The organism is Pseudidiomarina tainanensis (assembly GCF_900115255.1).
Taxonomy (GTDB): Bacteria; Pseudomonadota; Gammaproteobacteria; order Enterobacterales; family Alteromonadaceae; genus Pseudidiomarina; species Pseudidiomarina tainanensis.
Window position 1 is genome coordinate 460,980 of record NZ_FOYU01000001.1, and the last position, 57,671, is coordinate 518,650.

General features: G+C 46.4%; 57 protein-coding genes and 5 tRNA genes (2 of these 62 cut by a window edge). 38 read left to right on the top strand and 24 right to left on the bottom strand.

Features of this window, described 5'->3' with window-relative positions; genetic code table 11:
- Positions 1–1,170 carry the 5' portion of a methionine--tRNA ligase gene (metG, locus tag BM292_RS02205; RefSeq protein WP_092856854.1) on the bottom strand. Its footprint begins 864 nt before the window's first position, so 1,170 of the gene's 2,034 nt are visible here — the first part of the coding sequence; it begins with the start codon at positions 1,168–1,170; the stop codon falls past the left edge of the window.
- Between the two features lie 116 nt (positions 1,171–1,286).
- Between metG and apbC the strand changes: the two genes are divergently transcribed.
- Both apbC and dcd read left to right on the top strand, forming a co-directional pair.
- On the top strand, positions 1,287–2,351 hold the full coding sequence (apbC, locus tag BM292_RS02210) for an iron-sulfur cluster carrier protein ApbC (RefSeq protein ID WP_092854837.1): 1,065 nt from the start codon (positions 1,287–1,289) through the stop codon (positions 2,349–2,351).
- Positions 2,352–2,373: 22 nt separating this feature from the next.
- Positions 2,374–2,964 (top strand): dCTP deaminase, encoded by a 591-nt coding sequence (gene dcd, locus BM292_RS02215; protein ID WP_092854839.1) that lies wholly within the window; start codon positions 2,374–2,376, stop codon positions 2,962–2,964.
- On the opposite strand, the gene BM292_RS02220 is transcribed toward dcd, so the two are convergent.
- Both BM292_RS02220 and BM292_RS02225 read right to left on the bottom strand, forming a co-directional pair.
- A complete protein-coding gene (locus BM292_RS02220; RefSeq protein WP_092854841.1) occupies positions 2,965–5,622 on the bottom strand; it encodes a M14 family metallopeptidase in 2,658 nt (885 codons plus the stop codon).
- A 9-nt stretch (positions 5,623–5,631) separates the two neighbouring features.
- On the bottom strand, positions 5,632–6,561 hold the full coding sequence (locus tag BM292_RS02225; RefSeq protein ID WP_092854843.1) for a gluconeogenesis factor YvcK family protein: 930 nt from the start codon (positions 6,559–6,561) through the stop codon (positions 5,632–5,634).
- A gap of 200 nt (positions 6,562–6,761) precedes the next feature.
- Between BM292_RS02225 and BM292_RS02230 the strand changes: the two genes are divergently transcribed.
- The 5 genes from BM292_RS02230 to BM292_RS02250 all read left to right on the top strand — a co-directional run bounded on the left by BM292_RS02230 (position 6,762) and on the right by BM292_RS02250 (position 10,965).
- A complete protein-coding gene (locus tag BM292_RS02230) occupies positions 6,762–7,727 on the top strand; it encodes a DUF4382 domain-containing protein (RefSeq protein ID WP_245751795.1) in 966 nt (321 codons plus the stop codon).
- Between the two features lie 128 nt (positions 7,728–7,855).
- A complete protein-coding gene (locus BM292_RS02235; RefSeq protein ID WP_092854845.1) occupies positions 7,856–8,308 on the top strand; it encodes a DUF192 domain-containing protein in 453 nt (150 codons plus the stop codon).
- Between the two features lie 13 nt (positions 8,309–8,321).
- Positions 8,322–9,989, top strand: a complete 1,668-nt coding sequence (locus tag BM292_RS02240; protein ID WP_092854847.1) for a M28 family metallopeptidase — start codon at positions 8,322–8,324, stop codon at positions 9,987–9,989.
- A gap of 66 nt (positions 9,990–10,055) precedes the next feature.
- Complete coding sequence (locus BM292_RS02245; RefSeq protein ID WP_092854849.1) at positions 10,056–10,574, top strand: YgjV family protein; 519 nt, start codon at positions 10,056–10,058, stop codon at positions 10,572–10,574.
- Between the two features lie 52 nt (positions 10,575–10,626).
- Positions 10,627–10,965: a hypothetical protein gene (locus BM292_RS02250; RefSeq protein WP_092854851.1), complete on the top strand. Its 339-nt coding sequence runs from the start codon at positions 10,627–10,629 to the stop codon at positions 10,963–10,965.
- Here BM292_RS02250 and BM292_RS02255 read toward each other — a convergent pair.
- The 3 genes from BM292_RS02255 to BM292_RS02265 form a co-directional block, all read right to left on the bottom strand.
- Positions 10,962–11,492, bottom strand: coding sequence for a DUF2937 family protein (locus tag BM292_RS02255; RefSeq protein WP_092854853.1), 531 nt, complete (start codon positions 11,490–11,492; stop codon positions 10,962–10,964). The two genes, BM292_RS02250 and BM292_RS02255, sit on opposite strands and share 4 nt — an antisense overlap.
- Before the next feature lie 68 nt (positions 11,493–11,560).
- Positions 11,561–14,668 (bottom strand): efflux RND transporter permease subunit, encoded by a 3,108-nt coding sequence (locus BM292_RS02260; RefSeq protein WP_092854855.1) that lies wholly within the window; start codon positions 14,666–14,668, stop codon positions 11,561–11,563.
- Between the two features lie 3 nt (positions 14,669–14,671).
- On the bottom strand, positions 14,672–15,817 hold the full coding sequence (locus tag BM292_RS02265) for an efflux RND transporter periplasmic adaptor subunit (protein ID WP_092854857.1): 1,146 nt from the start codon (positions 15,815–15,817) through the stop codon (positions 14,672–14,674).
- A 136-nt stretch (positions 15,818–15,953) separates the two neighbouring features.
- Here BM292_RS02265 and BM292_RS02270 point away from each other — a divergent pair, with 136 nt between their 5' ends.
- Positions 15,954–16,397, top strand: a complete 444-nt coding sequence (locus BM292_RS02270) for a hypothetical protein (protein WP_092854859.1) — start codon at positions 15,954–15,956, stop codon at positions 16,395–16,397.
- Here the strand turns inward: BM292_RS02270 and BM292_RS02275 are convergent.
- Entirely contained in the window at positions 16,394–17,428 is a 1,035-nt protein-coding gene (locus tag BM292_RS02275) for a zinc-binding alcohol dehydrogenase family protein (RefSeq protein WP_092854862.1), read from the bottom strand. The genes BM292_RS02270 and BM292_RS02275 overlap by 4 nt on opposite strands.
- A 130-nt stretch (positions 17,429–17,558) precedes the next feature.
- Between BM292_RS02275 and BM292_RS02280 the strand changes: the two genes are divergently transcribed.
- Positions 17,559–18,881, top strand: a complete 1,323-nt coding sequence (locus BM292_RS02280; protein WP_233340232.1) for a M28 family metallopeptidase — start codon at positions 17,559–17,561, stop codon at positions 18,879–18,881.
- Positions 18,882–18,885: 4 nt separating this feature from the next.
- Entirely contained in the window at positions 18,886–19,476 is a 591-nt protein-coding gene (locus BM292_RS02285) for a YqaA family protein (protein WP_092854867.1), read from the top strand.
- A gap of 9 nt (positions 19,477–19,485) precedes the next feature.
- Here the strand turns inward: BM292_RS02285 and BM292_RS02290 are convergent, their stop codons facing one another.
- The 3 genes from BM292_RS02290 to BM292_RS02300 are packed head-to-tail and all read right to left on the bottom strand — an operon-like array spanning position 19,486 to position 22,488.
- Positions 19,486–20,487 (bottom strand): ArsA family ATPase, encoded by a 1,002-nt coding sequence (locus tag BM292_RS02290; RefSeq protein WP_092854869.1) that lies wholly within the window; start codon positions 20,485–20,487, stop codon positions 19,486–19,488.
- 42 nt (positions 20,488–20,529) lie between these two features.
- Positions 20,530–20,802, bottom strand: coding sequence for a cory-CC-star protein (locus tag BM292_RS02295; protein WP_092854871.1), 273 nt, complete (start codon positions 20,800–20,802; stop codon positions 20,530–20,532).
- A gap of 9 nt (positions 20,803–20,811) precedes the next feature.
- A complete protein-coding gene (locus BM292_RS02300) occupies positions 20,812–22,488 on the bottom strand; it encodes a carbon starvation CstA family protein (RefSeq protein WP_092854873.1) in 1,677 nt (558 codons plus the stop codon).
- 126 nt (positions 22,489–22,614) lie between these two features.
- On the opposite strand from BM292_RS02300, the gene BM292_RS02305 reads away from it, so the two are divergent.
- From BM292_RS02305 to BM292_RS02340, 8 genes are all read left to right on the top strand, one after another.
- Positions 22,615–24,441 (top strand): ABC transporter ATP-binding protein, encoded by a 1,827-nt coding sequence (locus tag BM292_RS02305; RefSeq protein WP_092854875.1) that lies wholly within the window; start codon positions 22,615–22,617, stop codon positions 24,439–24,441.
- An 86-nt stretch (positions 24,442–24,527) separates the two neighbouring features.
- A complete protein-coding gene (locus tag BM292_RS02310; protein ID WP_092854877.1) occupies positions 24,528–25,034 on the top strand; it encodes an RNA polymerase sigma factor in 507 nt (168 codons plus the stop codon).
- Positions 25,031–25,474 (top strand): anti-sigma factor family protein, encoded by a 444-nt coding sequence (locus tag BM292_RS02315; RefSeq protein ID WP_092854879.1) that lies wholly within the window; start codon positions 25,031–25,033, stop codon positions 25,472–25,474. The genes BM292_RS02310 and BM292_RS02315 overlap by 4 nt, the downstream gene beginning before the upstream one ends.
- Positions 25,471–25,806 carry a YbjQ family protein gene (locus tag BM292_RS02320; protein WP_092854881.1) on the top strand — a complete coding sequence of 112 codons (336 nt, stop codon included), beginning with the start codon at positions 25,471–25,473 and terminating at the stop codon, positions 25,804–25,806. Before BM292_RS02315 ends, BM292_RS02320 begins: the two co-directional genes overlap by 4 nt.
- Before the next feature lie 141 nt (positions 25,807–25,947).
- Complete coding sequence (locus tag BM292_RS02325; protein WP_092854883.1) at positions 25,948–26,184, top strand: hypothetical protein; 237 nt, start codon at positions 25,948–25,950, stop codon at positions 26,182–26,184.
- Positions 26,185–26,334: 150 nt separating this feature from the next.
- A complete protein-coding gene (locus BM292_RS02330) occupies positions 26,335–27,612 on the top strand; it encodes a DUF2868 domain-containing protein (RefSeq protein ID WP_177203774.1) in 1,278 nt (425 codons plus the stop codon).
- Positions 27,600–29,000 carry a GTPase/DUF3482 domain-containing protein gene (locus BM292_RS02335; protein ID WP_092854887.1) on the top strand — a complete coding sequence of 467 codons (1,401 nt, stop codon included), beginning with the start codon at positions 27,600–27,602 and terminating at the stop codon, positions 28,998–29,000. The genes BM292_RS02330 and BM292_RS02335 overlap by 13 nt, the downstream gene beginning before the upstream one ends.
- Positions 29,001–29,116: 116 nt before the next feature.
- Positions 29,117–30,991: a diguanylate cyclase domain-containing protein gene (locus tag BM292_RS02340; protein WP_092854889.1), complete on the top strand. Its 1,875-nt coding sequence runs from the start codon at positions 29,117–29,119 to the stop codon at positions 30,989–30,991.
- 8 nt (positions 30,992–30,999) lie between these two features.
- On the opposite strand, the gene BM292_RS02345 is transcribed toward BM292_RS02340, so the two are convergent.
- The 3 genes from BM292_RS02345 to BM292_RS02355 all read right to left on the bottom strand — a co-directional run bounded on the left by BM292_RS02345 (position 31,000) and on the right by BM292_RS02355 (position 33,011).
- Positions 31,000–31,076, bottom strand: a tRNA-Pro gene (locus tag BM292_RS02345).
- 63 nt (positions 31,077–31,139) lie between these two features.
- On the bottom strand, positions 31,140–32,756 hold the full coding sequence (locus BM292_RS02350) for a DUF3413 domain-containing protein (RefSeq protein WP_092854891.1): 1,617 nt from the start codon (positions 32,754–32,756) through the stop codon (positions 31,140–31,142).
- 15 nt (positions 32,757–32,771) lie between these two features.
- On the bottom strand, positions 32,772–33,011 hold the full coding sequence (locus BM292_RS02355; RefSeq protein WP_233340197.1) for a YejL family protein: 240 nt from the start codon (positions 33,009–33,011) through the stop codon (positions 32,772–32,774).
- Positions 33,012–33,064: 53 nt separating this feature from the next.
- Here BM292_RS02355 and yejK point away from each other — a divergent pair, with 53 nt between their 5' ends.
- Positions 33,065–34,108, top strand: a complete 1,044-nt coding sequence (yejK, locus tag BM292_RS02360) for a nucleoid-associated protein YejK (protein ID WP_092854895.1) — start codon at positions 33,065–33,067, stop codon at positions 34,106–34,108.
- 64 nt (positions 34,109–34,172) lie between these two features.
- Here yejK and cspD read toward each other — a convergent pair whose 3' ends face one another.
- The gene (gene cspD / locus BM292_RS02365; RefSeq protein ID WP_092854897.1) at positions 34,173–34,388 is read right to left on the bottom strand and encodes a cold shock domain-containing protein CspD; all 216 of its coding nucleotides are present in this window, start codon (positions 34,386–34,388) and stop codon (positions 34,173–34,175) included.
- Positions 34,389–34,650: 262 nt separating this feature from the next.
- Between cspD and clpS the strand changes: the two genes are divergently transcribed.
- Positions 34,651–34,959, top strand: coding sequence for an ATP-dependent Clp protease adapter ClpS (clpS, locus tag BM292_RS02370; RefSeq protein ID WP_092856860.1), 309 nt, complete (start codon positions 34,651–34,653; stop codon positions 34,957–34,959).
- Positions 34,960–34,999: 40 nt separating this feature from the next.
- The gene (gene clpA, locus BM292_RS02375; RefSeq protein WP_092854899.1) at positions 35,000–37,273 is read left to right on the top strand and encodes an ATP-dependent Clp protease ATP-binding subunit ClpA; all 2,274 of its coding nucleotides are present in this window, start codon (positions 35,000–35,002) and stop codon (positions 37,271–37,273) included.
- Positions 37,274–37,290: 17 nt separating this feature from the next.
- Here clpA and infA read toward each other — a convergent pair whose 3' ends face one another.
- The 4 genes from infA to ald form a co-directional block, all read right to left on the bottom strand.
- Complete coding sequence (gene infA / locus BM292_RS02380) at positions 37,291–37,509, bottom strand: translation initiation factor IF-1 (protein WP_054487875.1); 219 nt, start codon at positions 37,507–37,509, stop codon at positions 37,291–37,293.
- 142 nt (positions 37,510–37,651) lie between these two features.
- Positions 37,652–38,350, bottom strand: a complete 699-nt coding sequence (aat, locus tag BM292_RS02385) for a leucyl/phenylalanyl-tRNA--protein transferase (protein WP_092854902.1) — start codon at positions 38,348–38,350, stop codon at positions 37,652–37,654.
- Between the two features lie 27 nt (positions 38,351–38,377).
- The gene (trxB, locus tag BM292_RS02390) at positions 38,378–39,337 is read right to left on the bottom strand and encodes a thioredoxin-disulfide reductase (protein WP_092854904.1); all 960 of its coding nucleotides are present in this window, start codon (positions 39,335–39,337) and stop codon (positions 38,378–38,380) included.
- Between the two features lie 156 nt (positions 39,338–39,493).
- A complete protein-coding gene (ald, locus tag BM292_RS02395) occupies positions 39,494–40,621 on the bottom strand; it encodes an alanine dehydrogenase (protein ID WP_092854906.1) in 1,128 nt (375 codons plus the stop codon).
- A 168-nt stretch (positions 40,622–40,789) separates the two neighbouring features.
- Between ald and lrp the strand changes: the two genes are divergently transcribed.
- From lrp to serS, 6 genes are all read left to right on the top strand, one after another.
- On the top strand, positions 40,790–41,281 hold the full coding sequence (gene lrp, locus BM292_RS02400; RefSeq protein WP_092854908.1) for a leucine-responsive transcriptional regulator Lrp: 492 nt from the start codon (positions 40,790–40,792) through the stop codon (positions 41,279–41,281).
- 145 nt (positions 41,282–41,426) lie between these two features.
- Entirely contained in the window at positions 41,427–43,829 is a 2,403-nt protein-coding gene (locus tag BM292_RS02405; protein ID WP_092854910.1) for a DNA translocase FtsK, read from the top strand.
- Between the two features lie 24 nt (positions 43,830–43,853).
- Positions 43,854–44,495: an outer membrane lipoprotein periplasmic chaperone LolA gene (lolA, locus tag BM292_RS02410; protein WP_092854912.1), complete on the top strand. Its 642-nt coding sequence runs from the start codon at positions 43,854–43,856 to the stop codon at positions 44,493–44,495.
- Complete coding sequence (locus tag BM292_RS02415; protein WP_092854914.1) at positions 44,482–45,822, top strand: replication-associated recombination protein A; 1,341 nt, start codon at positions 44,482–44,484, stop codon at positions 45,820–45,822. The genes lolA and BM292_RS02415 overlap by 14 nt, the downstream gene beginning before the upstream one ends.
- A complete protein-coding gene (gene crcB, locus BM292_RS02420) occupies positions 45,815–46,180 on the top strand; it encodes a fluoride efflux transporter CrcB (RefSeq protein WP_092854916.1) in 366 nt (121 codons plus the stop codon). The genes BM292_RS02415 and crcB overlap by 8 nt, the downstream gene beginning before the upstream one ends.
- 19 nt (positions 46,181–46,199) lie before the next feature.
- Positions 46,200–47,498, top strand: coding sequence for a serine--tRNA ligase (gene serS, locus BM292_RS02425; RefSeq protein ID WP_092854918.1), 1,299 nt, complete (start codon positions 46,200–46,202; stop codon positions 47,496–47,498).
- Positions 47,499–47,503: 5 nt separating this feature from the next.
- Here the strand turns inward: serS and BM292_RS02430 are convergent, their stop codons facing one another.
- From BM292_RS02430 to BM292_RS02450, 5 genes are read right to left on the bottom strand one after another with little or no spacing between them, the layout of a single operon-like run.
- Positions 47,504–47,833 (bottom strand): TusE/DsrC/DsvC family sulfur relay protein, encoded by a 330-nt coding sequence (locus BM292_RS02430; protein WP_092854920.1) that lies wholly within the window; start codon positions 47,831–47,833, stop codon positions 47,504–47,506.
- Between the two features lie 35 nt (positions 47,834–47,868).
- Positions 47,869–48,189, bottom strand: a complete 321-nt coding sequence (locus BM292_RS02435; protein ID WP_092854922.1) for a hypothetical protein — start codon at positions 48,187–48,189, stop codon at positions 47,869–47,871.
- Between the two features lie 5 nt (positions 48,190–48,194).
- The gene (locus tag BM292_RS02440) at positions 48,195–48,542 is read right to left on the bottom strand and encodes a DsrE family protein (RefSeq protein ID WP_092854924.1); all 348 of its coding nucleotides are present in this window, start codon (positions 48,540–48,542) and stop codon (positions 48,195–48,197) included.
- 10 nt (positions 48,543–48,552) lie between these two features.
- Complete coding sequence (locus BM292_RS02445) at positions 48,553–48,921, bottom strand: DsrE family protein (protein ID WP_165383885.1); 369 nt, start codon at positions 48,919–48,921, stop codon at positions 48,553–48,555.
- Positions 48,922–48,933: 12 nt separating this feature from the next.
- Positions 48,934–49,608 (bottom strand): Bax inhibitor-1/YccA family protein, encoded by a 675-nt coding sequence (locus tag BM292_RS02450; protein ID WP_092854928.1) that lies wholly within the window; start codon positions 49,606–49,608, stop codon positions 48,934–48,936.
- A 210-nt stretch (positions 49,609–49,818) separates the two neighbouring features.
- Between BM292_RS02450 and BM292_RS02455 the strand changes: the two genes are divergently transcribed.
- The 11 genes from BM292_RS02455 (at position 49,819) to BM292_RS02505 (ending at position 57,027) form a co-directional block, all read left to right on the top strand.
- Positions 49,819–49,910, top strand: a tRNA-Ser gene (locus tag BM292_RS02455).
- Positions 49,911–50,045: 135 nt separating this feature from the next.
- Positions 50,046–50,837 (top strand): thioesterase family protein, encoded by a 792-nt coding sequence (locus BM292_RS02460; protein ID WP_092854930.1) that lies wholly within the window; start codon positions 50,046–50,048, stop codon positions 50,835–50,837.
- A gap of 140 nt (positions 50,838–50,977) precedes the next feature.
- Positions 50,978–51,637, top strand: coding sequence for a LuxR C-terminal-related transcriptional regulator (locus BM292_RS02465; RefSeq protein ID WP_092854932.1), 660 nt, complete (start codon positions 50,978–50,980; stop codon positions 51,635–51,637).
- A complete protein-coding gene (gene uvrC / locus BM292_RS02470; RefSeq protein WP_092854934.1) occupies positions 51,630–53,495 on the top strand; it encodes an excinuclease ABC subunit UvrC in 1,866 nt (621 codons plus the stop codon). The genes BM292_RS02465 and uvrC overlap by 8 nt, the downstream gene beginning before the upstream one ends.
- 15 nt (positions 53,496–53,510) lie before the next feature.
- Positions 53,511–54,059 carry a CDP-diacylglycerol--glycerol-3-phosphate 3-phosphatidyltransferase gene (pgsA, locus tag BM292_RS02475; RefSeq protein ID WP_092854936.1) on the top strand — a complete coding sequence of 183 codons (549 nt, stop codon included), beginning with the start codon at positions 53,511–53,513 and terminating at the stop codon, positions 54,057–54,059.
- A gap of 79 nt (positions 54,060–54,138) precedes the next feature.
- Positions 54,139–54,213: transfer RNA gene (locus BM292_RS02480), tRNA-Gly, on the top strand.
- 8 nt (positions 54,214–54,221) lie between these two features.
- Positions 54,222–54,295 (top strand) — tRNA-Cys (locus tag BM292_RS02485).
- Positions 54,296–54,324: 29 nt separating this feature from the next.
- Positions 54,325–54,411: transfer RNA gene (locus tag BM292_RS02490), tRNA-Leu, on the top strand.
- A gap of 107 nt (positions 54,412–54,518) precedes the next feature.
- A complete protein-coding gene (locus tag BM292_RS02495; protein ID WP_092854938.1) occupies positions 54,519–54,812 on the top strand; it encodes a hypothetical protein in 294 nt (97 codons plus the stop codon).
- A 40-nt stretch (positions 54,813–54,852) separates the two neighbouring features.
- Positions 54,853–55,440 carry a CBS domain-containing protein gene (locus BM292_RS02500; protein ID WP_092854940.1) on the top strand — a complete coding sequence of 196 codons (588 nt, stop codon included), beginning with the start codon at positions 54,853–54,855 and terminating at the stop codon, positions 55,438–55,440.
- Positions 55,441–55,548: 108 nt separating this feature from the next.
- Positions 55,549–57,027, top strand: a complete 1,479-nt coding sequence (locus BM292_RS02505) for an FMN-binding glutamate synthase family protein (RefSeq protein ID WP_092856863.1) — start codon at positions 55,549–55,551, stop codon at positions 57,025–57,027.
- On the opposite strand, the gene BM292_RS02510 is transcribed toward BM292_RS02505, so the two are convergent.
- A protein-coding gene (locus BM292_RS02510; RefSeq protein ID WP_092854942.1) for a LysR family transcriptional regulator crosses the window boundary here: on the bottom strand, positions 56,993–57,671 show its 3' portion. The gene runs 239 nt beyond the window's last position; only the last 679 of its 918 coding nucleotides appear in the window; its start codon lies beyond the right edge, outside the window — the gene reads right to left on this strand; the stop codon is at positions 56,993–56,995. The genes BM292_RS02505 and BM292_RS02510 overlap by 35 nt on opposite strands.

Sequence of the window (57,671 nt, forward strand, 5' to 3'; positions counted from 1 at the left end):
CACCACTTTACCAACCAAGTCGGCATTAACACGTTGGGTAAAATCGGTCAGGTTTAAATCTAAGTCATCAATACGATTTGTTAGTTTAGCGGCAAAATAGTAACGCAAGTAATCTGGATCTAGGTGATCAAGATAAGTACGCGCCATCACAAACGTACCTTTGGATTTCGACATCTTCGTACCGTTCACGGTAATAAAGCCGTGCGCCCAAACGTTTGTTGGTTGACGGAAGTTCGCACCCTTGAGCATGGATGGCCAGAATAAACTGTGGAAATAAATGATGTCTTTACCGATAAAATGGTACAGCTCAGCATCGCTATCGACTTGCCAATAGGTATCAAAATCGGCTTTGCCGGTGGTATTACAGTAATGCTTGAAGCTACCCATGTAGCCAATAGGGGCATCCAGCCAAACATAAAAATACTTACCCGGAGCATCTGGAATTTCGAAGCCGAAGTAGGGGGCGTCACGACTGATGTCCCACATTTGCAGACCTGACTCAAACCATTCATTCAGCTTGTTTGCCATCTCATCTTGCAGTGAACCTGAACGCGTCCACTCTTTCAGCATGTTTTCAAATGCTGGCAAATCAAAGAAATAGTGCTCAGATTGACGCAGCTCCGGAGTCGCTCCCGATACCGCAGATTTTGGATTTTTCAGTTCAGTTGGTGCGTAAGTCGCGCCACAAACGTCGCAGTTATCACCATATTGGTCAGTAGCGCCACATTTCGGGCAGTCGCCTTTCACAAAGCGATCCGGCAGGAACATTTGTTTTTGCGGATCATAAAGTTGCTCAATCGTCTTTGTTTTGATGTAACCATTATCGCGCAAACGGGTATAAATGAGCTCCGCGAGCTCACGGTTTTCTTCACTATGCGTAGAATGATAATGATCAAAGGCAACATGGAAATCGGCAAAGTCAGCTTGGTGCGCAGCATTCATTTCAGCAATCATCTGCTCTGGCTCAATACCTAATTGTTGCGCTTTGAGCATAATTGGCGTGCCGTGTGCGTCATCGGCACATACATAGTGGCATTCGTGACCACGAAGCTTTTGAAAACGCACCCAAATGTCAGCTTGAATGTAACCCAACATGTGGCCGATATGAATTGGACCATTGGCATACGGTAATGCGTTGGTGACCAGAATTTTGCGTGTTGCTGTTGGCATGAATGTTTCCATTAATTCTGCGTTACTGAAAGGCTTGAAGTGTACCTGAATCAGCGCTGGCAATCCAGCCGAAGTCACCGTATCATGCGGGTTCATGCGAGTTGTGGGAGAACTAAATGTTTGGTCGTTTTAAAAAGTCAAAGAATCAAGAATCCTCGCTATCCCAACAGCAACTGAGTAATGCTTTAGCGCAAGTTAGTTTGCCGCACTGGCCAACACCGGTTCCGCCGGAGTGGATTACGGTAGACGGGCAGCATGCGCAACTAACTGTGCCTTTTGCGGCTGATAACAGCATTTTAGAACCACTTAAGCAGCACCCAGAGCTAGGTCAATTGAGTTGGTCATTACAGCGAAATATAGCCAAACTCCCAAACTCACAGCCGGAGTTACCGTTGACCTTCGGCAATATCATTGTCGTTTCATCGGGGAAAGGTGGTGTTGGGAAATCATCTGTTAGTGTCCAGCTTGCTCTTGCGTTGCACCAACTTGGTGCAAATGTCGGCATTCTCGATGCCGATGTTTACGGGCCATCGTTGCCAACCATGTTAGGCGGTCAGGAGCAAAAGCTTGAGATTAATGCGCAACAAAAAATGATTCCACATCAGCGTCACGGCATTTGGGTAAGTTCGCTTGGTTATCTGACCGACACTAAAGACGCGGCTATCTGGCGCGGGCCGATGGCGAGTGCGGCGTTACAACAATTGTTCCGTGATACCAAATGGCCTCGACTCGATTATTTAATTGTCGATATGCCACCGGGTACCGGCGATATCCAATTAACGTTCGCGCAAAAGCTTCCCATTACCGGTGCAGTAATCGTTACCACTCCACAAACGGTTGCATTGGCTGATGCTGAGAAGGGCATCACCATGTTCCGTAAGGTCGGCGTGCCGATTACTGGTTTGATTGAGAATATGAGCTATTACCAATGTAGCCAATGCGGACATCGCGATGCTATCTTTGGATCCGATGGCGGCGCCAGTGTTGCGCAACGAGAACAAGTCCCGTTGCTTGGCCAGTGGCCTTTGGACGCGCGGATTCGCGCTGGACTTGATGAGGGTAAACCATTGGTTGCTGAACAGCCTGAGCATGAGCTGAGTGTGATGATGAAAAACAGTGCATACCAGTTAGCTGTTGAGCTATATCGTCAAGCACAAACCCGACAGCCGGCAACACGATAATAATCAAAAGGATAATCTTTGCATGCGTTTAACCGATGGACAAATTGAACAATACCTTAATGACGGCCACATTGTGCTTGATCCTCGCCCGATTCCGGAAGATATCAGCGGCGTTACCGTTGATATCCACTTAGGCAACGAATTTCGTGTTTTGCAGGACCATGCAGCGCCATTTATTGATATCAGCGGGCCTCGCGAAGAAATTGACCGGGCGATTAATTCAGTCATGAGCGATGCCATTGTGTTAACGCCAGACCAAGCGTTCTTTATTCACCCAGGCGAATTCGCTTTAGCGGTGACCCACGAGTCGGTCACGCTTCCAGCAAATATGGTCGGCTGGTTGGACGGACGCTCGTCGTTGGCGCGCTTAGGTTTAATGGTGCACGTCACCGCACACCGGATTGATCCGGGTTGGTCGGGGCAGGTGGTTCTTGAGTTCTTCAATAGCGGCAAACTGCCGTTGGCATTGCGGCCATTAATGAAAATTGGCGCGTTGAGTTTTGAATTATTAGAGCAGGATTGTTTGCGTCCTTACAGCAAGCGTAAAGACGCAAAATATAAAGATCAACGTGGCGCCGTTGCCTCACGCATTGGCGCCGATAAGAACACTTAATTAACGTAGTGGTGTCGCGTGTGCGGCACCACCAAAGATGGCATTCAACAAGAGTACATTTAAACCATCCAAGTAAGCGCGATAGGTAGGCTCTTGCGTGAAGCTAATGACCATACCTTTTTGACGCGGTTGCCACATCAAATACGGCTTGTACTGTAATTGCTTCTGGTTTTCAGCCCACAGATAGCCGCTCGCCAAAACATCTTCTGAATAGCTGACAATATTGCGGCCATTTTCGATGCTCAGTGGACGATAGATTTGGTTACCGACAGTGACGCTCACCAGATTAGGTTTCACCCCAGCACTTAACCAATGCTCTTGGTCAACATCAAGGTTTGTCAGCACGCCAGAAGTCCAATATGGATCAGCTGAGTCAGGCGTAATGTAGTGCATGAGTTGGGCTTTTGATTCAAACACCATGCCGTCGACTCGTTTCTCGTTACCGTGACCTTGCGGATCTTTAGTAATGACTTTCTCCAGAGCACTACTCAATAGCTCTGAATCGACCGCCCATTGAGTTGCATTACCAAGCGTAATGAGAACGCCGCCACGCTCAACCCATTCGGTTAGGTTCGCTTTGCCGCTGTCACCAAGGCTATTGGCGAGATTACCGTACACTGCTGGCATGATTAACACTTGATAATGCGACAAATCAGCGCGTGCCATATTTTGTGCGCGCATTGCGGTAACCGGATAGCCGAACTGTTGTTCAATAACAAAACGAGTGTGCCCAGCGTTTAGGCTTGACACCGGTTCATCCCATAGCATGAGAATGTTCGGTGCGTGAATTCGCTGTGTATTATTCGAACCGAAGTTTGGTCCTTCTGTAACCCAGCTACTGTCGACACCATAGATTGTGGCGCCAGTCGCTTCAGCCAAATGCTCAACGGCAGCGTGGATGTCTGGATTTTCCGCTGTTGTGACAATCAAGCTTCCGGCAGGGTAAGTTGTTCCATTTTTGTGTTTAAACGCCATATCAGCGCGTTTAACGGTATAACCTGCTTGAACGGCAGTGGTTAGGAAGCGTCCCGCATTCATATCACCCCAAGGCACAATAAATGCGACCTTCGCGTCTTTGTTGACGACCTTGCCTGGTTTGATCAAATCACGTGATGCAACTTGGCTGTCAGCACTTGGTACACGGTTACATGTTTGATAGTCAATGTTAAACATCAAAGGCAACGACCAAGCAGTCACGTCATAAATTTCATCCGGCAAGTTATTCGCTCGACGACGTTCTTGTTCAGCTAAGAAGTCATCATCCATGGCGATATTTTTATCGAGCATAGTGCGAACCATGTAATGCGCTGGCTGTGCTGAGTCGACCCAGAAGCTACCTGCTGGGTAATCGACGCCACAAACCTTGAAGCTTTCTTGCGCTTGATGAACCTCAACGCCGTGGCGGGTTAACAACCCAGCTAGCTTTTGCGCTGCAGCGGCATCATCTTTACCTGAGAATAAATAGGTGCGTTGCTTACTATCTTTACCCAGTGCGATACCTTGTTTGCGATAGTTCCAGAAGTTCGACAAGAGTTGTTCACGTTGCTGAGAAACACTTTCGATCGTCGACATCGAAGCAACAAAATGGCGTTGCACGCCATCACCATAAGTCAAAATCTCGCCATCTTTCGTTCTGAACACATGACCACGTGCTGAAGCCATCTCATAGGTCATTGAAATCGAACCGTGGTAAAGTGGCCAACTGGCGCCATAGCCCGGATAAAACGCATCGAAAATTTCACGCGTGAAATAATCGTAACCACGCTCATCAAACCAACGACCGTTGTTCTCACCTATCGCCCATAAGGTTTCGCGTTGTTTCGGGGTAATAAGCGGGTTATAAGGGTCGGCTTCAGGCGTGAAGTAATAGCTGGTGTCACCGCCCATCTCATGTAAATCGACGAATACTAGCGGCATATTTTCTAATAAAGCATCAACTTGACCGCTGATTTCTGGTTGCGTCAGCGCTAACCAGTCGCGGTTGAGGTCAAATAGGTAATGATTCGAACGACCGCTTGGCCAAGGCTCGTTGTGCTCAGCTGAGTTTCTATCGGCGCTGTGTTGGATACCGGTTGTCATGTAATAACGTGAAACGAAGCGAGCACGACCATCTGGGTTCTGCATTGGATCGATAAATACGATGGTGTTATCCAGATAGCTTTTGGTTTTTGCATCAGTGGCTGCCAACAAATGATAAGCGGTCAGCATGGCGGCTTCAGGTGAAGAAATTTCGTTGCCATGCACACCGTATGATAACCAAACACTTGCTGGTAAAGACTTAATAAGTTGTTGTGCTTCAGTGTTACTGGTTTTATCAGCGGCGCTCAACTTTTGAATACCTTGTTGGTATTGCTCAAAGTTTTGCATATTTTGGGCATTTGAAAGCGCAACAAAGAATAAGTCACGGCCTTCCCATGTTTTGCCATAGTTAATGAGCTTAACTTGCGTTGGATATTTCTCAGCTATTGCCTCAAAGTAGCTCTGAATCGCATCAGGACTGCTAATACGCGAACCGGCTGGGTAGCCAAGAAGTTCGTCCAGAGTGGGGACGGCCGGATCGTAATTGACATCCAGACCTAATTCCTGCGCATTAACGGTAGTCGTTAACTGCAGCGCTGCGGCAACGCAAGATACCGCTAAAAGTTTCTTAAAACGCATGGTATTTCCTCAACAAAAGTGAGTGACAGCGGCATTTAGTGCCGCTAACAATGAACTTGGTTCATGGCGCTGCGGTGCTTCTGGAGCGGAATGTACATGGTCAAAAACCGGCACTTGAAGTTGTTCATCTGGGCGATTCGAAATCACGGCATCAACCAGATTAAAACCAAGTTGCTCGGTCATCCACTGTAACCGCTCACTTAATGATAATTCACCCGCAGGGCTATGTTCTGCTGCCAGATTATCAATAAAAACAACAGGTGCTTTGCTTTCTGCGATAGTTTGCGCAAATTCATCTACCAGCAACGGCGGCATCACCGAAGTAAGAAAACTACCCGGGCCTAAGATAATTAAATCGCTCCGACGAATATGAGCAAGCGCTTCGGGAGTCGGTTTAACTGGGTGTGATAAGCCAAGTTTTTCGGGCATATGGAGCAGACCGTCGACATGCAGTTCACCAAAGCACTCCAATCCGTCGTAAGTTGATGCAACTAAATCGACTGGCATTTCTGACATGGGTAATAAGCGCGTATTGATATTTAGCAGTCGGCTTAACAGCTGTATACCGTCAAGCGGACGCGCACTAATCTGATCCAGCGTGTATAAAATCAAATTACCGAGGTTATGGCCTTTTAACTCATGATCGGAGCTAAACCGGTAATTGAGTACATCGGCAGCCAGCGGGTGTTGGGCAAGCTGCGATAAGCAATTGCGGATATCGCCCCAGGCAATGCACTCATGGTGCCGGCGCAGTAAACCGCTCGCGCCACCATCATCAGTGGTGGCGACAATGCCAATCAGACGTCGTTCTAAAAAAGATAAAGTGGAGAGCACGCGCCCAAGGCCATGACCTCCACCTATCGCGGTAACACATTGCAATTGCGCAATAGCATGCGGGGTAGGGGAAACCGGTGTTAATTGGGCGTGCTGCTGGCTCATGTTAGCTTCATGTTGTTGTCGTAATCTGCGCTACTTTAAGCGCTATTTCGCTGACAATCAACGTTTCAAATAAGCTAAATCGCCACAAATACGGGTGGTGTTAACCTCATTTCAGCAACGTAAAAGCAGGGTAAATCAGGTGTGATAAACAATCAGCTTTGCTATAACTACTGCAACGTTTATAACACAAGAGGTGTTTTATGTTAATGAATCGCACGTTAACAACATTAGCAGCAGTTATTGCGGCGTCTACTGTACTCTCTGCATGTGGTTCAGATTCGAACGACTCGAACACCGCCATGTTTAGCTTAGGCGTCAGCGACGCACCAGTGGATGCTGCCGACGAGGTTTGGGCTTGTTTTCATAGCGTTGAGTTGGTAGGCAACACCGAAGGTAATCAGACTTTTACCATTGGTGAAGACACCAACACAATCGAGGCGAACGATGCTTGTTTAGATGCTGACGGTAACGTGATTCCAAATACACGTGGTATCAATTTACTCGAGTTCACCGGCTCAGAATCAGAAGATTTGTTATCGGGAGTTGAAGTTCCTGCCGGTGTTTATGGTCAATTGCGTCTAGAAATGGCTGAAGGCTCGTATGTTCTTGTAGGTGAGGAACGTATTCCATTGTCAGTGCCGTCAAATGAATTGAAGTTTGATAGCTTCACGCTTGATGCAGGTAGCAATGTTGCGTACACCATCGAATTCGATTTGCGTCAAGCGTTGGTCAACCCTGTGGGTCAAGCTGGTTACTTCTTGAAGCCACGCGGTGTGCGTCTCGTTGATAATATGGAAGTGGGTCACATTGAGGGCACCTTAGCGGAAGCGTTATTGATTGAGAATCAATGCACCGTAGCGCCAACCGATACCAGCGAGCCTGTTGCCGTTGTGTATCTATACCCAGGTGCTGATGTGACGCTTGACAGCATGGCTGATTTCGGTGGTACCGAAGAAGCGGAAGCTTACGCTGCCACGCCAGTACAATTTGATGGCGCTACAGCATATAACTTCGAATTGGGGTATGTTGCAGTTGGCAATTACACTGCTGCATGGACTTGTAATACTACTGATGATCCAGAAGTTGATGATGAGCTTGTCTTCATCAGTGCGCAAAACGTTTCGGTAGAAGCGGGTGAAGCGGTCACCACAGTAACGATTGAGTAATTGAGATTGTGCTTTTATTTTAATCTCTCCCGTTGAGCCTCCTTTATTGGGGGCTTTTTTTTGCCTTTTTTTCTGATGCTATTCAAGCGATACTAGAACCCAATTGCTGACCGAATGTAAGGTTTACTATGAAGAAAGCTTTAATGTTAGGTGCGTTATTGATTCCAATGACGCTGCCAATGGCGAGTGCAGCTGCGCAGACAGTCGAGCTGTGTATTGATGAGCATCCGCATCGCTTACAACTGGAAATTGCGGATACTTTCGAAAGCCGTGCGCGCGGTTTAATGGCCCGCGAAAATCTAGCAGAACATGCGGGTATGTGGTTTAAATATACCTCAGAGCGTCCCGCTAATGCCGGATTTTGGATGTACAATACGTTAATTCCATTAGATATCGCTTATTTAGACAGCGACATGAAAATTGTCTCTATTATTACGATGGAGCCATGCCTAAGCATTGATCCGAACCGCTGTCCGGCTTATCGCCCCGGGGTGCCGTATTATGGAGCGATTGAATTAAACAAAGGTTATTTTGAACGCTTTAACATTGGTTTAGGGCGCAAATTCAAACAGTGTCAATAAGGAGAATAACAACATGAAACACCTTTCGGTACTTGCTGCCGCTGGGCTTGTGCTTGCTGCATGTAGTCCAGCAGAGCAGGTCAGTACACCCGAACAACCTCACGCGAGTGTAGACCCTTATAGTTTTAACGAAAACTACAGTAGCTATTTGCAAACTCTCAGCTCTGATGAATTTGAAGGTCGCGCACCAGCATCTGAAGGCGAGAAGAAAACTGTTGCGTTTGTTGAAGGGAAATTTCGCGAGTGGGGATTAAAACCTTATGACTCAGAAAATAATACCTATCAACAACAGGTGCCATTAGTGCGGATGTTGCCAACACAAGTATCGCCAATGAGTTTTAGTGCTGATGACTTGGAAGCCTTTGAATATCGTACCGAGATGATGGCATGGAGTCCGCGCGTTCAAGAGAACATTGAACTAACTGACAGCGAAATGGTGTTTGTCGGTTATGGCATTGTTGCTCCTGAGTTTGGTTGGAACGATTACGAAGGGTTAGATGTTGAAGGCAAAACTGTTGTCATGCTCGTTAACGACCCTGGCTATGACACCCTCGACCCGGAAGTATTTAATGGTAAAGCGATGACCTATTACGGTCGTTGGACCTATAAATTTGAAGAAGCAGCACGCCAAGGCGCTGCGGGTGCAATTGTGATCCATGAAACTGGTCCGGCAGGATATGGCTGGGGTGTGGTCGCGGGCGGCTCACCAATGCGTTTTGATTTGGCACGCGAGAATAAAAACATGGATCGTGTTGCGATTGAGGGATGGATGACGCAGGAAAGCGCTGATACGTTGTTCGCCCGTTTAGGTAGTAGCTACGAAGAAATGCGCAAAGCAGCGCAACAAGCTGATTTCAAACCGGTATCACTTGATACCAGCATGTCAATTAGCGTAGTGACTAAGTTTGATTACTTAAACTCACCAAACTTAATTGGCTATATTGAAGGTAAATCGAAGCCAGAAGAACACGTGATTTATATGGCGCATTGGGATCATATGGGTGTTGACCCAATTAATCCGGATGATGGTATTTATAATGGCGCGCAAGATAATGCTAGCGGTACCGCTGGAGTTATGGCGTTAGCCGAGTTTTTTGCCAGCCAACCGCAACCAGAGCGCTCAGTCGTATTTGTTTTGGTTACCGCTGAAGAGCGTGGTTTGCTGGGTTCAGATTGGTATGCCGATAACCCTATGTTGCCATTGAGTAAAGCAGTTGGTGGTATTAATACCGACGTGCTGAATGTCTATGGCCCGATGCGTGACATGGTGGTTGTTGGTCATGGTAACTCCGAAATGGAAGAGTACTTAGCCAAGTATGTTGAACAACAAGATCGTTATATTGCGCCAGAGCCAACACCTGAAGCGGGTTCATTTTATCGTTCAGATCACTTCAACCTAGCCAAACGTGGTGTACCGATGTTGTATGCAAAAGGTGGCAATGATCACATTGAATTTGGCGAAGAATACGGTAAGCAAAAACGTGCTGAGTATGTGCAAGTTGCTTATCACAAACCTGCTGATGAATTTGATCCAGAATGGGATCTGCGCGGTGTTCAGCAAGACCTCTGGTTATATTACTGGGTTGGACAAGAGCTCGCGAATAGTGGCGATTGGCCGAATTGGTATGCTGGTAATGAATTCCGTGGCATCCGCGATGCGAGTGCAAGCGAACGTCAGTAATTTTGTTTGAATATAAACGGTAATGAGGCAACAACTGCTCTCATTACCGTTTTTTAATGGTGAATTGTGATTTCTATTGCAGAGCTATTTGGTTTATTCGCACTGATTGCAAATTTTATCGCTTACCGACAGGGTACGGCGAACCGTTACCGTATAGTCAGCGCCTGTGCACTTGGGGCTCTATCGTTACATTTTTTTATGCTCGGTGCTATTGCGGGCTGCGTGGTCACGGCAATTGCTGTTGTACGTAATGTTATTGCATTGCGTTGGCGCGGACCCATTGTGCTATGGGGCTTTGTACTTGTTAATTTCATATTTTTAGCCTGGGAACTAACGACAGATGCACCATTAGTGCCACTTATAATGGCGTACACGTCGTCACTCATATTCACTGTGGGCTCGATCGTTCTCAACGATCCACACCGTATCCGTCAGTGGTTTTTACTGGCTGAAGTGTTAGGTTTGGCCTATGCAATTATGGTCGGTAGTGTGTCGGGAACCGTGTTTAATATCGTCAATTTAACGAGCATTATTCTCAAATTGTTACAAGATTATCGGCGTTCACGCTTGTCTGAACCAAATTGATCCCAATATAGTCTTAAAGAAAGTAATTCATTTTGAGAAAAGTGACGAGAGCATGCTGATATATATCCGCCAATGGCAAAATAAAATTAAACCGCAACCAGGCGCAAATCCGTTTGTGGTGATTCTAAGCTGGTTGTTGTTCGGCTTACTTTTAGTTGTTGGTCTTAGCCTTGGCTTACTGATGTTGCTGTTCGGCTGGATTTTATTGTTACCATTAATGTGGCGTAAACGCCGCGAAATGAAACAGATGTGGCAATTCACCAAAGCAACCCGGCAGGCGCAGCAGCAAGCGCGGCGTCAGTATCAACAACAGCGCGAACAACAAAACCGGCAGGATGACTCGGTTATCGAAGGTGAATATCAAGTTAAAGATAGCGACGAACGGCGCTAACGATTTGTCTGCTGATGAGGCTGCTGGCGCTTGCGTCGCCAGCGGCGATAAGCCAACTTACACCCACCCACACAGCCATCAAATAAAATGACCGCAAGTAGGGCGCCAATAACGCCGGAAAACACTGCTTGGCGCGTCAGCGGTACGTTAAAGCTATAAGTACGCCAAGTATTATCGACCATTTCACGGTTCGCTTCGGTCGCTACAAACCAAATCTGCTGTAAATAACCGCGCTGCAATTGTTGCTGTTCATGACGATATAAATCCACGCGCCGAATTAGTTCACGAATTGGCACTGCTTCGTCTTTGAAGACTGGATTATCACTTTGCTCATGCATTTGAATTAACGCATTCATATCGCCATTTAAGTACTTATCAGCGATGCGTTGATACTCTTTGTAATACACCATTGCTTCAGTCAGCTGAGAATCCAGCCGCTGCTGATATTGCGTAATAAAATTAGGTACCTGCACACCGATGAGTACAGCGATAAGTGCGATAGCTAAAACCAAGTAACGATGCAGCATAAAAAAAGGTTGAGTGATGAAACACCACTCAACCTTAGCACGTTCTTATTTATGGCTGCTAGTCTCCGCTAGTCCTCATAAGGAGGCTTTGGCGGGAAAGCACGTCGTACAATATAGAACAACAATGGTACGAAGAAGATCGCTAAAATGGTGCCACCTAACATACCACCAATGACACCGGTACCGATTGCTTGACGGCTAACGGCGCCGGCGCCCGTTGATAACGCTAACGGTAGCACACCAAAGGTGAATGCCAATGAAGTCATCAAAATAGGGCGCAAACGTAAACGTACAGCCTCTAAAGTTGCTTGCAATAACTCTTTACCTTGGGCTTGTAAATCTTTCGCAAATTCCACAATAAGAATCGCGTTACGTGCAGAAACACCGACGGTGGTTAACAAACCTACTTGGAAATATACGTCATTTTCAAGCCCACGCATCGTTGCCGCAATAACTGCACCAAGAATACCCAACGGCACAACGAGCATGACAGAGAATGGTATTGACCAACTCTCATATAGTGCAGCTAAGCATAAGAATACAATCAACAGTGATAGCGCATACAACAATGGTGCCTGATCACCTGACGTGCGTTCTTCCAATGAAATGCCGGTCCATTCAAAGCCAATGCCAGGAGGCAATTGGGCAATGAGTTCTTCCATTTTGAGCATGGCATCTCCAGACGAATAGCCTGGTGCCGCTTCGCCTTGGATGTTCATTGCTGGTACGCCATTATAGCGTTCGAGACGCTGTGGTCCGAAGTCCCAATGGGTTGTTGAGAATGATGAAAATGACACCATCTCACCACTGGCATTGCGAACATACCATTTGCCGATATCGGCAGGGGTCATGCGTGCTTCAGGAACACCTTGGAGGTATACCTTTTTCACCCGACCACGGTCGACAAAGTCGTTCACATAGGTAGTACCAAACGCGTTAGATAAGGTTGAGTTGATATCGCTAATACTTAGCCCAAGTGCTTTGGCTTTTTCATAATCGACATCAATGCGTAGCTGTGCCGTATCTTCTAAACCATTCGGACGCACACCAGTCAACATCGGTTCTTGTGCCGCCATTCCCAGTAGCTGATTACGGGCTTCTAACAGACCTTCATGACCCAGTCCGCCACGGTCTTGAATATACAAGTTAAAGCCACTTGCGGTACCAAGTTCAGGAATCGATGGTAGGTTGAAAGCAAACACCATGGCTTCACGTATTTGCATGAAGTAGCCAAATGCTTGTCCAATAATGGCGTCAATTTGCAGTTCTGGCGACGTCCGTTCACTCCAGTCGGTTAAGCGCACGAAGGCCAAGCCTGAGTTTTGGCCCTGGCCGCTGAAGCTAAAGCCGACAACTGAGAATACCGAACGAACACCTTGCGCTTGATCGAGGTAATAATCTTCGATTTTTGCCATGGTCTGACGCGATTGTTCTTGCGTTGCGCCAGATGGCAATTGCATCTGCGTTAAAAATACACCGCGGTCTTCGTTTGGAATAAATGAGCTTGGCATCCGCGTAAATAGGAATCCAAGCACCACAATCAGGCCGAGATAAATCAATACAAAACGTGTGCTTCGTTTGATGATTGATTGGACCGAACTGGTGTACTTTTTGGTTGCTCGATCGAGCGAACGGTTGAACCAGCCGAGAATACCTTTTGCTTCATGATCATGGTTCAGAGGTTTTAGAATTGTCGCACACAACGAAGGTGTGAAAATAATCGCGACCAAAACTGATAATGACATGGCAGAAATAATGGTAATCGAGAACTGTCGATAAACCGCACCAGTCGAACCACCGAAAAATGCCATGGGCACGAATACCGCAGCCATTACCAAACCGATAGCGACGAGTGCACCGGTAATCTGCTGCATGGATTTTATCGTGGCTTGGCGTGGGGTCAGCTTCTCTTCACTCATTAAGCGCTCAACGTTCTCGACCACAACAATCGCGTCATCCACTAATAGACCGATGGCGAGAACTAAACCAAACATGGTTAGCGTGTTAATCGAGAATCCCAACGCCGACATAATGCCGAAGGTACCGAGTAAAACTACCGGGATAGCCAGCGATGGAATAATGGTTGCGCGCAGGTTCTGCAAAAAGATAAACATCAGAATGAACACTAACACGACCGCTTCAAAGAGAATTTTTACAACTTCTTTGATTGAGATCTCGACAAACGGTGTGGTGTCATATGGAATGACCAGCTCAACGCCTTGCGGGAAGAATTGCTCAAGTTCAGCTAATCTCGCTTTCACAGCCTCTGCGGTTTCTAATGCGTTCGCTCCGGTTGCAAGGTTTACCGCAAGACCACTCGCAGGCTGACGGTTATAGCGAGCAATAACGCCATAATCCTGGCCACCCAGTTCAACTTCCGCGACATCGCCCACAGTCACTTTCGAGCCGTCGCCATTAACACGCAGTAGCACCTGTTCAAATTGCTCAACGGTTTCTAGCCGCGTTTGCGCAATAATAGAGGCCGTGAGACGTTGATTTTCAACTGCCGGCGTACCACCGATTTGTCCCGCTGCAACTTGGTTATTTTGTTCCCGAAGTGCCATCACCACATCTAAGGTGGTCATGTTATAGCGCACCAATTTATTCGGATCCAACCAAATACGCATGGCGTAAGGCGCACCAAACAAGCGTACGTTACCGACACCCGGTGTACGACTAATCGGATCTTGCATATTACTGGCGATATAATCGCCGAGATCGATTTGGGTAATTTCCGGATTGCTCGAGATAAGCGCAGCAACCAGCAAGAACGAGTTATTTGATTTGGCAACAACTAAGCCTTGGTTTTGAACCTCTTGCGGCAATAACGGTAGCGCAAGTTGCAACTTATTTTGCACCTGCACCTGCGCGATATCCGCATCGGTACCAGCTTCAAAGGTTAACGTGATACTCGCGTTACCGGCAGAATCACTGGTTGATGAAAAGTATTTGAGGTTATCAATACCGTTCATGTTCTGTTCAATAACCTGCGTGACGCTCTCTTCCAAGGTTGCCGCAGTAGCACCCGGATAGCTTGCGTTAATCTGCACCGAAGGTGGCGCAATTTCAGGATACTGTTCTACTGGAAGCTGCGTTACCGCAAGGCCACCAGCGAGCATGATCACAATAGCGATAACCCATGCAAAAATAGGGCGATCTATAAAAAATTTTGCCATGATTTACTTCACTTCTTCAGTTTGTACAGGCATACCAGGCTGAATCTTCTGAAGCCCTTCAACAATAATCTTGTCGCCAGGTTGCAGGCCATCTGTGACGACCCAATCGGTTCCAACAGTACGATCGACTTGCAAATAACGTTGTTCAACATTGCCCTCTGAATTCACAACATAGGCAATGGCGCGACCGCGCGGGTCTCTTGAAACACCGGTTTGTGGCGCTAAGATTGCGTTTTTCAGGTTGCCAGCAGCAACTTCAGCGCGCACATACATACCTGGTAAAATAGCGTGGTCCGGATTATCGAGACGAGCGCGAAGCGTGATAGCACTGGTTTGCGGGTCAACGGTAACTTCGTTGAATAGCAACTCGCCTTGTGTGCTGAAGTTATCATTTTCGCCTACACGGACTACCACTTTGGCGCGATTATTTGCATCCGTCTCAATACGGCCATCAGCAATCGCTTGCTGTAAAGTAAGGTAGTCACTGGTGCTTTGTGCGATATCGACATAAATTGGGTCAAGCTGAGTAATTGTCGTTAGCGCTTGTGCTTGGCCAACACTCAACAATGCACCTTCGGTAAGCTGTGAGCGGCCAATGCGACCCGCAATTGGAGCTTTTACCTTGGTATATTCTAGGTTGAGTTCGGCACGAGCTAAGTTCGCCTGAGCAACTTTTAATTGTGCTTCTGCTTGCAGGTACGCTGCTTCAGCTTCATCAAAATCTTGTTGGCTTATCGCTTTATCTTTTAACAAGTCACGGCTGCGCTCAAAGCGCGACTTGGTTGATTTTACTGCGGCGGTAGCGCGCGCAATTTCAGCCTTTGCGCTAGCTAGCTCTGCCTCGTACATCGCGGCATCAATTTGATACAACTGTTGGCCAGCTTCAACCATTGAGCCTTCTTCAAATAGGCGCTTTTCTAAAATACCGCTGACCTGCGGACGCACTTCGGCAACGCGAAAGGCACTTGCACGGCCAGGTAGGGTAGTGGTTAAATCAACGTCGCGCGCGCTAACAGTGACGATTCCAACGGTCATTTGTTGCTGTTGACCTGCGTTTGCAGCGCCTTGCTCGGCGTCACCACAACTAGCTAGCAAAATAGAACTTGCTAACACAGATACGAACAACGGCTTACGAAAACGTTGTTGCATGTAAATACCTCGTATTCGGTTAATGATTTTTGACGACCATAATTATACATACATTCATGTATGTTTGTAAGTGACTGGTCTCAATATTTTCGATACGTTCAATCTGAAAATACGGTGCAAATAATAGGTGAAGTTTATGACAAATCGCTTTAAACGCCAGCTTTTGCTTGGGGTTGGGGTTCTTTTATTGGAATGTGTGATGATTTTGCTCTATCGCCAGTTAGCAACTAGCTCAACAATTAAAAATCGTAACGATTTGTATCAACAGCTGTTAGAGCGCTCAGGTAAGTTGAATCGTGATTTACCCAAACTACTGGATCGTCAGACACGTTTCGAACGCGCGGAGGTGGTTAATTACGGGATGCGTTTTATTTATAGCCTTGTTGATGTGGATAAATACCAACACAATATTGAGGATATCCGCCAGCAGCTACAGCCGGCAATGTTGCGTCAATATTGTGCGAGTGAATCACTTAAATTCTATCGCGAACAGGCTGATTTTTTGGTTATCCGCTATTTAGATCGCGATGAAACGTTGCTGTTTGAGCTACGTTTCACCGCTGACCAGTGCACCAGTTAGGCAAGGGGAGCATTGTAACCGTCGAGTACGATTTTGCCGACAGTACTGTGCGATTCGAGTTGCTTGTGCGCGCGGATTAAATTTGCGGCAGTTAAATCACCAAAGTGCTCAGTTTTTGTGGTTTGCAGTTTACCTGCATCCGTTAATTCAGCCACTTCACGTAATATTTGACCTTGCCGATGCATATCAGTGGTTTCGAATAACGAGCGGGTAAACATGAATTCCCAATGCAATGCGAGACTTTTTTGTTTCATGAGTTTGATATCTAACGGCTGCTCAGGATCATCAATCAGGGCAAAGTGACCTTGTGGCGCCAACAGCTCAACTAACGCGGCAAAATGCTGATCGGTATGCGTCAAGCTGGCGACATGAGTCACCTGTTGAATCCCATGTTGCTGAAGCTGAGGCGCTAGTGGTTGACTGTGATCGATGACGATGTCGGCACCCATCTTTTTCGCCCATTGCTGGGATTCAGTTCGGGATGCGGTGGCGATTGTTGTTAGGTTTTGGTTCAGTTTAGCTAATTGTAATAATGCAGAGCCAACGCCACCAGCGGCGCCAGTAATCAATAACGTAGCTGAGTCCGTGGCGTTATTTTCTTCAGTTAAACCGAGACGCTCGAAGAGTAATTCCCAAGCAGTTAAAAAAGTAAGGGGCATTGCGGCAGCATCGGCAAATGATAAGGTTCTTGGTTTTTTGCTGGCAATGCGCGCATCAACCACCTGATATTGAGCGTTGCAGCCATGTCGATTGACTGCGCCGGCATACCAAACCTCATCGCCTTCTTTAAAATCAAAGACATTTTCCCCAACGCTGAGTACAGCGCCGCTGGCATCCCAGCCCAAAATACCGATTTCGTCGGCTGCCGGCTCACGGCGCGAGCGAATTTTGGTATCAACTGGGTTCACGCCAATACCGTAAACAGCGACCAAAATATCATTTGGCCCGAGCACAGGATCGGGCACAGTCGTGTCAATTAACGCATTTTCTGTATCAATCGACCCAGAGTGTCGATAACCAACTGCTTTCATGGTTGCGTCCTCTTTTATGGATAACGTATAAAGGTATAGTACGCCATTCTTAACAGACCAACTAGAGGAAGTCGCGATGAAACTTAAACCGTCGGCGCTATTGTCGTCTGTCGCAGCTGGTGTTTTCGCCATGAGCGCGCATGCCGATGTCGAATATACCGACCAGCCACAATTGCATGCCATTCAACAAGCAGTTTCGGCTGATCGTATTGAACACGATATTGAAAAGCTGGTGAGCTTTGGTACGCGTCATACGTTATCAGAAACTGAATCGGATACCCGCGGCATAGGTGCTGCACGCCGCTGGATTAAGGCTGAATTTGATAAAATCTCTGCCGAATGTGGTGGTTGCCTTGAAGTTTATTACCAGTCGCGAGTGATCTCGGGTGAGCCGCGTATTCCTGATCCTGTTGAGGTGGTCAGCGTGATTGCGGTACAGAAGGGGACTGTCGACCCATCACGTTACGTGATTATGTCGGGGGATATCGATTCACGTGTGAGTGATGTTATGGATTACACTTCCGATGCCCCGGGTGCCAACGATAACGCCTCAGGGGTTGCAGGGACTATCGAAGCCGCGCGCGTATTAAGTAAATATAAATTTGCCGGAAGTATTGTTTATGCCGCATTAGCCGGCGAAGAGCAGGGGCTTTTTGGCGGTAAGATCATGGCTGAGCAAGCAAAACAAGATGGTTGGCGTATTAAAGCTGTCTTGAATAATGACATGATCGGTAATATTGAAGGTATAAACGGTGTCATCGATAATACGACCGCACGAATTTTTGCTGAAGGAACGCGCCAAGACGAAACGCCAGAGGATATTCGTCGGCGTCGTTTCATGGGTGGTGAAGTCGATTCACCAAGCCGAAATGTCGCACGCTACATTGACTGGATGGCGGATCGTTATATCCCAAACTTAGATACCATGGTGATTTATCGCTTAGACCGTTTTGCGCGTGGCGGACATCATCGACCGTTTAACGATCTTGGATTTCCTGGCGTACGCATTATGGAAACCAACGAAAACTATAATCGTCAACATCAAGATTTGCGCGTTGAGAATGGCATTGCATACGGCGACACCATCGATGGGGTAGACTTTGATTATGCAGCTAAATTAACCGCATTAAATGCCGTATCTCTGGCTAGTATGGCGTGGGCACCAAGCCCTCCGGCACAAGTGAAAATTGCCGGAGCAGTGAGTCCAAGTACAACATTGAGTTGGGCGGCGCCAACAGCTGCCGAGAAAGACCATGTGAAAGGTTATCGCATTTATTGGCGTCATACTGATGCACCAAATTGGGAATTCAGCCGCTATGTTGGTAACGTCACTGAATACACACTCGAAAATGTGGTGATTGATAATTACTTTTTCGGTGTTGCTAGTGTGAGCGACGATGACTTTGAAAGCCCTGTGGTATATCCAGGTGCTGCTGGTGCGTTTGGCGAATAGTTGAATGCAGTCAACTCACAATAAACGCGCTGACCGTTGGTTAGCCCGTTTTGCTGACTCAAAAGCGATATTGCCGCTTATTTTCCTCGCTTCGTTGTTGGAAAGTCTAATTGTTCCCATCCCATTGGAACTTATCCTTATTCCGCTATTAATTCATCAACGCGATCGTATTTGGGCTATTGCTACGGCAACGTTGTTAGGCTGTTTAGTCGGCGCTAGCATTGGCTACAGCGTTGGCTATTGGTTTTTAGACGATCTAGGCGATTGGTTACTCACCACCTTGGGTTATCAGGATGCCTTCGAAGCGTTTACCGCGCGCTTTAGTGAACATGGTTTTGCTACGTTATTGTTAGTGGGGATTACCCCAGTACCGTTTCAAGTTGGTATGTTAGCGGCAGGGAGTAGCGAGTATCCATTTAGCCTCTTCATGCTGGCTTCGTTAATTGCTCGGGGTATTCGTTATTACGGACTCGCACTGCTGGTTTATTGGTTTGGGGAGCGAGTGTTGAATTGGTGGCAACAGCAAAGTAGACAAGCAGGGTGGTGGCTTCTAGGCCTAGGCCTCGTAGCCTATGTGAGTTACCTGCTTGTCTAAAGTCGTGGTTTAGTCGCGGGGCAATTCTGCACAAACTTTTTGCAACGCAGCTAAACCATGTAAATCGGTTGGAAACAACGGCAAATAAACGCGCGATAAATCAGCAAAGATATTTTCAATTTCTTCGCGATAGAGTGATTCTTGCTGACGCCGCTGTGCAAAAAAGTCACTATCAATAAGATCAGGCAGGTTACGGTTGATGACTAAACCAGCAATCGGCAGATGCTCAGATTTAAGCGCCGCAACGGCACGCGTTGTTTCTAAAATCGGTAATTTTTCTGGCGTTAATACAAATACTAATCCAGTTTGTTGTGGGTCGGTCAACACATGCCGAATACGATGAAATAAGCGCTGGCGCCGCAGCAACGTTTCGGTAATCTCGGCCGTACGATCATCCATCGTTGCTGTTTCATGTTGTGTTGGATCAGCCATTGGATTGGTAATGTCTTTACCGGCTTTGGGAGAGAGATGTTCAAGCACACCTTCAAGCTGTTTTGCTTTCTGACTTTGTTTTAATAGGCCTTGTGTCCATGCCGCCATCGCCTCAGGAAGGCTCAATAAACGTAACGTATGACCCGTTGGTGCCGTGTCAAAAATAATGACATCGTAATGGGCAGGTTCTTCATCAATAATGCGGGCAATTCGCTCTAACAAAGCAGCTTCTTGTGCACCCGGCGACTGTTGTGTTAAACGCATTTGGCGTTCTATTTCTGGGAACATATCGGGTTTGCTGAACCGTTTCATCGTACGCATGACTCGCTCAATATGCGCATCAACTTCACGATCCGGATCAATCTCTAACGCATCAACACCAACTGCAACTTTGGTTTTACTGTCACCAATCGGCCGGTCAAAAGCATCAGCTAAGCTATGGGCGGGGTCGGTAGAAATAAGTAAAACACGACGCCCTAATTCCGCTTGTTGTAGGGCGATAGCCGATGACACGGTGGTTTTTCCAACGCCACCTTTACCTCCAACAAAAATGATTTTTTTCGTATTCAGCGAGAACATCAGGTCACCATAAAATTAGCGGAATAAAACGAGGTAGGGGGCTTAACAACACCGAAAACCGTGTAACGGCGAATGCTCCATTCCCATGCGTAAATGCCATTCGTGGAAGCGCTCTAATAATAACGGCTGTAATTCCAGTGTGTAATAAGAAGCGGGATTCGGAACGCCCATGAGTTCGGAGAATACTAAAAGCATGAATAAGTCGTCTTCATCCCGCTTGGCACGAGCAATTGCAGAACGGTAGGGCGCGTTATACACGTTGGTCGCGTATTCGTTTGCCTGCTTTAACCATTCCACAATCGCACGTATTTTCATAGTAATACCTTAATTAGCTGATTGACGTGCTTCGCGGCGGAGGCGCGTTAATGTTCCAGCAGCTTCTAGAGCAATCCAGATAGCCGCTACTAACACAACTAAGTCTAAGCCGAACAGGAACCAATCTGATTTCTGATAAAAGCCCATCAGCTGAATTAACAGGGCATAGATTGTCATGACTAACAAGAACAACAATGGGATTAAGGTGACGTACATTGGACGTCCCAACTTAACCAACATGGTGGTAATCACAAGCAACGTTAAGCCTGCTAACAATTGGTTGGTGGTTCCAAATAATGGCCAAATTAATAGGCCACCTGAACCATCAGCACCGCCTGCACCAAAGGCGAGAAGTAGGCACGAAATCACAGCAAGCAAGGTTGCTGGTGCCGCCTTTTCCATCCACTTAATATTGTAGATATTGCCCCATTCTTGGAAGATATAACGTTGAAGACGTAAGCCGGTGTCCATGGTGGTACCAGCAAATAAAACAGCCATTACAGTCAGCAATGTTTGTGATAGCTCCACATCGAGCCCAATACCGTTGTTTAAGATATTCGCGCCGCCTTGTACGAAGGCAGATACACCACCTTGTCCGAAGCTATGATATACCGCTTGCCAATCAGCAAGTGTTGCAAAGCCCGCAGTAGCGGCAATGATGGTGGCCAAAGACAATGAACCTTCACCAATCGCGCCGAAGTAACCAACAAATCGTGCATCGGTTTCTTTATCGAGCTGTTTTGAGGTGGTACCTGAAGCAACCAAACCGTGGAAGCCTGAAATCGCACCACAGGCAATCGTTACAAATAGTAACGGCACCAAACTTGGGGTTCCTTCTGGCGTGTTGGTGTTGAACGCTGGTGCCACAAGTTCGGGGCCGCTAATTAACACCGCACCGTACACCAAAATTAAACCAATAAATAATTGCAGACCATTAATATAGTCACGCGGTTGCAGCAACATCCATACTGGTAATAGTGAGGCAATGGCAGCGTATAGGAAGAGCACGATAATCCACTGCGCATTATCAGAAACGCCAAAAACCGTCTCAGGCAACGCAATAGGCAATGACGGACCCGCATAAATTAATGCGTACAGTGCGATAACACCAAGAATCGATACCGTACCAAGATTCATCCATTTACGGAAAATTACTTGGCCAATAATAAGTGCGACAAAAATTGCCCCCCAAACCGGTACGACTGAACTTGGGAAGTTAATCAGCAGGCCTGAGATAGCTGTCGCAAATACTGCATTGACCATTAGTAAAACCAAGAAGATAACGATCATGAACAAGCTTTGTGAACGCTTGCCGACAACATCTCCCGTCAAGGCACCAATTGAGCGAGCTTTATTACGGTTCGAGGCCCAAATTGCACCGGCATCATGCACACCCGCGAAAAAGATGGTACCGAAAACCACCCACAAAAATGCTGGAACCCAACCCCAAATGACCGCAATGGCTGGTCCAATAATAGGAGCAGCACCAGCTACTGAAGTGAAGTGATGTCCCCACAACACATATTTGTTGGTCGGAACAAAGTCGACACCATCTTCAAATTCATGAGCTGGTGTTCGGAAATTCGGATCAAGTTTGAATATTTTTTCGGCTACGAATTTTGAATAAAACACATAGCCCAAAAACATCGCACCTAAACCGAGTAGCATTAGCAGAATTGCATTCATGACGTTACCCTTTTTAGTTTATTATTGGTACAACAATAACTGCGTTATGTTACTTCATGCACACTAACAACTGACATACGACCAAAGTCTAGCTTGTTACGTGTAACCTGCAATTAAGGATTATTCATGTTCAGTTGGTTTGAACGTCGTCTTAAACCATTTCCGGATGGTAACCCAGAGCAGCCACCGAAAACGTTGGTTGCCTTTTGTTTGTATTACAGTCGAGGTGCGTGGCCGTTTATCTTCACCGCTGGCGCCTTGATGATGTTGATTGCACTGACCGAAGTTTGGTTATTCAGTTTCATTGGTAATATTGTGGACTGGCTGGCTGAACAAAACCGCGAAACGTTTGTGCAAGAACAGTTTTGGGGGCTAACAGGTATGGCCGCGGTCGTGCTCATCGGCTTGCCGTTATTGGTGATATTTCATTCTTTGATTACGTATCAAAGTCTGTTGGGCAACTACCCAATGCGGATTCGTTGGTTAGTGCATAAATATCTACTCAACCAGTCTGTCACCTTTTATCAAGATGAATTTGCCGGTCGAATTGCAACTAAAGTAATGCAAACAGCTTTAGCAGTGCGAGAATGTGTGATCAAGCTCTTCGATGTGCTGAATTACGTCACGGTATATTTCATCGGTACTGTAGTGATTATTGGTGCTGCTGATTGGCGCTTAGCATTGCCGCTTATCGTTTGGTTAGCGCTATATGTTGTTTTGTTGCGATATTTTGTGCCGCGTCTTGGGAAAGTGGCCGCTGCGCAAGCCGACGCGCGTTCAATCATGACTGGTCGAATTGTCGATAGTTATACCAATATTCAAACGGTCAAACTGTTTTCTCATGCGCAACGTGAACTCGCCTTTGCAAAAGAGGGTATGACTGATTTCCTCGGAACTGTGCACCGGCAAATGCGCTTAGTGACGAAGCTGTATACGTGTTTGTATCTTCTAAATTCGCTATTGTTATTTAGTGTCGGATTTTTGGCAATTTACTTATGGGTCGAGAGTCTGATTACAGTTGGTGCCATTGCAGTTGCGCTCAGTTTGGTACTTCGCCTGTGGGGTATGAGCCAGTGGATCATGTGGGAGATTTCGTCACTCTTTGAAAATATCGGAACCGTGCAAGACGGTATTAAGACCGTCTCAGTTCCACAAGATATTCAAGATAAGCCGCAAGCGAAGCCGCTTGTTGTTAAGCAGGGCAATATTCATTTTGAACATCTCAATTTCTTTTATAGCGAAGATAAACCCGTATTACGCGATCTTGAACTTGCGATTAAAGCAGGCGAAAAAATTGGCTTAGTCGGTCGTTCCGGTGCTGGTAAATCAACCCTAGTGAATCTGTTGCTGCGCTTTTATGAAGTGAAAGAAGGGCGGATTACCATTGATGGTCAGGATATATCTATGGTGACGCAAGAAAGCCTACGCCAACATATTGGCATGGTCACCCAAGACACGTCGCTATTACATCGTTCGGTCCGCGGCAATATTGCGTACGGTCGCCCAGATGCAACGCAAGAGATGATTGATCAAGCTGCGCATCGCGCCGAAGCCGATGCCTTTATTGCCGATTTAGAGGACTCGCAAGGCCGACGTGGCTATGAAGCGCATGTTGGTGAGCGCGGTGTGAAGCTTTCAGGAGGGCAACGGCAACGCATTGCGATAGCGCGAGTCATGTTAAAAGATGCGCCAATTCTGATACTTGATGAGGCCACCTCAGCATTGGATTCAGAAGTGGAAGCGGCAATTCAGGAAAACTTATATCGACTCATGGAAGGTAAAACGGTTATTGCCATAGCTCATCGATTATCCACGATTGCCGCGATGGACCGGTTAGTGGTGATGGATGAAGGCCGAATTGTGGAGCAAGGTAGCCACGAGGAGTTGTTAGCGCGTGGCGGTTTATATGCGCAGCTATGGGCGCGTCAATCTGGCGGCTTTTTGCCAGATTAATCACTTAAAATATTTTTTAGAAAAAAGGAATAAAAGGATTACCTCGTTCGTTTTATAAGTAAGCGACCATTTTACTAGGAACTTATATGTCTGATCGGTTGGCGTTATTACGCCCGTTTTTAGCTGATGCGATGGCTCACGCTATGGCAATTCAGCAGTGCGAGCAACGCGCCGCCGATAGTGTTCAGCAGGTATTAGCCAAGGCAATGTCTCTCTCCGACATGCCGCACGAAAGCCAGCATCTTAAAGCTTGGTTTTTGCGTTCGGTACACAACGCGGCGATTGACGTGATTCGGCATGAGCGCAAAGAGCAACCAATTGATAGTGAAACCGAAGAACAATCAGCTCCTGTTTCGATTGAGCCTGATTGTCAACTCGAGACCTGGCAAACTCAACAATGGGTTCGTACGGGCTTGCAAAAGTTATCAACTGAGCAACGAGAAATTCTGGTGTTACGCGATATTAATGGGTGTAGCTATGCCGACATTGCAGTCATTACTGGCCTTGAACCAGGCACAGTGATGTCACGAATACATCGCGCACGATTGGCTTTGAAACATCGACTAGAGACGTTGCAACGAGGTAAAAAATGAGTAGTTTAACGTGTGAACAAGCAGCGGCGCTGATTTCCGGCTTTATGGACAATGAATTAACGCAACAACAGCAGCAGCAACTTCATCTTCATTTGGCAACCTGCACAACATGCCGAGCAGAACTGGCGACGTTACAAGATTTACGTGAACAGCTGCGCCAAGCGGTCCCGAAATCATATGACTCACAACTTATGACTGCCTTTGCCGCTGATAAGCCCAGTCGGTGGGCATTTACAGCAGGCTGGACATTAATTTTAATAACGATAGTGCCGCTTTTAATCTACGCACTGTTTAGCTTTTGGACGGATAATTCGGTACCAATGTTAGTAAAAGTCGTTAGCAGTGGTTTAGGTGTAGGTTTTTTATTGTTGCTGGGTGCTGTAGCTCGCCAACGTTGGGTTGCCGCGAAAAACGATCGCTATAAAAAGGTACAATTATGAAAACGATTTTAGTAGTAAACAGTGACCGCATTGCTGGGTACGATATTACCGAGCATCTTGGTTTGGTGCGCGGAAATACCATTCGGGCACGACATTTAGGGCGCGATATTCTTGCTGCTTTTCGTAACATTGTTGGTGGTGAAATACACGATTACACAAAGTTACTTGCTGAGAGCCGTGAGCAAGCGTTAGACCGATTGGTCGACGAAGCCCGTTCGCTTGACGCTGATGCTGTCATTGATGTGCGTTTTAGTACCTCTATGCTTGCGCATGGTGCGGCCGAACTACTGGCATATGGCACTGCCGTAAAGTTATTGCGAGTAAAATCATAGCACTAGGTGCATGGTTCAATATTTACACTGAATTTACCCTAAATTTACGGTGCAAATAAGAAGATTTGCTTAGACTCATTGCTGTACTAGAGGCAGAGATTACCAATCTCTTCGTTAACTGCAATTTAGGTAGATATAGCCATGCGCAAACTATTGTTGCTTTTCATATTCGGCGGCGTTGCGTTTCAATATTTTAACCGCGATCAACAGATTGATGTGACACCCAACGTCAACTTGAACGATTGGGCAGTTAAGTTAACGCAGTTATCCTCAAACTCGAAAAAAGATTCAGAAAAGTTAGTTTGCCCTAATGACCACTATGTGAGTGTTAATTACGACTTATCTGAAGCGACTTGTCGTCAACGTACTCAATTATAAATCTTCGTTCGAAATACCCGAATCAAGCGTTGTAAATCGACCGCTTCTCAGGTTAAATGAAGGCTAATAAAAATAATAATTACAATGCAGTTTAGCTAAGTAGATAGCGGTTCAATGCTTAAAATATTCTCTCGTTTTCGATCAGTGTGGATGGCCGAGCTCGTTCGTCGCCATGAATTACAAAATGGCTTTCAACGCGCCGATGCCATCGAACAACAAGCTCGCCAGTTACCGACTATGGAACAGCGCGTGTTTAAACGTGCCGAACTTTTGGCGGCGCGGCTTGGCTTAGTCCACCAACTTCGTTTGTGGGACCATTTTCGCCGTCTTATCGCCATTCTTCTGAGTGTATTCGCAATAATTGGTGCTGTTGCAGTAGTTCGCGGTACGTTAAGCGTCTCACAACCTATTTCGCTCAGTTACGCCTTGATGATGCTACTGGGTTTACACATTATTCTTTTCGTCTTATGGTGTTTTTCGCTGATTATTAAAGATAGCTTTGGTTGGGTTGGTCGCGTGTCGTTATGGGGTCTCGAGCACATTGGCCAGCGCCAATACAATCAGCAGTTTAATAACACCTTGCTTACCATCGCGAACCAATACGGCCTGACAAAACCTGCTGGCGCCGCGCTAACCCACGGTTATTGGACGTTGTTCATGTTGGCGGTATGGTTTGTCTTATTCTTTCATCTGAGCACCAGTGCTTATGCTTTCACATGGGCAACCACCATTTGGCCAGCCGCGACCTTGCAGACTTGGGTTAGTGTTATCGGATTTTTACCGAGTTTATTCGGCGTTGATGCACCCTCGGTTGCCGCATTGTGGGATCAGCCGAGCGAGAGTGCACAACTTGAAGCGGGACGTTGGTTATTAAGCTGCGTCATTATTTATGGTGTCGCATGGCGGTTATTGTTTTTAATCGGTGCAATTGGAGTTTTGATTGCCCGTATTCGTAAAATGACCATCGATTTGACGCTACCTGGTTATGCCCCGATTATTCGCAAACTAACGGTGTCAGCCGCTACCGAACTCGTTGATGCCGATAGTGATGTGTCGGGTATCGATTCATCACAATGGCGAACGCCTAAACCGGGGCATGGCGAATTGGTGCTGAGCCTGGATCATGAAGCGGATACTGCGTGGGCTGCACAACATCAACGTGAAGATTGGTATGCAGGGGTAATTGCGAGTAGTGACGAAAAACACCGTTTACTGGCACGTCTTGATGCCGAGCCAGTTGCAAAAATTACCGTGCGTTTAAATGCACAACTCACACCGGATAGAGCAGCCATGCGTTTTCTCGCGCTACTCCAACAATATTGTTTAAACGTTGAAGCACTATTGATTATTTCTGAAAAAAGCGATGAAAAGAGAATTGTGCATTGGCAAGAGTGTTTAGACGAGGAGGGCGTAATATGGAAACAGTAAACGCTCTTATGTTAGCGGTGGTTGGGCATACCAACACCGGTAAAACCTCGTTAATGCGCACATTATTACATGATAGCCAATTCGGTGAAGTTGACTCACGGCCAAGCACAACACGCGAAGTCACGAGTATTGATGTTGATGCCGATGGTCAAGTTTTACTGCGTTTATTTGATACGCCAGGATTAGAAGCCGGCTCCGATTTATACGAACATTTAATCCACAGTGAATCCAGCTTTCGACATGACGGACCAGCACAGGTTCGTCATTTTCTAAGCACCATGGCTGCAGCGCATCAGTTTGAGCAAGAGTCGAAGGTTTTACGTCAATTACTCAAATGTCATGCCGCACTTTACGTGATTGACGTACGTGACCCTGTCTTGCCAAAGTATCAAGATGAATTAAGCGTGCTGGCGCGCTGTGGCAAACCAATATTACCCATCTTAAATTTTACTGCGCAAAAGCCCAACAATGTAAATGAATGGAAGCTAGCGTTAACGAAAGTGAACCTGCATGCGCATATTGAGTTTGACGCCGTGAGTCCACCAGAAGGTGGAGAAGCAATATTGTTTAACCGCCTGAGTGCGATTGTTCCGGGCTTCCAAAGTCAACTTGAACAATTGGCTGAATATCGAACCCAGCAACGCGCGCATCGGTTAAACACCGGCCTAACCCAAATTGCTGAATTACTGGTTGACGTTGCGGCATTTCACGAACAAATCAAAGCAAATATTAATGAAGCCCAGTTGAAACCTATTGTTGAACAATTGCAAAACTTGGTTAAGCGCCGGGAACGTAACTGTATCACTGAAATGCTTGCGTTATACGCGTTTCGGTTAGAGCACGTTCGATTGCAACAACTCCGACAAACTGACGGCACGTGGAAAGATGATTTATTCGAACTAGACACGCTGAAAGAGTTCGGTATCAAAGCCAGTGTTGGCGTAGGCAGTGGTGCAGCGATTGGCGCCGGTGTTGATTTAATGGTTGGTGGTATGAGTTTGGGCGCTGGTACTGCGCTTGGTGCTGCTGTCGGTGGTATTTGGCAGGGCTGGAATCACTACGGTAAAAAGTTACTGGGACACTTTAAAGGTGAACGCGAATTAATTGTCGATGATGAAATTTTAAAGTTATTGACCTTGCGCCAATTAAATTTATTACAACAGCTGGCAACACGCGGTCACGGTTCACAAGATTTATTGTTAGTGACGCAATCTTCAAAATTACGCGAGCAATTCTTACGTGCGTTGTCAGGACGATTAAAATTAGCACGTCGTCACCCACAGTGGTCGAGCTTAAATCAGCGTAGCTTTGTTCGCGACGCCCAACGTCAAGAATGTGTGCGCGATGTTACCGAACTGTGTCGTGGTTTCTGGAGTCAGGCAAATTAGTCACAATGGGGTAGGATAATACCCACTCCTTTTTGCACAAAATTCAAACGAAACTAGCTATACTGTTTTTAAAAGGATATAAAACTATCACATTAATGCTAGCATAAGGATTCGCAGTGACTAGAACTGCAAAGGACATTTCAGGGAAATATCGTACGCTAATCCGCAAAGTCGCGTGGGGTATTTTGTTGACAGGTGTTATCGCAAGTTTAGCAACGTTAATTCCACTATCGTTTTACATCTCACAATCCCAAGAACGCACCGGCTTAACCTATGCTTCTGCGCAGGCGATGTCAGTGCAAAAGCAATTGCAACATTATCAGTCAATTGCCAAACAGTTCGCGAGTCGCACTCAAATTCGTAAAGCGTTAATCGCATATTCAGCCGGTGATATCGATTTAGACCAGGTTGCAAATGAAACGATTAACCGTATAGCTGATGCTGCGGCCTTTATTCCTAATCTTGCTGCCGGCATACGCATTACCAATTCCGGTGAAACCATTGCCGAATATAATGGCCCAGCGAGTGATTTATTAGACTTTGATTTAAGTAAAAACATACCGCAACTACGCGCGTATGGTCTTCATTATGTCAATCTAGCTGACAACTTATTCATCTCTGCCGCCGCACCGATTGTTGACGATGATAATCGAATAATCGGTATCGACATTCTCTTATTCGGACCCACCGAAGTTCTTGATATTTTGCGAGAGTTAAATACTTTTGGACAGGATACAAATTTTCGTTTAGTAAACTCGCGTGAACGTTTATATATCGAGTTTGATCAGGTATCAAATCAATTAAAACAACGAGAGTTCGGTTCTGGTGAGAATTTCTATATCGCCGCATATGGCAGCGCGCCGTTTGTATATCGCGATACATCTAAGGATGACACGCGCTTACATTACTTTATTCCGTTCAACGATTCCGCTTGGGGTTTGGTTGTTATTCATGCGGACACCTCGCTTTTTGGCGCATTGATCACCGAATTTGCATCGGTTGGGTTCGTCATTATTATGACCGTTGCTATTGGCGCTTGGTGGCTACACAAATACTCGCAGCCGATTATTCGCGCGCAATTGGCGCAACACAAACAATTACATGAATCAAACCGCAAGCTGAAACTCGCCAATACGGTGTTTGAAAAAGCGCAAGAAGCTATTGTGATTACGGATAATGGGTTAATGGTTTTGCGCGTCAACCAAGCTTTTGCGGAGTTGTTTAATCTTGGCGTTGATAATTTTAGGGATACCAGCCTTTTAGCATTCCTTGATAAAGAACGCATGACTAACGATATTCAGCGCCAAGTAAGACGGCATATTGTGAAGAACGATAGCTGGCAGGGTGAGGTTTGGTATAAGAAGCCAAATGGTGATAGTTTTCCAGCGCTGCAAACGATTACCGCTGTGCGTAATGATAAAGGTGAGGCATTACAGCTCATTCATATTTTTAATGATATTTCAGCGGAGAAACATGACCAAGAGCGAATGCAACAACTCGCGCTTACTGACACTCTGACACATTTACCTAATCGATTTGCGGTGTTGCAACACCTTGACGATGCCATAAAACGAACCCACACATCAAAACGATCCTGCGCGTTATTATTTTTTGATTTAGATTTCTTTAAACCAGTGAATGATACGCATGGTCATGATGTTGGCGATGCGTTATTACAGGCTGTCGGACCGCGGGTTAGGGAATGCCTGCGCTCAACTGATATTGTGGGGCGCTTAGGCGGCGATGAATTTATTATTTTGTTGGAACATATTCAGACGCGTAGCGATATAGAAAAAATAGCTAACGAGGTTATTGACGCACTCCAACGACCATTCCGTGTTGGTTCGCTGACCTTGCAAATTGGCGCATCAATGGGTGTGGCGCTATATCCCGAGCACGCTGACACGCCGAAACAGTTACTGAAGATTGCCGATGCGGCAATGTATCGGGCAAAAGAGGCTGGACGAAACCAGTTCTTTTTCGCTGAGTAGAAGGAAATTGGTCGGCGTGACTGGATTTGAACCAGCGACCCCTGACACCCCATGACAGTGCGCTACCAAGCTGCGCTACACGCCGACCGAGGTGGCTATATTACCGATTACCAACAAATAGGCAAGGGTTAGCGCGTCAACTGATGTTTTATTGTTCAGCAGGGGATTGCTGGTCTTGACTAAAACGTTTTAACTTTCGAATACCATCAACTAATACTGGTGTCGCCGGTGATACGCCAGGTAAGAGTTTTTGTTCTTGGTTATCGAAAGTGCGAATACTCGCGTCCGCTTTAATGATAGAGGTCATTTCTTCGTCGTACACAACTAGATCATGACCAAAGCTTGTCATTACCGGTAAGCGTCGTTGTTCCGCGGTCAAATCAATACCAATTGAATAGGCATCTGCTTTATCAACACAATTAATATAGCGCGCCAGTACCGTCGGCATGATGTCAGTAAGTAAAGCTAAAGGTTGCTGCTTTAACGGCAGTCCTTCGGTATGTAGTAACGTGACTTGCATTGATGCAATCGCAAGTTCTTCCTTAGCTTCAGTTTGTTGCGGTTCAATACCGACGACAATCACTTGCGTATTATCGTCCAGCTGTCGACGTAACACACGCTTCATTTCGGCGGTTATGGTGTCAGCAGTTGCTATACCGATGTAGGCGGACTGTTCGGGTAAATTAAATGCGTTAAATTTTTCCAGTGGCTCAGGCAGTGATGATTTTTGTAATTGATCTTGAAGTGTTACTTCAACGCGATAATCACGCAGTGTTGAAAAATAGACAGGGTGCTTGTCGGCGTGAGCCATGGGTGCTTGATAAAGATCAGGTAACGCATAAATTAATTCAAATAAACCACTGCTGCTATCACGATGGCCAAGCATAGGACTTGAATACAAGCGTAATTCAGGAAATTCACTTTGTAATACCGTTACCGTTGCTGTGTCGAGCTGATTCACAGCAATTACTAACGTATTTGGAGCATCTGGAACGCGAGCACATTGCAACGCCCGTGTCGGGTAGGCCAATTTTACTGCGGTGCCCTGACGAATAAGATTCTCAGTTGCTTCAAGGCGCTGCTCTACCAACAATCCATGTTTGCTCATTAAAGTTTTGGCTGTGGTTGGATAACTCAATGGAAACATGTCGTCTTGCTTGGTTATCGGCGTATAAAACACTGCATCAGCCCAAATATGTATACTGTGGCTTGCTAAAAAGCACAGCACGAAAACGGCGCTAAACGCGTTGCCCCAGTGTTTCTGCTGTAACTTGTCGAGCCGCTTCCAAGCGATATTCGCTAAACCCAGTTCAAAAATCAGTAGCACAACGAAAATTAATAACATGCCAAGCAGTATGACGAAGCTGGCACCGGCGAATACAGTTTCTGCATCGGTGGCTAACTGCGATAGTGAATAGGTATTGAGATGATAACCATATTGGCGATAGAACAGGGCGTCGGCTACCAGCGCAATGAGACCGAATGACGCGACTAATGTGGCGATACCGCGCAATATCCGAGTAAACGGGATAAGCAAGCAAAATGGAAAAATCAGAATAATAAAAACGATGAACGGCAAAAAGGCAAAATGCCCAAGCCAATTCACTAACATATAGAGTACGCCAAGAGCGCTACCTGGTGACTCGGTTGCTTCGATATAAAGAGTTCCGATGGCGAGTACAATCAGAATATTGAAGAACGTAAACCAGTGGCCCCAACTGATTAATCGAGCAATTTTGTCGCGACGTTGTTTACGTTGTTTCATGCGCTGCTTGAACCTTTATGCTTGTTTTTCCATCGATTGTAGCAGTACTTTACCGAATTGTTCAGCAACCTTGTACGCATCTTCGGATTTATAACTGGCATTGATAATATTTGAGACGGCGTTACCAAGCGTCATCAGGGCTAAATCAGTTGGCGCTTTGTGTTGATTCAATACATCAATGACCGCATCCAGCAACTGTTGTTGGGTTTTTACGTCGTATTTCGAAACAATCGGCATGGTTTTAATTCTCAACATGTTAAACTAGCGCACATAGTATCACAGGGAATGACAGAGGACACCGAGATAAGATGCAAGCTGATGTGAAACATAGCATTATCCATCAATTTTACACCAATGACGGTCAAATCGGACTGCGTGTCGCGCCGGCAACACTGGCGATTAACGACGAGGTTGGGTTGTTATTGAGCGAGTTGACCGAAGTTTATAATGCGAAGCCGAGTAAAGGTTATGCGCGCTTTATTGACCCTATTTCTGATGATGCCGAAGAACATCAAATTAGCGAGTTTCCTGATAAATTAAGAGCCTGGCGTAGTGGTGATGAAGAGTTCGTCGCATTTTCGCAGCAAGCATCAAAAATTCTTCATCAGCAACTTCAGCACTATGGCATTCTTGAAGACGGTTTTTTGGTGATTGCGAGTTATACGGAACGCGGCCAGGATTATTTAGTCGTCGCATTCTTACCGAGCAAAGACGGTGTAACAATTGCACCAGACCTTTCTGTCGACCGCTCATCGCAACTGGACATTAATAAAGTACAGCTTGCGGCCACTATTAATTTAACTGAATGGCAAGAAGAGCCGGATTCAGCTACCTATATTTCCTTTATCAAAGGTCGCGTAGGGCGCAAAGTTTCAGACTTTTTCTTAGATTTTTTAGGTTGCGCTGAAGGTCTCAATGCGAAGAAGCAATCACAGCATTTAGTGGAAAGTCTACAAGATTATGTGAAAGCGGCTGAGCTGCCCACGGAGCAAGCTAACGCTTTGCGCAAATCGGTGTACGACATATGCGACACGTCATGGAAAAGCAACGAGCCCGTACGAGTCAAAGATTTGTCGGAGCAATTGCAACAAGCCGTGCCAGCTGAGCGCAGTTTCGCAGACTTTAGCGCTGAACAAGCACAGCCGTTACCTGAAGAAATTCGCGCTGATCGAAGTACACTGCGAAAGTTAGTGAAGTTTCAAGGTCAGGGTGGTGGTTTGAGTGTTGGCTTTGATCAAGAGTTGCTTGGTGCTCGAGTGGAATATGATCCGCATACTGACAAATTGACGATTCATGGCACCCCCCCGAATTTGCGTGACCAATTACGCCGTTACTTTGGCATTGATAGTTAAATCTGACTAGCCAACAAAAAACGCCGACTAACGAGTCGGCGTTTTAAATGGTGCGTGCGGAGTTTTATTTACTGCCTTGCACCGGAATAATGTTGGTTGCATGAAGACCTTTTGGACCTTCTTCGAGTTGAAACTCAACGTCTTGTCCAGCTTTCAATGTACGATAGCCTTCCATATCGATGGTTGAGTAATGTGCAAAAATATCGCCTTCGCGATCTTCTGCCTCGATAAAGCCAAAACCCTTCGAATTATTGAACCATTTCACTTTACCGGTTGCCATACTTCTACTTCCTTTATTCTGCATTTAAAATTTAGTTATTGTTAGAATGGTTGCTAACGAAACGACGTGTTTAACACACTTGAAATGTCGTCTTGTTAACACCATGTTTTACTCTAGGTGAGTTCTGGTGATAGTCAAGCCGTTTTTTGATTGTTTTGTGAACAAATTGAGTTTTATGGTGGGTATTTTTCACCGAACTTACAAATTTTTAAGCCAATTGTACAAATAGCTACTATATATAAAGAAAGGGTCATCCATGGGTATGGCAGATCATCACCAACAGGGCAGTGAACGTATTGCTGAAAAGCAGAAGTTGCAGCCACCGCCAATGTATCGGGTGATTTTGAATAATGACGACTACACACCAATGGATTTTGTCGTTGAAGTATTAATTAAGTTTTTTCGGATGGATCAGGAGCGGGCAACCGACACCATGTTAACCATCCACTATAAAGGACGCGCAATTTGTGGCGTTTATTCTGCAGAAATTGCAGAAACTAAAGTAGTACAAGTGAACCAGTATGCCCGTGAACATCAACATCCATTGTTGTGTTCAATGGAGAAAGCCTAAAGCTTGCAAGCTGAACACTGGGCCTTTTGAGGAGTAGCTCATGTTAAATAAAGCGCTAGAAATCACTTTAAATGATGCATTTCGGTTAGCCCGAGATCATCGTCATGAATTAATGACGGTAGAGCATCTATTGTTAGCGTTACTGGATAATCCAGAAGCGGCGCAAGCGTTGCGCGCCTGCGGGCTCGAGTTCACGCAGTTAAAGCAAGAATTATTGAGTTATGTTGATCGCAGCACACCAAGTTTTGACGATGAAAGTGCAGATACCGACACCCAACCGACTCTAGGGTTTCAGCGCGTATTACAACGAGCTGTGTTCCATGTGCAATCATCTGGTAATAGTGAAGTGACCGGTGCCAACGTATTGGTTGCTATTTTTGGTGAGCAAGAATCGCACGCAGTATATCTGTTAAATAAACACGATATTACTCGCCTTGATGTTGTGCATTATTTGTCACACGGTATGACCAAAATCGACGATGAGTCGGCACAAACGGATAGTAACGACGCAGAGACCATCGAAACCCAAACCGAAGAGCAACAAAGCTTTTTGAAGCGTTTTTGTACGAATTTAAACGCGCGTGCGCGTGAAGGGAAAATTGATCCTCTCATCGGGCGGGACTTTGAAGTCGAGCGTTGTATTCAAGTGTTGTGCCGTCGCCGCAAAAATAATCCGTTATTGGTTGGCGAAGCCGGCGTTGGTAAAACAGCGATTGCAGAAGGTTTAGCGCATCGCATCGTAACCGATGACGTTCCCGACGTGATTCAAAATGCGGTTATCTATTCGTTGGATATGGGGGGATTGCTCGCCGGTACCAAATACCGCGGCGATTTTGAAAAGCGCTTTAAGCAGTTATTGAAAGAGCTTGCTGAACAACCTGATGCGATTCTATTTATTGATGAAATTCATACGATTATCGGTGCCGGCGCAGCGAGCGGCGGTGTATTAGATGCTTCCAATTTGCTCAAGCCACTGTTAAGTAGTGGTGAGCTGAAATGTATTGGCTCGACAACATACACTGAGTACAAGAATATTTTTGAAAAAGACCGTGCGTTGGTGCGCCGGTTCCAAAAGATTGATGTAGCGGAGCCATCTGTTGACGACACTACCCGCATTCTGCAGGGTTTAAAAGAGCGTTACGAAGAGCACCATGGTATTCGCTACACCCAGCCGGCCATTCGCGCGGCAGCAGAGTTGTCAGCACGTTATATTAATGAGCGGCATTTGCCAGACAAAGCGATTGATGTACTTGATGAAGCGGGCGCGAGCCAGCGATTGTTACCACCGTCAAAACGTAAGAAGACCATTGGTGTTCAGGATATTGAAAATATCATTGCTAAAATTGCACGGGTTCCTGAGCAATCGGTTTCGCGTAGCGACCAGCAAATTCTGAAAAATCTTGATCGTAATTTGAAGCTCGTGGTGTTTGGTCAAGATCAGGCTATTGACCAGCTGACATCGGCGATTCGCTTGTCGCGCTCTGGTTTAGGTCAGGAACATAAGCCAATTGGCTCGTTCTTATTTGCGGGGCCAACTGGGGTCGGCAAGACTGAAATCACGCAACAACTCGCCAAAGTACTGGGGATTGAATTTGTTCGCTTTGATATGTCGGAATATATGGAACGTCATGCGGTGAGCCGCTTGATTGGTGCACCGCCTGGGTATGTTGGTTTTGAGCAAGGTGGTTTGTTGACTGACGCAGTGATCAAGCATCCGCATTGTGTGTTGCTCCTCGATGAAATTGAGAAAGCGCATGGCGACATCTACAACATCTTGTTGCAAGTGATGGATCACGGCACGTTAACCGATAATAACGGTCGCAAAGCTGATTTCCGTAACGTGATTGTGGTGATGACGACCAATGCAGGCGTGCAAGAAACGGTGCGCCAATCGATTGGTTTTCAACAACAAGATCATGCGCCTGACGCGATGGCTGAAATTAATCGGACATTCTCACCAGAATTTCGCAATCGTTTAGACGGTATTGTCTGGTTTAATCACCTGAACCAAGAGGTGATTGAGCAAGTCGTCGATAAATTTATTTGCGAACTTCAGGCACAACTTGACAAGAAACATGTGTCACTTGAACTGGAACCCGCTGCGATTCGCTGGTTAGCTGAAAAGGGCTACGATAAAGCAATGGGGGCGCGGCCGATGGCTCGGGTAATTCAAGAGCATTTGAAGAAGCCGTTAGCCAACGAGATATTATTCGGGAAATTGGCGCACGGTGGTGCGGTGAAAGTATCGGTTTCTAAAGGTGAGTTAGAACTGAAGATTGACGAGCGGGAGGCACGCGGTTCAACCACTGATTGAACCGCGAGTGGCCTGAATTAACGGGCGCGGAAGACGATACGGCCTTTGGTCAGGTCGTACGGAGTAAGCTGCACCGTGACAGTGTCACCGGTTAAAATGCGAATGTAGTGTTTACGCATTTTGCCAGAGATATGAGCGGTCACCACGTGGCCGTTCTCTAACTCAACACGAAACATTGTATTCGGCAGGGTTTCTAATACCGTGCCTTGCATTTCAATACTGTCTTCTTTTGCCATTCAAGTCCTCGATAAATTTTCTAATGATGCGATGAATTCGCAAATTTGATTAAATTGCTAACGTAGAATAAGGCTTACGCCGCGAAAAGTGGCAGAATTTTAGCCGTTTTTGATGACAATTGCCACTGCTTATCATGATTGATCAGGCTTTTAAGGAACGTGGTGTCCAAAAATTTGTACGCAATAGCGTGTTTTGAGTGTGTAATTTGTTCAGATAACGTTGTCGAGAAATATCATGAGCGCCAAGGCTGGCAGTGTGTTCATTACGTATTTGGGCATCAATCAATTGCCCGCCAGCTGCAAAGAATACTTCTGCAAACACTAAAAGTGCCGTTTTACTGGCATTGGTCACGGTATGAAACATGCTTTCAGCGCAAAAAACGTTGCCGACACTAACGCCATATAAACCGCCGACCAGCTGGTTGTTGTCCCAGACTTCGACTGAATGCGCATGCCCTAATTGATACAACTGAGTATAGGCTTTTTGCATTTCCGGATGGATCCACACGCCACGATCAGCGAGTTCATGAACTTTCGCACAAGCCTGGATAACCTGTTCAAACGCCTTATTCAAAGTGACATGCAGGGAAGTACGTTTGAGAAAGCGTTGCATCGAACGGCTTATATGAAGACTGTCCGGCGTAAAAACGGTGCGCGGGTCTGGGCTCCACCATAAGATAGGGTCTGCAGCACTATACCAAGGGAAAATACCGTTGCGGTAAGCTTCAATTAAACGTGTAGGATGAAGGTCTCCGCCAACTGCGAGGAGGCCATCGGGATCGCGTAAGGCGAACTCTGGTGAAGGAAACCAGACCGAGTCGTTCGCTAGTTCAAACAACACCGGAGTTCTGCCATGTAACCAAAGCGCCTAGGCTTTGGTTAATCCGTCAAGATAACGTTCGGCATCAAGTGCAGCCATACAACCGGTACCCGCAGAGGTGATCGCTTGGCGATAAATGTGATCCATCACATCACCTGCGGCAAATACACCTGGCACGCTCGTTGCGGTAGCGTTACCGTGCAAACCTGATTTCACCACAATGTAGCCGTCGTGCATTTCGAGTTGTTCAGCAAAAATACCGGTATTTGGCTGGTGACCAATCGCAATGAAACAGCCCATCACGTCAAGTTCAGATAATGAACCGTCGTTGGTGTCCTTAATTCGCACACCCGTTACACCGGCGTCGTCACCCAGCACTTCATCAAGGGTTTTGTTGAGGTGCAACGTCACATTACCGTTGTTGGCTTTATCCATTAACCGATCAACCAGTATTTTTTCTGCACGGAAGCTGTCACGGCGGTGAATGACGTGCACTTCGCTTGCAATGTTTGCTAAGTACAACGCCTCTTCAACAGCTGTATTACCGCCGCCAACCACGGCAACTTTTTGGTTGCGATAGAAAAAACCATCACAAGTCGCACAGGCCGATACGCCGCGACCCATAAATGCTTCTTCAGAGTCTAAACCGAGATATTTTGCTGAGGCGCCAGTAGCAATAATCACTGCATCAGCGGTGTATTCACCCGAATCACCAAATAACTTCAGCGGTTTGCTGGAGAAATCAACGCGATTAATATGGTCAAAAATCATTTCCGTATTAAATTTTTCTGCATGTTGTTGCATGCGTACCATAAGGTCAGGGCCGGTTAGGCCTTCTGGGTCACCTGGCCAGTTCTCGACTTCGGTAGTGGTGGTCAATTGACCGCCTTGCTGCATGCCAGTAACTAAAACAGGATTCAAATTTGCGCGTGCTGCATAAACAGCTGCAGTGTAACCCGCTGGACCTGAACCGAGGATCAGCAGGCGGCAATGTTTGGCTTCAGCCATAAGTATGGTACTCCGTTGTTCTTTATTTTTCGGCTTGATAATTGGAACTATGGGGTCGATTGTATGAATTACAAGCCTCTGAAACAAGAGACCCGCGGTGGAAATCCACGGCGGGTCTTGTCAAGCAATCGCTCCGGCACTCTGGGCCGATACAGCTTAGGCTTTGATAGCTTCTGCTGGGTCTTGATATTCAAGGCCGAGTTGCGCACCTAAATCGTCATGAACTGCTTTGTAAGTGATTTTACCTTTATGCATGTTCAAGCCATTCAACAAGTGCTGGTCATCTGCCATTGCTTTCAGGCCTTTGTTCGCTAGCGCGAGACCAAATGGTAGAGTTGCGTTGTTCAACGCGATAGTTGACGTACGTGCAACACCACCAGGCATGTTCGCAACACAGTAGTGAATCACATCTTCAACAACGTAGGTTGGATCTTGATGGGTTGTTGCTTTGGAAGTTTCAAAACAACCGCCTTGGTCAATCGCAACGTCAACAACAACCGAGCCTGGTTTCATGTTTTGTAAATGTTCACGGGTTAGCAATTTCGGTGCTGCGGCGCCCGGAATCAATACAGCGCCAATCACCAAATCAGCTTCACGTGAGAACACGTCAATGGCATCAACCGTTGAGTAGATGGTTTTCACACGGCCACCGAAGATGTCATCAAGCTGACGTAAACGTGGAAGTGAGCGGTCAAGAATTGTCACGTCAGCACCCATGCCAACTGCCATTTTAGCAGCCTGGGTACCAACCACACCGCCGCCGACAACCAATACTTTTGCTGGAGCAACGCCCGGTACGCCACCTAATAGGGTACCACTACCACCGTTCGCTTTTTCAAGGTGGTGGGCGCCGGCTTGAATCGACATACGGCCAGCAACTTCACTCATTGGTGCTAGTAGGGGTAAGCCACCATTGCGATCAGTAACGGTTTCATACGCAATAGCCGTTACGCCAGCTTTGGCTAACAATTCAGTTTGCACTGGATCTGGTGCAAGGTGCAGGTAGGTATAAAGGATTTGGCCTTCGCGTAATTGTTCACATTCATGTGGCTGCGGCTCTTTTACCTTAATAATCATTTCTGCTTTAGCGAAAATTTCTTTCGGATCTGCAACAATCGTGGCACCAGCTTGCTCGTAGTCTTCATTGGTGAAACCAATCGCTAAGCCGCCGTTTTGCTCAACCATGACTTGGTGACCATGGGCAACATACTCGCGAACTGCTGCAGGGGTTAAGCCAATGCGGTATTCGTGGTTTTTAATCTCTTTAGGTACACCAATTAACATGGTTGTGCGTCTCCGATTATTGCTTGTATTAAAGGTTGTTGAGTCGCTTTTATTCAGCAACTTTAGTCGGCGGCAATTATAGATGATAACCTAGGTGTGTTTCGTACTTTTTTTAAGGCTGTTTATAGGCTATAAATAGGTATATAACGCTTAAAATAGAGAAAAAATATGTTTAGTGCCGAAGAACCAGTGGAAATAACTATTGATCGAATCGATAGGAAGATTCTGCGTATCCTGCAAGACGATGGCCGCATTAGTAACGTCAATCTCGCTCAGCGTGTGGGATTGAGTGCAACCGCATGTAATGAACGCGTCCGTAAGCTTGAACGTGAAGGGGTTATTGATAGCTATCACGCCCGTATCAATCCCGCTAAATTGGGTGCAAACTTAATGGTGTTTGTTGAAATAACCTTAACTCGAACCTCGTCAGATGCGTTTGCTGAGTTTAGTGAAGCGGTGCGGAAAACCCCGGAAATTTTAGAATGTCATTTGGTTGCCGGCGATTTTGATTTTTTAATCAAGGCACGTGTTCCCGATATGCCTGCCTATCGAAAACTATTGGGTGAGACCATTCTCACCATGCCGGGTGTGAATGAATCACGTACCTATGTGGTTATGGAAGAAGTTAAGGATGATAATAAGGTACTGATTAAAGGTTAAGAAAAGGCTGGATAAATAGCTGAATAACACGGTCAAGCAAGTTACAATGGTTGCGATAATAAATTTAAAATAATAATAACGTAAAGCTCAGAACAAAAGGACGACAGAACCCTATGGTAAGTCAATCAGCGAGCTGGAGTGGTTTATGAGTGGTGTACAACGCGTTTTAGAGGTTGGCCTCATACTCTGCGGCGCTTTTGCTATCTTTCTATTTTTAGCATTAGCTAGCTTCAATCCAGCCGATCCAAGTTGGTCACAAACAGCCTATGAAGGCAATATTCATAATGCTGCCGGCGCAATTGGCGCTTGGTTTGCTGATGCCTTGTTGTTTGCTTTTGGATTTGTCGCCTATCTCATTCCGTTCGGATTGGCTTCACTGGGCTACATGATGTTTCGCCAGCCCCATAAATTACTTGAGCTGGATTATTTAGCCGTCGGACTACGTTTAATCGGACTCGTGCTAACCTTAATCGGCGCTTCTGCACTAGCGGCGTTAAACTTTAGCGATATCTACTCATTTTCAGCCGGTGGTGTGGTTGGTGATGTGATCAGTACCTCGTTACTGCCGTATTTCAACCTTATTGGCACAACATTATTATTGTTGACGTTCTTGTGTACTGGTTTAACGCTAGTCACAGGTATTTCTTGGATTTGGTTAGCCGATAAACTTGGTGAAGTAACCATCACTGGAACGCTTGGTTTGATCGCTCTGGCGAAGAAGCTCGTTGCGAAAGTCCGGGCTTATGAGCGCCCAGTTAAAACTGAGAAGGCCAAGGTTCCAGAGCAATTGTCGCCAAGCCAGAAAACTCTGCCGGCTACGACCATCCGACAAGAACCTGAGCTTGATCTCGACTTAACATTATCTGCGCTCGACGAGGATGAGTCAGCACTTGGTGATATAACGCCACGTAAAGATGTATCCAAACCAGCCGATAATGCGCGATTCAAGCCAAAATCATCGAAGTCAGTTGCGGTGCCATCTGATGATGAAGATAAATCAACAATCCAGGCTGACCAAGACGATGATACCGATGGCGCGCCAGTATTGAGCGTTGATCCGTTGCCATCGATTGAACTGTTGGATCGACCAAATAAAACCGGTAATCCATTAACGCCTGAAGAGCTTCAACAAATTAGCCAAACGGTTGAAGCGGTGTTGCAAGATTTCGGTGTGGAAGTCAAAGTTGCGAACGTGCAGCCTGGCCCAGTAATTACGCGCTTTGAACTCGATTTAGCGCCTGGTGTGAAGGTATCAAAGATTTCCAACCTCGATAAAGATATTGCGCGTTCGTTGAGTGCAATTTCAGTGCGCGTGGTGGAAGTGATACCGGGCAAATCATACGTGGGACTTGAGCTACCTAATAAATCGCGAGAAACCGTATTCTTTAGCGAAGTTATCGCATGTGATGCATTCCAACAGAGTCAATCGCCATTAACCATGGTGCTGGGTAAAGGTATTTCTGGCGCGCCAGTTGTTGTGGATTTGGCGAAAATGCCACATTTACTCGTTGCCGGTACCACAGGTTCTGGTAAATCAGTGGGCGTGAACGTAATGATCTTGAGCTTGCTTTATAAGAGCTCGCCGGAAGATGTTCGTTTGATCATGATCGACCCGAAAATGCTTGAACTTTCGGTGTACGAGGGCATCCCGCACTTGTTGACTGAAGTTGTGACGGACATGAAAGACGCCGCAAATGCGTTGCGGTGGTGCGTTGGTGAAATGGAGCGACGTTATAAACTCATGTCAGCACTTGGCGTGCGTAACTTAAAAGGTTACAACCAAAAGGTTTTAGAGGCGAAAGAAGCGGGCGAACCGCTACGCGATCCAATTTGGAAGCCAGGCGATTCGATGGATGAGTTACCGCCGTATTTAGAGAAGTTACCTAGTATCGTTGTCGTCATCGATGAATTTGCTGACATGATGATGATTGTGGGTAAGAAAGTTGAGGAATTGATTGCGCGTATCGCGCAAAAAGCCCGTGCGGCTGGAATTCATTTAGTTCTAGCGACCCAGCGTCCATCAGTAGACGTTATTACGGGTTTGATTAAGGCGAATATTCCAACGCGAATCGCGTTCCAAGTGCAGTCAAAAATTGATTCACGGACTATTCTAGATCAGCCCGGTGCCGACCAGTTATTGGGGCAGGGCGATATGCTTTACTTACCGCCAGGAAGCGGTGTTCCTACTCGTGTACATGGCGCATTTGTTGATGATCATGAAGTTCATGCGGTGGTTGCGGATTGGAAAAAACGCGGCAAACCGAACTATTTAGACGAAATTCTTAACGGTAGTTTGGATGAGGATAATCTATTACCCGGCGAACAACTTGATTTGGGTGACGAGGAAAGCGATCCACTTTACGATGAGGCTGTTGCTTTTGTCACCGAAACTCGCCGTGTATCGGTATCCAGTGTGCAGCGTAAATTCAGAATTGGTTACAATCGCGCCGCCCGTATTGTGGAACAAATGGAAGCGAGCGGTGTCGTTACTAGTGCCGGAAATAATGGCCAACGCGAAGTTCTTGCGCCGCGCCCACCGCGCGATTAACTCAAAGTTGTAACGGAAAAAATTATGAATGTATTTAAGAAAATCTCGGTAGTGCTTATCGGTAGTTTATTTAGCTCGCTGTTAGCGTTGCCCGTTATGGCCGCTGATGCAGATCGACAAGCATTGTTAACGCGTCTTGATGGCTTAACAACGCTGGAAGCTGATTTTTCGCAAGAAGTGACTGACAGTAACGGTGAATTAGTGCAACAGTTGCACGGGCATATGGCTTTGGCGCGACCGAACCTGTTGCATTGGCAAACCGATGCACCAGATGAAACGCTCATGGTCGCGGACGGCCAGAATCTTTGGTATTACAATCCATTCGTTGAGCAAGTAACTGTTTATGCGCAAGCCGACGCGGTGGCGCAAAGCCCGCTATTATTGTTGTTAGATGGCGATAGCCAAGCATGGGCTGATTACGAAGTGAAAGCTGAGGCCAACAGCTACGCTTTGCAACCATTACCCAGTGCAGATAGCACGCAGAGTTTGCAACTCGTGTTCAACGAAAAGGGCGAAGCGGCACAGCTGCAACGAATTATTCTTGATGATGGTCAAGGTCAAATCAGCACGATTGAGCTTGAAAATGTGAAGCTCAATCGTGTATTGAGCCGCGAGCTATTTAAATTTGAAGTGCCGGAAGGGATTGATGTGGATGACCAGCGCTAACGGTCGTTTGGATTTAGAACCTGATTTTAGGCCTTTGGCCGCGCGCATGCGGCCAAGGCAGCTCAATGAGTATATTGGGCAGTCACACCTGTTAGCCCCTGGTAAGCCGCTTTATGAGGCGATAAACCGGGGGCTTTTGCATTCCATGATTCTGTGGGGCCCGCCAGGTACTGGCAAAACAACCTTGGCAGAAATGGTAGCGAACAGCGCCAATGCAACATTGGACAGAATCAGCGCGGTAACCGCCGGAGTGAAGGACATTCGAGCGGCAATCGATACGGCCAAGCAACGCGCACAAGCACAACAGCGTCGTACTGTTCTATTTGTGGATGAAGTACACCGGTTTAATAAAAGCCAGCAAGATGCGTTTTTACCGCACATTGAAGACGGTACCATTATATTTGTTGGTGCGACCACAGAGAATCCCGCATTCGAGCTCAATAATGCGCTCTTATCACGTACCCGCGTCTACCGTTTGAAGCATTTAGATGACACCGATATACAGCACGTTCTTACGCAAGCGCTAAAAGACTCAGATCGAGGCCTCGGCAACCGACACTTAACGGTTGCTGATGATGCATTCAACTATTTAATCTATGCCGCGGCAGGTGATGCACGGCGCGCACTTAATTTTCTTGAGATTTGCGCCGACGCGACGACAGACGAGCAAATTGATCTTAATCTGGTTCAAGAGGCTGTTGGTAGTCGGCAAGCCATATTCGATAAGCAAGGCGATGCGTATTACGAGCTGTTATCAGCATTGCATAAATCGGTGCGCGGTTCTTCGCCAGATGGCGCATTGTATTGGTATGCTCGTATACTCCAGGGGGGCGGTGACCCGTTGATTGTCGCTCGGCGCGTTTTAGCGATTGCATCGGAAGATATTGGTAATGCCGATCCGCGCGCCATGCAACTAGCCTTGAACGCTTGGGATACGTTTACTCGGGTGGGACCAGCTGAAGGTGAGCGTGCGATTGCTCAAGCATTAATATTTTGCGCCATGGCACCGAAAAGTAACGCCGTGTATAACGCATTTAATCAAGCCCAAAAATTAGCAGAGCAGTATCCTGACTTGCCAGTACCGAAGCATCTCACGAACGCCCCGACCCAATTACATAAAACCGAAGGGTATGGCGTCGACTATCGCTACGCACACGATTATCCTCATGCATTTGTTGCCGGCGAACGCTATTTGCCAAGTAAGCTCGACAATATCTCACTATATCAACCGAGTAATCGCGGTTTGGAAAAACAGTTGCAGGAAAAGCTAAATTGGATGAACCAGCAGCACCAAGCCAGCACTTGGCAACGAGGTGGCGATGACTAATTTTTTTTGGGTGGCATTAGGTGGCGCTATTGGGGCTGTTGGCCGCTACAGTATCGGGTTGTGGCTAATTAATCTCAGCAAATTATTTCCTTTCGCCACACTAATCGTTAACATAACAGGCTCTTTTTTATTGGCGCTATTGTTCGCTTGGCAACTGAACCAAGACGGCGTGAATCAACAACTTTGGTTGCTGCTGGGCGTAGGCACGTTAGGGGCCTTTACAACATTTTCAACCTTCTCCCTTGATTTGGTGCTACTGGCACAACAGGGTGAATGGCTGAAAGCCGTTATCTATGCGCTGTTAAATATTGTCGGATGTATTGCTGCAGTGCTTTTAGCATTGTGGCTGAAGTCTTAACTTTTGATTTGGGAAACACATGTTAGACGCTAAGTTATTTCGTAGTGAACTCACGGAAACCGCTGAACGCTTAAAAGCGACACGTGGTTTTGTTTTAGATGTCGCTCGCCTTGATGCGCTGGAGCAACAGCGTAAAGACCTGCAGGTTCGTACCGAAACACTTCAAGCAGAACGTAATTCCCGTTCAAAAGCAATCGGCCAAGCGAAAGCGAAAGGCGAAGATATCGCCCCATTATTAGCGGCAGTGGATGACCTTGGCGCACAGTTGGAAGCAGCCAAACAAGAACTCACCGACGTACAAAATGAGTTACAAGCTATCATAGCTGGCGTACCCAATTTGCCGGATGCAGAGGTGCCATTAGGTGCCGATGAGGACGATAACCTTGAAGTGAGTCGGTGGGGAGAACCGCGCCAATTCGATTTTGAACCAAAAGATCACGTGGATGTTGCCTCGGCGTTAAACAACGGCATGGATTTTGATGCGGGTGCTAAGCTCGCGGGTGCGCGTTTTGTTGTACTACAAGGTCACATTGCGCGTTTACATCGTGCATTAACCCAATTCATGTTGGACTTACACACCACTGAGCATGGTTATCAAGAAGCTTATGTGCCGTATTTGGTTAATCATGACACCTTATTTGGTACTGGCCAGCTACCTAAATTCGGCGAAGATTTATTCCATGTACAAGGCGCAACAGAAAACCAAGTGCCATTGTCGTTGATTCCAACAGCGGAAGTGCCACTGACCAATCTATGGCGTGATGAGATTGCTGATGAGTCACAATTACCGTTGCAGTACGCAGCCCACACACCATGTTTTCGTAGCGAGGCAGGTTCGCATGGGCGCGACACCCGCGGTCTGATTCGTCAACATCAATTCGATAAAGTTGAATTAGTATGGCTCGTTAAGCCAGAAGACTCGATGGAAGCTCTGGAACAGCTTACCGGTCACGCTGAGAAAGTATTGCAGTTACTCGAATTACCATACCGAAAAGTCTTGTTATGTACGGGCGATATGGGCTTCGGGGCGGCAAAAACTTATGATCTTGAGGTTTGGTTACCAACTCAGAACAAGTATCGTGAAATTAGCTCGTGTTCAAATATGTGGGACTTCCAAGCGCGCCGTATGCAAGCTCGCTTCCGTCGTAAAGGTGCGAAGAAGCCTGAGTTAATGCATACACTGAATGGCTCTGGGCTGGCGGTAGGGCGCACGTTGGTTGCATTGCTGGAGAACTATCAGCAAGCTGATGGTTCTGTAGCTATCCCAGCGGCATTACAGCCGTATATGGGCGGCTTGACTAAGATTAGCGTCGCCTAACGCGATTAAATGCATTTGGCGGGCTTCGGTAAGCCCGCTATGCGTGTCGCTTGCTTCGCTGGGCCTTTAGGGAATAATTTGTATAAGTACATGCTGTTGGCTTTTTCTGCACCTAGACTTTGACCAATAGCTTTCACTAATACGCGCATGGCTGGGCTCGTATCATAAGTTTGATAAAAATCACGCACAAAGTTCACAACTTCCCAATGCGCATCGGTCAACTCTATATTTTCTAGTTCTGCAATATATTCAGCCAATTCAGGTGACCACTCATCGAAGTGCGCTAAATATTCATGCTTGTCGGTTTCGTAGTGACGTCCATTCAGCTCAAACATATCTCTGCTCTAATGTGATTAGTTGGTTATTGCGACTATTGGTTGGGCTCATCCCAAACCATATACGTTGCAGCGTCTAACGATAGTTCCACCCAACGAGCGTCACCAAGTTGAATAATTGATGCCGGTACTTCTTCAAGCTCCAGAAGCTTTATTTCACTGTAAAGCGCGTAGGGTGTTAACGACAATGAATCAAGCAATGTTGGGTCGTTCACGGCAGCAATAAGTGCTTGTTCACTCAAAACTAAGGTGGCATCAGCGCTCAACCATTGTGCTAGCCATTTCTCACTTGGCCATTGGCGCACTAAGAACACGGCTGATTTGGGATTATCCAATGCGGCTGTATCAATCATCATCGACCTTAATAGGTGAGAACCTTGTTGAGTTGAGCGAGGCGCTGTTGCCAGCTTTGTTCATCAAGAATTTCAACGGGGGCAATAAAATCATCTGCGGTTAGGCCTGCCTCATCGCATTCGGCAAGGTTGAGCAACGGTGCAGGGCAGTCAAATAGCTCTAGCATGGCATAACGCTTTTGCAATGAACGATTGTTACGGACAACATCGTAACCTTTCAGCCAGAGTTGAATACCATTACCGGTAAGAATGAGCTGCGGGTTAAGATCCATACTAGCTAGCGATAACAACATATCTTGACCGTGCCAGGTTGTATCTTGCTCAGCCTTCTTCGTTTGAATAATTGCGATACTCACGAGGTAACCTTCAAAACTGGATGACTTGATCGGCAGCTGCTGCGGCCATGGCAAATTCAGATAAGCCACCATTTTCAAATGGCACGATTAAATTCTCGGTGTCCATATGATGATCAACTTCCGCTACGGTGTTACAGATGACCAGAGGAATGTTGTTTTCGGTGCTCAACATTTGCCAATTCGCGATAGCCTGTTGTGCAAGCTTTGAATTTTCCTGCTTAGCGGCATGAAGTACAGCATCGCTGTAAAAAAACACCATGTCTAGTTGGTGCCCAGAAACAAGCGCAGCCTGCGCGTATTGATACGCTAACAGGCTGCGGTAATGGGCTGGGATGTCAGCAGCTGGTGCTGCATGTAATGCGATAACAATCCGCGCCACAGTTATTCCTTTCTATTCTTCGCCACCAAATGCCATCAAGATATTAAGAAGGCTGACGAAAATGTTGTAAATCGAAACGTATAGATAAACTGTTGCGAGTACATAATTACGCTCGCCACCATGAATAATCGCGCTGGTTTGCATTAAGATGGCACCGGCAGAGAACAAGATAAATAGTGCCGACAAGGTCAAACCTAACGCAGGGATATTCAAAAAGATGTTGGCAATGAAAGCAACAATAAGCACAACAAACAGTGCCATCATCATACCGCCCATAAACGACATATCTTTTTTCGTTGTCAGTACATAGGCTGATAATGCAAAGAAAATTAATGCGGTACCGCCTAAGGCCGTCATGATAATTTGATCGCCAGCAGGTCCAATGGCGCTAATCATGCCAAGAATAGGGCCAAGGGTATATCCCATAAAACCAGTCAAAGCGAAGGTTGAAATCAAACCAAGGCCGCTATTCGCTGTTTTATGGACTAAGAATAACAAGCCGTAAAAACCAACCAGCGTAATAATAAAACCTGGGTGGGGCAGGTTCATGCTTGCTGACAAAAATGCAGTGAACGCGCTAAAAGCTAACGTGAGACCCAATAACATGTACGTGTTACGTAAAACTTTGTTGGTCTGTAATACCGTTTCGCTACGTTGCGAGGTTGAAATGTGAGCTTGGTTACTCATGGATATCTCCGTTGTTATCTGAAATCTTTTCTTAACTGACTCCAGTGTACCGTAAAAATGGGTGCACAAGGCAATGTTTTCAAGTGAAATAAGGTGCTGATTGTATAAAATGCCAGCAAACGATCCATTTGATTTAAATTTTTGCTTTACAAGCGTGTTTCACCTCTTTATCATTCGCTTCGTCTTGAGGCACACACCTCATAAGACCGCGGAGAGATGGCAGAGTTCGGTTGAATGCACCTGACTTGAAATCAGGCGTGGGCTCGCGCCCACCGGGGGTTCGAATCCCTCTCTCTCCGCCACTATTCCCAAAAGCCCGCTCACATGAGCGGGCTTTTTCGTTTCTGCATCAAAATGATTTACATCCATTCCCATCTGGTCGTACCTGTGTATACTACAACGAATAACGAATAACGAATAACGATGTCGGAGGTTTTATGTTGTTTTCGGAAGTTCTTGATCTCATTACTGAGTCAGCAGAGCAAACCATTGAGTTGCCTGAAGGTTGGGGCCAGGGGCGTGCGCTATTCGGCGGGCTAACCGCTGCAATAGCTTGGCAACATGCACATTATGGTGCCAGCAACGAGCAAGCGCTGCGTGCGTTCACCGTCTCTTTTGTGGCGCCGATACAACCAGGTCAAGCTGAGCTTAAGCGTCGAGTGCTTCGCGAAGGTAAAAATGTGACGCAAATCGCTGTTGAAATTGTGCAAGGAAATGAGACTGTCTTGGCAGCACTTGCCAGTTATGGGCGTTCGCGTCCCTCAGCGGTTCGGGTAACCGACACACCTACAGCGCAAGTGCCTGGGCGTGAACATGGTCCTGCATTTCCGAAAGTTGCGGCATTGCCCGAATTCACGCATCACTATGATTACGCTGTGTCAGTGGGCGGTTTACCTTTTAGCGGCAACAAAGCACGCGAATTTGGCGGCTGGATGCGTTATAGCCAAGAACAACAACCGATCTCGATCGGCTTGTTACTCGGATTAGTCGATGCTTGGCCTCCGGCGTTGTTACCGCATTTGAATGCACCAGCGCCCGCGAGTTCATTAACCTGGACGATAGAGTTTCCAGAGCCGTTAGACTTTCAGAAAAGCAGTCATGACTGGTGGCAGTATGTTGCCTATATCGACTATGCAGCAGACGGTTATGGGCATACGCACGCCCATATTTGGGATGATGTTGGTAAATTAGTAGCCATTAGCCGACAAACTGTAACGGTCTTTGGTTAACATCGCTTCACTTTGTAAGTTATTTGATGATTAATATGTAGTTTTATGAATTTATTGTTGATTTTGATTCACAAATAGTTCATATCTGAGGTCACTTAACGAACATCTCGTTAAGCTAACCACACAAGGACCGTGTCGTCATGACCGACTTTATTATTGCAATACCAAGCGATTTGTTGCGTGCTGGAATGTATACAACACTGAGCTCAAATAATAACAAATACCGAGTAGTAGCAAGTGTTTCGACCATTAATGAATTACGTGATGAAGTTAAAAATCATCCGTTCGCAGCTGTCATTTTATCCAGTCGACTTGCAGGTGATGGGACGATAGAAAGTTGGCGCCGATTACACCGACGATACAATGATCTTCAGATAATACTATGGGCCGAAAATTTCCAAGATGTACTGGATTTTCAATGTAATACCAATAAAGTCGATGGCTTTTTGTTGACTCACGCGCGTTATGAAGAGTTTGAGCGTGCGTGTGCCAATATCAGCCGCGGACAGATGTACGTAGCGAGCGAAGTAGCTGAGTATTTGGCGAAAAACCCTCGAACTCAGAGTTTCCGCCGTTTGTTGAAATCGCTGAGCGAGCGTGAGCTACAAGTGACGCAAATGCTAGGGCGCGGCATCCGTGTTGTTGATATAGCAAAGTATCTGAATATCAGTAGCAAGACCGTAAATACATTTCGTTATCGGATTTTTAGCAAACTTGGTGTCGGAGGAGATGTCGAATTGACGCATCTTGCGATACAATCAGGGCTTGTTGAAATCGACCCAACGCAAAGGTATGACTGATTCGCAATTTAATTCCAAAGCATTTATTCAGCATTTAACCCATCAACCGGGCGTCTACCGGATGTACGATGGTGATGGTGTGGTGATCTATGTGGGGAAAGCGAAAGATCTTAAGAAGCGTGTCAGCAGTTATTTTCGACAAAATATCGACACGCCAAAGACCCAAACTCTAGTCAAGCAAATTGCCTCAATGGATGTGACGGTTACCAATACCGAAGCTGAAGCACTGATCCTTGAAAATAACTTCATCAAAAAATATCGACCGCGTTACAACGTATTGTTACGTGACGATAAATCATATCCCTATATTTTTGTCAGTGGCCATCAACATCCGCGTTTAGCATTTCATCGCGGTGCACGTCGTGAAAAAGGCGATTATTTTGGGCCATTTCCGAGTGGTGTTGCCGTGCGCGAAAGTTTGCGCCTCATGCAAAAGATTTTTCCAGTGCGTCAGTGCGAAGATTCTTATTATCGAGCGCGTAGCCGACCCTGTTTGCAGTATCAACTTAAGCGCTGTTTAGCGCCTTGTGTTGAAGGCTATTGCACCGACGCCGAGTATCAAGAGCAAGTACAGTTAGCAAAATCATTTTTGCAAGGTAAGAACCAACAAGTTATCGATCAATTGGTACAAAATATGGAACGTGCCAGTACGAGCTTGGATTTTGAACGAGCTGCGCGCTTTCGGGATCAAATTGCAGCCATGCGCAAAGTACAAGAACGCAATGCTGTGACTGGCAATCAACAAGAACTCGATGTCATCGGGTTTGTGCGTCGCGGCGGCATTGCGGCGGTGCATCTGCTATTTATTCGTGAAGGAGCGGTGCAGGGGAGTCGTAGCTATTTTCCTAAAGTTCCAGCAAATACCGACGACGCGGAAATTTTACTCGCATTTATGCTGCAATTTTACCTGAATGATCAAGTCGGACGACGATTACCGCGTGAAATTATTTTACCCGAGGCAAATGCCGCACAAGTGCTTGATCCTGAGCATAACCTCCAAGTTCTCGAGCAGGCACTTGCGCAGAAAGTGCGTATGACTCACAACGTACGTGGTGAACGCAAGCAATACCAAATTTTGGCGCAGAAGAATGCGCTCAACGCGCTTGAAAGCAAACTAAATCAAGAAAACACCATGGTGATGCGCCTGCAACAATTAGAGCAAGTGCTTGACCTTGAGCATCCAATTCAGCGTATGGAGTGTTTTGATATCAGCCATACCATGGGCCAAGAAACGGTAGCCTCATGCGTGGTATTTGACCGTCAAGGCCCGAAGAAGTCAGATTATCGACGTTTCAACATTAAAAGTATTACGCCAGGAGATGATTATGCTGCCATGGCGCAAGCATTGCAGCGACGCTTTGATGCCGCGCTATTAAGCGATGAAGGCAAGGCCGCCATTCCAGATATTTTATTTATTGATGGTGGCAAGGGGCAATTAGCTCAAGCCGAAGCTTACTTTAATGATTGGGGCGTTGATGCTGGCGTCAAATCACCGTTATTGATTGGTGTCGCAAAGGGTGAATCCCGAAAACCGGGCTTAGAGACCCTTATTTTAGCCGGTAGTCATGCGACCGTTCCGTTGGCAGCTGATGCGCCGGCATTACATCTGGTTCAGCATATTCGCGATGAATCTCACCGCTTTGCGATTACCGGCCATCGTCAGCGCCGCGCCAAGGTACGACGCACATCAAAACTTGAAGATATTCCAGGTATAGGCGCGAAGCGACGGCAAAAATTATTGCAAAATCTAGGTGGATTACAGGAAGTAAAACAAGCTAGTATTGAGCAACTTATCGCAGTGCCAGGAATTAGTCGCGAATTAGCTGAAACCATATATCATGCCTTTCGTGATGAATAGAGGACAAAATAACCAATGTGGAACATTCCTAACGTTCTGACGAGCTTCCGGATCTTACTGATACCGGTCTTTTTAATTATTTATTATTTACCTGGTCAGGATGCTCATTTTTGGGCGGCTTTCGTCTTCGCTGTAGCCGGTATTACAGATGCGCTTGACGGTTGGGTGGCGCGTAAATTTAATCAATTTACCAAGTTCGGTGCATTTTTAGACCCAGTTGCTGATAAAGTCATGGTTGCGGCATCTTTGGTTGTTGTGGTGGAGCACTATGCCGCGTGGTGGATAAGTATACCCGCGCTTGCAATTATTAGCCGTGAGCTGGTGATTTCTGCGTTGCGTGAATGGATGGCGCAGATTGGCCGACAGGAACAGGTAAAAGTTTCAAACTTAGGCAAATTTAAAACAATTGCACAAATGGTCGCTATTGGTGGATTAATTTGGGAAGCCAATACATTTGTTATCGTCACCGCGACGATTTTATTGTATGCTGCGTTTATTCTAACGTTATGGTCAATGTGGGAATATTTGCGCGCTGCTTGGTCAGATTTAAGCCAAGTGGATTAAAAATAGCCAAACAGACGCTTTCATGCGAAAAAGTCGTTGACCTCGCCGAAATAGACAGTAGAATGCGCAAGCACTGGATGCGGGAATAGCTCAGTGGTAGAGCACAACCTTGCCAAGGTTGGGGTCGCGAGTTCGAATCTCGTTTCCCGCTCCAAACTCAATGGCGGGTTGGCAGAATGGCTATGCAGCGGATTGCAAATCCGTGGATCTCGGTTCGACTCCGGGACCCGCCTCCATTGAAGAATACCTCAGGCAATACAGAAATGCCCGGGTGGTGAAATTGGTAGACACAAGGGATTTAAAATCCCTCGCTGGTAACAGCGTGCCGGTTCAAGTCCGGCCCCGGGCACCATTCTTTTTGAAGACCACATCAACTCTAAATTTATTTTTCTCTCTTACTTGTTTATTGGCTGGTTAGTCCTTATCTTTGATTTGAGTCAATGTTAACAAGAGTAGTCTGTGAGTTTCATACGCGTTAGTCTGTTTACCGTTGTATTTTCACTACTGTGGTTTGTACCGCAGGGGAAAGTGCTAGCTGTAGAAGGCTATCAACTCGAGCCAGATTCGATTGCGCTATTAGTCGCGCCAGACTCTCATGGTTCTGACGATCCAGACTATGACGCGATTGCGCCTGACGTCGTTAAAATTGTTATTCCTCGTCTGGACAATGCGGTTCAGACATTTGAATCTCCCCTTATTCAACGTCGCTACAAAGGCATTGCCCGCGGCCCACCTTTGCCAATAACCATCTAAAAATTCAAATTTATAATTAGTTATTGAACAGAGGTAAGTTATGTCTGAATTTCATGCACTTCGGTGGGAACCTACGCCTGCTGAGAAATTTTTTCCGTTACCGGAAAGAAGTACGACGCCAGCCCATCTTGACTGGCACCAAAGCGCATTACATGTCATCGACAAGGTAAATAGTTCGCAGTTAGCAGTGATACCGATGTCACTAAGTGTCAGTGATGCAGAAAATCTATTAAATCGCACCGATAAACGTTACGCCGCGGTAGTTGATGCAGAAAACACTATCGTTGGGGTTTTAATGGCGCGCGATTTACACGGTCGTCAAAGTGGTGTCGTTGCTAATTTACTGCAATTACCTTGGCATGAGCTAACGGTCGGTTATTTGATGACACCACTACGTAAGTTACCATCGATAACGTCGGCGCAAGCAAAAGTTGCTCGAATTGGTGATATTGCTGCGACCATGCAAGAAGCGGGCTGTGATTTTATTGCTGTGACTGAAGACGACTCACTTTATGGGATGTTCGTGTCTTTAAAAATACTCGCTGTAACCGGTGAGTCGGTGCGTTTATATCCGCGGGCAACTAGCTTTGCAGAAGTTTTCAGCGCAATACGACACGCTGAAACCTAGAAATGAATAAAGAAAATTAACAAAAGCCCTCGCCAAAAGCGGGGGCTTTTTATATGTTGTGTATAAGCTTTTTCATCAATCGTAAGGAAAGTCGCTGTGAATGGCTGGATGACAACTCTATTGGTAATTGCTCAATGGCTGGTTGCATTGTTTGTGCTCGCGTTATTAATAGGCGCCGTGGCTATTGTTGTGATGTACGTGATTGATAAACGACAGACGCGTCACACAATCCGCAGAAATTTTCCGGTAATCGGAAGATTTCGCTACCTGTTTGAGCATCTCGGCGAATTCTTCCGCCAATACTTTTATGCTATGGACAGAGAGGAAATGCCGTTCAATCGCGCCCAGCGCAGTTGGGTTTATCGGGCGGCGAAAAATGCCGATAGAACACTGGCATTTGGTTCCACTCGTGATTTAACCAAAAACGGCACGATCATTTTTGCGAACAGCGCCTATCCACATCAAGAAGAAGATAAAACCCAACCAGAACCGGTCACAATCGGAGCTGATTGCGCGCAACCTTATTCGCCAACAAGTTACTTTCATATATCCGGTATGAGCTACGGTGCATTGTCACCCGTAGCGGTAACAGCCTTATCGAAAGGCGCCAAATTGGCAGGCTGCTGGATGAATACGGGTGAGGGCGGGTTAAGCCCATACCATCTTAAGGGCGAGTGCGACATTGTGTTTCAAATTGGTACCGCTAAATACGGGGTGCGAACCGCCAGTGGCGAGCTGCATGAGGAAAAATTGCGTGATATTGCGGGCAACAAACATGTGAAGATGTTTGAAATAAAACTAAGCCAAGGCGCAAAACCTGGCAAAGGCGGTATTCTTCCCGGAATAAAAGTGAATGCTGAAATAGCCGAAATTCGTGGTATTCCTGAGGGACAGGATTCGATTTCTCCGAACCGGCACCCAGAAATTCGCAATAATGATGAGTTACTTGATTTTATCGCGCGAGTGCGAACCATTACAGGCAAACCCACTGGTATTAAGTTTGTTATGGGTGAGCCAAACTGGATAGATGAGTTGGTCGCGACTATTAAAAAACGGGGCGAAGCTTCAGCGCCTGATTTTATTACTTTAGATAGCGCTGATGGCGGCACCGGTTCTGCTCCGCAGCCATTGATGGACTACGTTGGTTTAAAACTATCTGAGAGTTTGCCGATGCTTGTTGATAAACTTGCTGCGGCCGGTTTAAAAGAGCGTATTCGTATCGTTGCCTCCGGCAAAATGATTACCCCGGCTGATGTTGCATGGGCGCTAGCAATTGGCGCCGACTTCGTGGTGTCAGCTCGTGGCTTTATGTTCTCTTTAGGATGTATTCAAGCCATGCAATGTAATAAAAACACCTGTCCAACCGGGATTACCACGCACGATAAGAGTTTACAACGAGGTCTTGACCCAGCAGATAAGAGTGTACGTGTTGCGAACTATCATAAATATTTGGAATACGGCGTGAATATCATTGCTCATTCGTGCGGAGTTTCTGATCCTCGCCAATTAAACCGCCGCCATGCGCGCGTGGTCACGCATACCGGCGATAGCATTAGTCTCGCCGAGCGGTATCCGCCTGCGAACTGAGTAAACGTGCCTGCAGCCACTTAGTAAAAGCGACTAAAGCAACAGGTTGTCGTTGTCGTTGCTTTATCGCCAAGGCGAGTGGTTCAGGAAGCGTCACCTGGTATTCTGTATGTTTGGCAAATTGCTGCAATTGCGGGTGAGTTAGGTAAAGCTGGTCAACCAAGGTCATATGGTCGGTGCCATAGATGAGGTCAATTGCGATGTTGCTATTGCCGACATGTCTGGTTTGTAGTTGACGGGCGAGATGTGATTGCGCCTTTTTAAAGTGCTGCCAGTAGGGTGCTTTTTCATCGACATACCAAGGTCGCGACGCCAACGGACTCTCGCTTTTAATAGGGGCGACGGGAACGTAAGTTGGCGTGTATAATGGCACTTGTTTCAGGGCATGATCGCGCAGCTGTCCATAATGTAGGGCGATATCAAGCTGTTCGTGTTGCAGTTCTGCACAAATATTGGCGCGCTCAGAAGCATTAGGAAATAGCGATACGGTATTAAATTGCACCTGAATATGCGGGTATAACGTGTAGAACTCGTGCAATCGACTTGATAGCCACCAGCGCAGAAAACTTTCAGGTAACGCAATACGTAGCGTCGTTGCTTCACTATCGCCGATGTTGCGAGCTCTATCTACTGTGCGGTCAAGC

Coding starts and splice junctions, on each gene's coding strand:
- lolA (WP_092854912.1), top strand. CDS start 43,854: ATGAATGTATTTAAGAAAATCTCGGTAGTGCTTATCGGTAGTTTATTT.
- BM292_RS02310 (WP_092854877.1), top strand. CDS start 24,528: ATGTCTGATCGGTTGGCGTTATTACGCCCGTTTTTAGCTGATGCGATG.
- BM292_RS02430 (WP_092854920.1), bottom strand. CDS start 47,833: ATGTTTGAGCTGAATGGACGTCACTACGAAACCGACAAGCATGAATAT.
- BM292_RS02415 (WP_092854914.1), top strand. CDS start 44,482: ATGACCAGCGCTAACGGTCGTTTGGATTTAGAACCTGATTTTAGGCCT.
- lrp (WP_092854908.1), top strand. CDS start 40,790: ATGTTTAGTGCCGAAGAACCAGTGGAAATAACTATTGATCGAATCGAT.
- BM292_RS02300 (WP_092854873.1), bottom strand. CDS start 22,488: ATGAATGCAATTCTGCTAATGCTACTCGGTTTAGGTGCGATGTTTTTG.
- ald (WP_092854906.1), bottom strand. CDS start 40,621: ATGTTAATTGGTGTACCTAAAGAGATTAAAAACCACGAATACCGCATT.
- dcd (WP_092854839.1), top strand. CDS start 2,374: ATGCGTTTAACCGATGGACAAATTGAACAATACCTTAATGACGGCCAC.
- BM292_RS02285 (WP_092854867.1), top strand. CDS start 18,886: ATGCAGTCAACTCACAATAAACGCGCTGACCGTTGGTTAGCCCGTTTT.
- BM292_RS02270 (WP_092854859.1), top strand. CDS start 15,954: ATGACAAATCGCTTTAAACGCCAGCTTTTGCTTGGGGTTGGGGTTCTT.
- BM292_RS02350 (WP_092854891.1), bottom strand. CDS start 32,756: ATGAAACAACGTAAACAACGTCGCGACAAAATTGCTCGATTAATCAGT.
- BM292_RS02290 (WP_092854869.1), bottom strand. CDS start 20,487: ATGTTCTCGCTGAATACGAAAAAAATCATTTTTGTTGGAGGTAAAGGT.
- serS (WP_092854918.1), top strand. CDS start 46,200: ATGTTAGACGCTAAGTTATTTCGTAGTGAACTCACGGAAACCGCTGAA.
- uvrC (WP_092854934.1), top strand. CDS start 51,630: ATGACTGATTCGCAATTTAATTCCAAAGCATTTATTCAGCATTTAACC.
- BM292_RS02505 (WP_092856863.1), top strand. CDS start 55,549: ATGACAACTCTATTGGTAATTGCTCAATGGCTGGTTGCATTGTTTGTG.
- cspD (WP_092854897.1), bottom strand. CDS start 34,388: ATGGCAACCGGTAAAGTGAAATGGTTCAATAATTCGAAGGGTTTTGGC.
- BM292_RS02315 (WP_092854879.1), top strand. CDS start 25,031: ATGAGTAGTTTAACGTGTGAACAAGCAGCGGCGCTGATTTCCGGCTTT.
- BM292_RS02255 (WP_092854853.1), bottom strand. CDS start 11,492: ATGCTGCATCGTTACTTGGTTTTAGCTATCGCACTTATCGCTGTACTC.
- BM292_RS02305 (WP_092854875.1), top strand. CDS start 22,615: ATGTTCAGTTGGTTTGAACGTCGTCTTAAACCATTTCCGGATGGTAAC.
- BM292_RS02230 (WP_245751795.1), top strand. CDS start 6,762: ATGTTAATGAATCGCACGTTAACAACATTAGCAGCAGTTATTGCGGCG.
- BM292_RS02335 (WP_092854887.1), top strand. CDS start 27,600: ATGGAAACAGTAAACGCTCTTATGTTAGCGGTGGTTGGGCATACCAAC.
- clpA (WP_092854899.1), top strand. CDS start 35,000: ATGTTAAATAAAGCGCTAGAAATCACTTTAAATGATGCATTTCGGTTA.
- crcB (WP_092854916.1), top strand. CDS start 45,815: ATGACTAATTTTTTTTGGGTGGCATTAGGTGGCGCTATTGGGGCTGTT.
- infA (WP_054487875.1), bottom strand. CDS start 37,509: ATGGCAAAAGAAGACAGTATTGAAATGCAAGGCACGGTATTAGAAACC.
- BM292_RS02355 (WP_233340197.1), bottom strand. CDS start 33,011: ATGTTGAGAATTAAAACCATGCCGATTGTTTCGAAATACGACGTAAAA.
- BM292_RS02435 (WP_092854922.1), bottom strand. CDS start 48,189: ATGATGATTGATACAGCCGCATTGGATAATCCCAAATCAGCCGTGTTC.
- BM292_RS02325 (WP_092854883.1), top strand. CDS start 25,948: ATGCGCAAACTATTGTTGCTTTTCATATTCGGCGGCGTTGCGTTTCAA.
- BM292_RS02250 (WP_092854851.1), top strand. CDS start 10,627: ATGCTGATATATATCCGCCAATGGCAAAATAAAATTAAACCGCAACCA.
- BM292_RS02500 (WP_092854940.1), top strand. CDS start 54,853: ATGTCTGAATTTCATGCACTTCGGTGGGAACCTACGCCTGCTGAGAAA.
- BM292_RS02265 (WP_092854857.1), bottom strand. CDS start 15,817: ATGCAACAACGTTTTCGTAAGCCGTTGTTCGTATCTGTGTTAGCAAGT.
- BM292_RS02240 (WP_092854847.1), top strand. CDS start 8,322: ATGAAACACCTTTCGGTACTTGCTGCCGCTGGGCTTGTGCTTGCTGCA.
- trxB (WP_092854904.1), bottom strand. CDS start 39,337: ATGGCTGAAGCCAAACATTGCCGCCTGCTGATCCTCGGTTCAGGTCCA.
- BM292_RS02260 (WP_092854855.1), bottom strand. CDS start 14,668: ATGGCAAAATTTTTTATAGATCGCCCTATTTTTGCATGGGTTATCGCT.
- BM292_RS02405 (WP_092854910.1), top strand. CDS start 41,427: ATGAGTGGTGTACAACGCGTTTTAGAGGTTGGCCTCATACTCTGCGGC.
- BM292_RS02450 (WP_092854928.1), bottom strand. CDS start 49,608: ATGAGTAACCAAGCTCACATTTCAACCTCGCAACGTAGCGAAACGGTA.
- pgsA (WP_092854936.1), top strand. CDS start 53,511: ATGTGGAACATTCCTAACGTTCTGACGAGCTTCCGGATCTTACTGATA.
- BM292_RS02465 (WP_092854932.1), top strand. CDS start 50,978: ATGACCGACTTTATTATTGCAATACCAAGCGATTTGTTGCGTGCTGGA.
- BM292_RS02295 (WP_092854871.1), bottom strand. CDS start 20,802: ATGAAAATACGTGCGATTGTGGAATGGTTAAAGCAGGCAAACGAATAC.
- BM292_RS02275 (WP_092854862.1), bottom strand. CDS start 17,428: ATGAAAGCAGTTGGTTATCGACACTCTGGGTCGATTGATACAGAAAAT.
- BM292_RS02280 (WP_233340232.1), top strand. CDS start 17,559: ATGAGCGCGCATGCCGATGTCGAATATACCGACCAGCCACAATTGCAT.
- apbC (WP_092854837.1), top strand. CDS start 1,287: ATGTTTGGTCGTTTTAAAAAGTCAAAGAATCAAGAATCCTCGCTATCC.
- yejK (WP_092854895.1), top strand. CDS start 33,065: ATGCAAGCTGATGTGAAACATAGCATTATCCATCAATTTTACACCAAT.
- BM292_RS02220 (WP_092854841.1), bottom strand. CDS start 5,622: ATGCGTTTTAAGAAACTTTTAGCGGTATCTTGCGTTGCCGCAGCGCTG.
- BM292_RS02235 (WP_092854845.1), top strand. CDS start 7,856: ATGAAGAAAGCTTTAATGTTAGGTGCGTTATTGATTCCAATGACGCTG.
- BM292_RS02225 (WP_092854843.1), bottom strand. CDS start 6,561: ATGAGCCAGCAGCACGCCCAATTAACACCGGTTTCCCCTACCCCGCAT.
- BM292_RS02320 (WP_092854881.1), top strand. CDS start 25,471: ATGAAAACGATTTTAGTAGTAAACAGTGACCGCATTGCTGGGTACGAT.
- clpS (WP_092856860.1), top strand. CDS start 34,651: ATGGCAGATCATCACCAACAGGGCAGTGAACGTATTGCTGAAAAGCAG.
- BM292_RS02460 (WP_092854930.1), top strand. CDS start 50,046: ATGTTGTTTTCGGAAGTTCTTGATCTCATTACTGAGTCAGCAGAGCAA.
- BM292_RS02330 (WP_177203774.1), top strand. CDS start 26,335: ATGGCCGAGCTCGTTCGTCGCCATGAATTACAAAATGGCTTTCAACGC.